Annotated in this window: 48 protein-coding genes and 2 pseudogenes; 18 read left to right on the forward strand and 32 right to left on the reverse strand. The window is 59.3% G+C overall.

From position 1 onward, the window contains the following. Positions 1–646: 646 nt before the first annotated feature. Entirely contained in the window at positions 647–1,831 is a 1,185-nt protein-coding gene (locus ACM6IO_RS10740) for an acetyl-CoA C-acyltransferase family protein (protein WP_008033866.1), read from the forward strand. Positions 1,832–1,945: 114 nt separating this feature from the next. Then, positions 1,946–4,333 (forward strand): DUF3772 domain-containing protein, encoded by a 2,388-nt coding sequence (locus tag ACM6IO_RS10745; protein WP_414911436.1) that lies wholly within the window; start codon positions 1,946–1,948, stop codon positions 4,331–4,333. A 1-nt stretch (position 4,334) separates the two neighbouring features. On the opposite strand, the gene ACM6IO_RS10750 is transcribed toward ACM6IO_RS10745, so the two are convergent. After that, positions 4,335–5,825, reverse strand: a complete 1,491-nt coding sequence (locus ACM6IO_RS10750; protein ID WP_192229066.1) for an aldehyde dehydrogenase family protein — start codon at positions 5,823–5,825, stop codon at positions 4,335–4,337. Between the two features lie 47 nt (positions 5,826–5,872). Next, complete coding sequence (locus tag ACM6IO_RS10755) at positions 5,873–6,262, reverse strand: c-type cytochrome (RefSeq protein ID WP_008033873.1); 390 nt, start codon at positions 6,260–6,262, stop codon at positions 5,873–5,875. A 276-nt stretch (positions 6,263–6,538) separates the two neighbouring features. On the opposite strand from ACM6IO_RS10755, the gene ACM6IO_RS10760 reads away from it, so the two are divergent. The 3 genes and pseudogenes from ACM6IO_RS10760 to ACM6IO_RS10770 all read left to right on the forward strand — a co-directional run. Further along, entirely contained in the window at positions 6,539–7,861 is a 1,323-nt protein-coding gene (locus ACM6IO_RS10760) for a hypothetical protein (protein WP_207285952.1), read from the forward strand. A gap of 406 nt (positions 7,862–8,267) precedes the next feature. After that, positions 8,268–9,317: pseudogene (locus tag ACM6IO_RS10765) on the forward strand (HAMP domain-containing protein); the annotation flags it as partial. A gap of 261 nt (positions 9,318–9,578) precedes the next feature. Further along, positions 9,579–10,175 (forward strand): annotated as a pseudogene (locus tag ACM6IO_RS10770) (methyl-accepting chemotaxis protein); the annotation flags it as partial. 138 nt (positions 10,176–10,313) lie between these two features. Here ACM6IO_RS10770 and hpaC read toward each other — a convergent pair. Next, on the reverse strand, positions 10,314–10,826 hold the full coding sequence (hpaC, locus tag ACM6IO_RS10775; RefSeq protein WP_008033884.1) for a 4-hydroxyphenylacetate 3-monooxygenase, reductase component: 513 nt from the start codon (positions 10,824–10,826) through the stop codon (positions 10,314–10,316). Between the two features lie 261 nt (positions 10,827–11,087). On the opposite strand from hpaC, the gene ACM6IO_RS10780 reads away from it, so the two are divergent. Continuing rightward, positions 11,088–11,717 carry a response regulator transcription factor gene (locus tag ACM6IO_RS10780; protein WP_008033885.1) on the forward strand — a complete coding sequence of 210 codons (630 nt, stop codon included), beginning with the start codon at positions 11,088–11,090 and terminating at the stop codon, positions 11,715–11,717. Positions 11,718–12,425: 708 nt separating this feature from the next. Here the strand turns inward: ACM6IO_RS10780 and feaR are convergent. From feaR to ACM6IO_RS10825, 9 genes are all read right to left on the reverse strand, one after another. After that, positions 12,426–13,346 carry a transcriptional regulator FeaR gene (gene feaR / locus ACM6IO_RS10785; protein WP_008041136.1) on the reverse strand — a complete coding sequence of 307 codons (921 nt, stop codon included), beginning with the start codon at positions 13,344–13,346 and terminating at the stop codon, positions 12,426–12,428. 151 nt (positions 13,347–13,497) lie between these two features. After that, on the reverse strand, positions 13,498–14,445 hold the full coding sequence (locus ACM6IO_RS10790; RefSeq protein WP_414911437.1) for a PDR/VanB family oxidoreductase: 948 nt from the start codon (positions 14,443–14,445) through the stop codon (positions 13,498–13,500). A 245-nt stretch (positions 14,446–14,690) separates the two neighbouring features. Then, positions 14,691–15,431 carry an SDR family NAD(P)-dependent oxidoreductase gene (locus ACM6IO_RS10795; RefSeq protein WP_192229059.1) on the reverse strand — a complete coding sequence of 247 codons (741 nt, stop codon included), beginning with the start codon at positions 15,429–15,431 and terminating at the stop codon, positions 14,691–14,693. Positions 15,432–15,441: 10 nt separating this feature from the next. Next, a complete protein-coding gene (locus tag ACM6IO_RS10800; RefSeq protein WP_192229058.1) occupies positions 15,442–15,942 on the reverse strand; it encodes an aromatic-ring-hydroxylating dioxygenase subunit beta in 501 nt (166 codons plus the stop codon). Next, positions 15,939–17,222 (reverse strand): aromatic ring-hydroxylating oxygenase subunit alpha, encoded by a 1,284-nt coding sequence (locus tag ACM6IO_RS10805; RefSeq protein WP_008041131.1) that lies wholly within the window; start codon positions 17,220–17,222, stop codon positions 15,939–15,941. Before ACM6IO_RS10805 ends, ACM6IO_RS10800 begins: the two co-directional genes overlap by 4 nt. Before the next feature lie 20 nt (positions 17,223–17,242). Further along, positions 17,243–18,391 (reverse strand): amidase, encoded by a 1,149-nt coding sequence (locus tag ACM6IO_RS10810; RefSeq protein WP_414911438.1) that lies wholly within the window; start codon positions 18,389–18,391, stop codon positions 17,243–17,245. After that, positions 18,388–18,873: a nuclear transport factor 2 family protein gene (locus ACM6IO_RS10815; protein ID WP_414911439.1), complete on the reverse strand. Its 486-nt coding sequence runs from the start codon at positions 18,871–18,873 to the stop codon at positions 18,388–18,390. Before ACM6IO_RS10815 ends, ACM6IO_RS10810 begins: the two co-directional genes overlap by 4 nt. Before the next feature lie 3 nt (positions 18,874–18,876). Continuing rightward, positions 18,877–19,248, reverse strand: a complete 372-nt coding sequence (locus ACM6IO_RS10820) for a hypothetical protein (RefSeq protein ID WP_008033901.1) — start codon at positions 19,246–19,248, stop codon at positions 18,877–18,879. A gap of 25 nt (positions 19,249–19,273) precedes the next feature. After that, complete coding sequence (locus tag ACM6IO_RS10825) at positions 19,274–20,437, reverse strand: acyl-CoA dehydrogenase family protein (protein WP_414911440.1); 1,164 nt, start codon at positions 20,435–20,437, stop codon at positions 19,274–19,276. A gap of 342 nt (positions 20,438–20,779) precedes the next feature. Between ACM6IO_RS10825 and ACM6IO_RS10830 the strand changes: the two genes are divergently transcribed. The 7 genes from ACM6IO_RS10830 (at position 20,780) to ACM6IO_RS10860 (ending at position 27,898) form a co-directional block, all read left to right on the forward strand. Next, entirely contained in the window at positions 20,780–22,261 is a 1,482-nt protein-coding gene (locus ACM6IO_RS10830; RefSeq protein WP_414911441.1) for an ATP-binding protein, read from the forward strand. Between the two features lie 283 nt (positions 22,262–22,544). Further along, positions 22,545–23,693, forward strand: coding sequence for an amine dehydrogenase large subunit (locus tag ACM6IO_RS10835; protein ID WP_192229052.1), 1,149 nt, complete (start codon positions 22,545–22,547; stop codon positions 23,691–23,693). 13 nt (positions 23,694–23,706) lie between these two features. Beyond that, positions 23,707–24,246 carry a MauE/DoxX family redox-associated membrane protein gene (locus tag ACM6IO_RS10840; protein WP_226299868.1) on the forward strand — a complete coding sequence of 180 codons (540 nt, stop codon included), beginning with the start codon at positions 23,707–23,709 and terminating at the stop codon, positions 24,244–24,246. Between the two features lie 3 nt (positions 24,247–24,249). Beyond that, a complete protein-coding gene (mauD, locus tag ACM6IO_RS10845) occupies positions 24,250–24,870 on the forward strand; it encodes a methylamine dehydrogenase accessory protein MauD (protein WP_008041094.1) in 621 nt (206 codons plus the stop codon). Between the two features lie 17 nt (positions 24,871–24,887). Then, entirely contained in the window at positions 24,888–25,409 is a 522-nt protein-coding gene (locus ACM6IO_RS10850) for a methylamine dehydrogenase light chain (RefSeq protein ID WP_008033908.1), read from the forward strand. Positions 25,410–25,567: 158 nt separating this feature from the next. Continuing rightward, positions 25,568–26,089: a hypothetical protein gene (locus ACM6IO_RS10855; protein WP_008041092.1), complete on the forward strand. Its 522-nt coding sequence runs from the start codon at positions 25,568–25,570 to the stop codon at positions 26,087–26,089. Positions 26,090–26,473: 384 nt separating this feature from the next. Next, positions 26,474–27,898, forward strand: a complete 1,425-nt coding sequence (locus ACM6IO_RS10860) for an undecaprenyl-phosphate glucose phosphotransferase (protein ID WP_008041091.1) — start codon at positions 26,474–26,476, stop codon at positions 27,896–27,898. Between the two features lie 49 nt (positions 27,899–27,947). Here the strand turns inward: ACM6IO_RS10860 and ACM6IO_RS10865 are convergent, their stop codons facing one another. The 13 genes from ACM6IO_RS10865 to ACM6IO_RS10925 form a co-directional block, all read right to left on the reverse strand. Beyond that, positions 27,948–29,084: a glycosyltransferase 61 family protein gene (locus ACM6IO_RS10865; protein WP_414911442.1), complete on the reverse strand. Its 1,137-nt coding sequence runs from the start codon at positions 29,082–29,084 to the stop codon at positions 27,948–27,950. A 58-nt stretch (positions 29,085–29,142) separates the two neighbouring features. After that, positions 29,143–30,228, reverse strand: a complete 1,086-nt coding sequence (locus ACM6IO_RS10870) for a hypothetical protein (protein ID WP_414911443.1) — start codon at positions 30,226–30,228, stop codon at positions 29,143–29,145. 423 nt (positions 30,229–30,651) lie between these two features. After that, a complete protein-coding gene (locus ACM6IO_RS10875; RefSeq protein ID WP_414911444.1) occupies positions 30,652–31,386 on the reverse strand; it encodes a WecB/TagA/CpsF family glycosyltransferase in 735 nt (244 codons plus the stop codon). Then, on the reverse strand, positions 31,386–32,573 hold the full coding sequence (locus tag ACM6IO_RS10880; protein WP_414911445.1) for a glycosyltransferase family 2 protein: 1,188 nt from the start codon (positions 32,571–32,573) through the stop codon (positions 31,386–31,388). Before ACM6IO_RS10880 ends, ACM6IO_RS10875 begins: the two co-directional genes overlap by 1 nt. Further along, positions 32,570–33,772 (reverse strand): glycosyltransferase, encoded by a 1,203-nt coding sequence (locus ACM6IO_RS10885; protein ID WP_414911446.1) that lies wholly within the window; start codon positions 33,770–33,772, stop codon positions 32,570–32,572. Before ACM6IO_RS10885 ends, ACM6IO_RS10880 begins: the two co-directional genes overlap by 4 nt. Positions 33,773–33,847: 75 nt before the next feature. Then, positions 33,848–34,783, reverse strand: coding sequence for a DUF535 family protein (locus ACM6IO_RS10890; RefSeq protein ID WP_414911447.1), 936 nt, complete (start codon positions 34,781–34,783; stop codon positions 33,848–33,850). A 7-nt stretch (positions 34,784–34,790) separates the two neighbouring features. Next, positions 34,791–35,768: a glycosyltransferase family 2 protein gene (locus ACM6IO_RS10895; protein WP_192229090.1), complete on the reverse strand. Its 978-nt coding sequence runs from the start codon at positions 35,766–35,768 to the stop codon at positions 34,791–34,793. Between the two features lie 43 nt (positions 35,769–35,811). After that, positions 35,812–36,336, reverse strand: a complete 525-nt coding sequence (locus ACM6IO_RS10900; RefSeq protein WP_008033928.1) for a serine O-acetyltransferase — start codon at positions 36,334–36,336, stop codon at positions 35,812–35,814. Positions 36,337–36,344: 8 nt separating this feature from the next. Next, positions 36,345–37,301 (reverse strand): glycosyltransferase family 2 protein, encoded by a 957-nt coding sequence (locus ACM6IO_RS10905; RefSeq protein ID WP_223451983.1) that lies wholly within the window; start codon positions 37,299–37,301, stop codon positions 36,345–36,347. Beyond that, positions 37,298–37,909 carry an acyltransferase gene (locus ACM6IO_RS10910; protein ID WP_414911448.1) on the reverse strand — a complete coding sequence of 204 codons (612 nt, stop codon included), beginning with the start codon at positions 37,907–37,909 and terminating at the stop codon, positions 37,298–37,300. The genes ACM6IO_RS10905 and ACM6IO_RS10910 overlap by 4 nt, the downstream gene beginning before the upstream one ends. Before the next feature lie 75 nt (positions 37,910–37,984). Further along, positions 37,985–39,448 (reverse strand): GMC oxidoreductase, encoded by a 1,464-nt coding sequence (locus ACM6IO_RS10915; protein ID WP_414911449.1) that lies wholly within the window; start codon positions 39,446–39,448, stop codon positions 37,985–37,987. Further along, entirely contained in the window at positions 39,445–39,639 is a 195-nt protein-coding gene (locus tag ACM6IO_RS10920; RefSeq protein WP_008041073.1) for a hypothetical protein, read from the reverse strand. The genes ACM6IO_RS10915 and ACM6IO_RS10920 overlap by 4 nt, the downstream gene beginning before the upstream one ends. A gap of 52 nt (positions 39,640–39,691) precedes the next feature. Further along, positions 39,692–41,068 (reverse strand): oligosaccharide flippase family protein, encoded by a 1,377-nt coding sequence (locus tag ACM6IO_RS10925; RefSeq protein ID WP_226299879.1) that lies wholly within the window; start codon positions 41,066–41,068, stop codon positions 39,692–39,694. A gap of 95 nt (positions 41,069–41,163) precedes the next feature. Here ACM6IO_RS10925 and ACM6IO_RS10930 point away from each other — a divergent pair, with 95 nt between their 5' ends. From ACM6IO_RS10930 to galE, 3 genes are read left to right on the forward strand one after another with little or no spacing between them, the layout of a single operon-like run. Continuing rightward, positions 41,164–42,690, forward strand: a complete 1,527-nt coding sequence (locus tag ACM6IO_RS10930; RefSeq protein WP_192229041.1) for an O-antigen ligase family protein — start codon at positions 41,164–41,166, stop codon at positions 42,688–42,690. Positions 42,691–42,695: 5 nt separating this feature from the next. Next, the gene (locus tag ACM6IO_RS10935; RefSeq protein ID WP_414911450.1) at positions 42,696–45,311 is read left to right on the forward strand and encodes a glycosyl hydrolase family 5; all 2,616 of its coding nucleotides are present in this window, start codon (positions 42,696–42,698) and stop codon (positions 45,309–45,311) included. A 43-nt stretch (positions 45,312–45,354) separates the two neighbouring features. Further along, on the forward strand, positions 45,355–46,332 hold the full coding sequence (gene galE, locus ACM6IO_RS10940; RefSeq protein WP_414911451.1) for a UDP-glucose 4-epimerase GalE: 978 nt from the start codon (positions 45,355–45,357) through the stop codon (positions 46,330–46,332). Positions 46,333–46,378: 46 nt separating this feature from the next. Here the strand turns inward: galE and ACM6IO_RS10945 are convergent, their stop codons facing one another. The 7 genes from ACM6IO_RS10945 to ACM6IO_RS10975 all read right to left on the reverse strand — a co-directional run bounded on the left by ACM6IO_RS10945 (position 46,379) and on the right by ACM6IO_RS10975 (position 52,460). Then, positions 46,379–47,110: a CpsD/CapB family tyrosine-protein kinase gene (locus tag ACM6IO_RS10945; RefSeq protein ID WP_223437084.1), complete on the reverse strand. Its 732-nt coding sequence runs from the start codon at positions 47,108–47,110 to the stop codon at positions 46,379–46,381. A gap of 86 nt (positions 47,111–47,196) precedes the next feature. Further along, entirely contained in the window at positions 47,197–48,762 is a 1,566-nt protein-coding gene (locus tag ACM6IO_RS10950; RefSeq protein WP_414911452.1) for a GumC family protein, read from the reverse strand. Positions 48,763–48,782: 20 nt separating this feature from the next. After that, positions 48,783–49,901, reverse strand: a complete 1,119-nt coding sequence (locus tag ACM6IO_RS10955; protein ID WP_207285928.1) for a hypothetical protein — start codon at positions 49,899–49,901, stop codon at positions 48,783–48,785. A gap of 26 nt (positions 49,902–49,927) precedes the next feature. Then, entirely contained in the window at positions 49,928–50,485 is a 558-nt protein-coding gene (locus ACM6IO_RS10960) for a polysaccharide biosynthesis/export family protein (RefSeq protein WP_207285927.1), read from the reverse strand. 14 nt (positions 50,486–50,499) lie between these two features. Next, the gene (locus ACM6IO_RS10965; protein ID WP_414911453.1) at positions 50,500–50,697 is read right to left on the reverse strand and encodes a hypothetical protein; all 198 of its coding nucleotides are present in this window, start codon (positions 50,695–50,697) and stop codon (positions 50,500–50,502) included. 154 nt (positions 50,698–50,851) lie between these two features. Continuing rightward, positions 50,852–51,349: a hypothetical protein gene (locus ACM6IO_RS10970; protein WP_414911454.1), complete on the reverse strand. Its 498-nt coding sequence runs from the start codon at positions 51,347–51,349 to the stop codon at positions 50,852–50,854. 283 nt (positions 51,350–51,632) lie between these two features. Next, positions 51,633–52,460: an AraC family transcriptional regulator gene (locus tag ACM6IO_RS10975; RefSeq protein ID WP_008033956.1), complete on the reverse strand. Its 828-nt coding sequence runs from the start codon at positions 52,458–52,460 to the stop codon at positions 51,633–51,635. A gap of 134 nt (positions 52,461–52,594) precedes the next feature. Between ACM6IO_RS10975 and ACM6IO_RS10980 the strand changes: the two genes are divergently transcribed. Both ACM6IO_RS10980 and grxC read left to right on the forward strand, forming a co-directional pair. Then, positions 52,595–53,113 carry a carboxymuconolactone decarboxylase family protein gene (locus tag ACM6IO_RS10980; protein WP_008041063.1) on the forward strand — a complete coding sequence of 173 codons (519 nt, stop codon included), beginning with the start codon at positions 52,595–52,597 and terminating at the stop codon, positions 53,111–53,113. Positions 53,114–53,140: 27 nt separating this feature from the next. After that, positions 53,141–53,392, forward strand: coding sequence for a glutaredoxin 3 (gene grxC, locus ACM6IO_RS10985; RefSeq protein ID WP_192229034.1), 252 nt, complete (start codon positions 53,141–53,143; stop codon positions 53,390–53,392). The last annotated feature ends 493 nt before the right edge of the window (positions 53,393–53,885 follow it).

The following is a 53,885-nucleotide window of genomic DNA, read 5'->3' on the forward strand; positions in this document are numbered from 1 at the left end:
AAGGCGAGCTAACGCTCGGCCTGATGAGTGGTGAAAATCAAAAGCAAACGCGATTCCCTGTAGGAGCCGGCTTGCTGGCGATAGCGGTGAATCAGTCAACGTATGTATTGGCTGGACGGACGCCATCGCCAGCAAGCCGGCTCCTACAGGGGGATGTGCAAACATCCAAAATTAGTGCGGCCACCACAGTGCGGGAGAGTGCGCACGACCGTAGAGCCAGGCCGGCTTTCAGGTCGCCTCGGCGGCTGTGGCGGTAGTCGCACCCTCGAGAGGCCGAGCGCAGGTTCTGCGCAGTGGGCAACCCGGCATGGATGCCGGGTTAGCCGCGCACGGCCAAGGATGGCCGATCGCGGCGGGCCCACGGAGCAGGACCGGAGCGAGGGCATGCCGAGCCTAGGCGAGGCACCGAACGAAAGGGGCAAGAGCGCTTTGGTTACTTTCGCGCTTTTCGAAAGTGACTCGCTGTAAAAGCGAAACCGCCAGCAGCCATGACCGCAGAAACGGATATACCCCCACCCACCGCAAATGGCAAAAAACACCACCCCCCTTGAGCACTTTCGACCTATCCCAACCAAACCACCGCCCCTAGACTCTTGCCCCCAATAACAGCGCCAAACGCGCACAAGACCGAACCAGGGAAACCCACATGAACCCATCCGACATTTTCGTTATCAGCGCCGTCCGTTCCGCCATCGGCAGCTTCGGCGGCTCGCTCAAGGATGTGCCACCGATTCAACTGGCCACCGACGTCTGCCGCGCCGCCATCGAGCGCTCGGGGCTGGCGCCTGAGCACATCGGCCATGCGGTGATGGGCCATGTAATCCCGACCGAAGCCCGCGACGCCTACATCTCCCGGGCGGTGGCGATGAATGCCGGCCTGCCGAAAGAGACACCCGCCTTCAACGTCAACCGTCTCTGCGGTTCCGGTTTGCAGGCAATCGTCAGTGCCGCGCAAAGCCTGATGCTCGGTGATGCGGGCGCGGCGCTGGCCGGTGGCGTCGAATCCATGAGCCGTGGCGCATATCTGCTGCCGCAAGCGCGCTGGGGCGCACGCATGGGTGACATGCAGGCCATCGACTACATGCTCGGCGTCCTGCAAGACCCGTTTGCCGGGTTCCACATGGGCATCACCGCGGAAAACATCGCCGAGCGCTACGGCATCACGCGTCAGGCCCAGGATGAACTGGCCATGCTCAGCCAGCAGCGCGCTGCCCGGGCAATCGCCGAAGGCCGCTTCAACAGTCAGATCGTGCCAATCGAAGTGGCATCGCGCAAAGGCACCGTGACCTTTGCGACCGACGAACACGTGCGCGCCGAGGTCAATGCCGAGCAACTGGCCAAGATGAAACCGGCCTTCAAAAAGGACGGCAGCGTCACCGCCGGCAACGCCTCGGGCCTGAATGACGGCGCCGGTGCGTTGATCATGGCCACCGGTGAAATGGTGCGCGCACAAGGCCTCAAACCAATGGCCCGGCTGGTCGGCTATGCCCACGCCGGTGTCGAGCCGGAACTGATGGGGCTCGGCCCGATTCCCGCCACTCGTCTGGTACTAAAGCGTGCCGGCCTGACCGTCGCCGACCTGGATGTCATCGAGTCGAACGAGGCCTTCGCCGCGCAAGCCTGTGCCGTTGCGCAGGAACTGGGCTTTGACCCGGAGAAGGTCAACCCCAACGGTTCGGGCATCTCGCTGGGCCATCCGGTGGGTGCCACCGGCGCGATCATCGCGACCAAGGCCATTCACGAACTGCACCGTGTCCAGGGCCGTTATGCACTGGCGACCATGTGCATCGGCGGCGGCCAGGGCATCGCCGTGCTGTTCGAACGCGTCTGATTCGTCCACCCTGCCCCCGTTCAACGGGGGCAGCCGAACAAACTATTGCTCGAAGGTTTGACTGATGACCTAACCTCATAGGCTGAATGACTAACAACAGAGTCAGGCACTCCTATGCGTCATGCACTGAAAGCCATGATTTTCGTCGCTTTCACGCTTTTCGGGGCGGTCCCCGGAATGCTGTTGGCGGCAGACCCTGCGGACATTTCAATGCCCAGGGCGGTTGCCGCGCCCCCCAGCGTTTCCCCAAGCGACCTCCAGGCGTTGCAACTTCGGCTGGACGCCCTCAAACAACAGATCTCGCTGGTTGATAACTACAGCCAGCTGGAGGCCCCGCAGGACCTCGTCCAGATGTTCATGCTGGATGTCGATCGCCTCTCGACCTCGCTGCTTCCCCTGCAGACTCAACTGCGTGCGCAACTGGGTGTGCTGGGGCCTGTCCCGCGTGATGACGCCGCGGCCGAGCAGCCCGATATCACCGCGCAAAGGGTCGCGCTCACCGAGCAAAAAAACAAAGTCGACGCCACCCTGAAAACCCTGGCCACCCTGAAAACGAGTGCCACCGACCTCATCACCCAGATTGCCGGCATCCGTCGCAACATGCTGGAAAGCGAACTGACCCTGAGCACCCGAAGCGTCCTGAACCCAGAGTTCTGGTCACCGATCCTGAGCCCTTCGATGGATGATCGACAGCGCTTCGCATCGTTCCTCGGTCAGGCAAGTGAGGTCGTCAAACTGGCCTGGCAACCGGGCCAACGCCTCTACACCAGCGTACTGTTGCTGCTGGCCCTGCTTATCTGGACGCTGGGCCGCCGTCTCGCGGAACGAGGGCTGACGTGGCTTTGCATTCACCGGATGCCAGAAGGACGCCTGCGCCGAAGCTCCCTGGCGCTGGCTTCCGTATTGGCCACGGTGCTGACGGTCGGCCTGTCCCTGCAACTGCTGTTTTATGTCTTCACACGCCAGGCTCCGCTGACGCCGACACTGACGACGTTCTCCCAGGAGTTCGAAAAAGTCGCCTACACCTGCGTGCTGATCACCGCGTTGAGCCGCGCCCTGTTGTCCACGAAGCACCCGTCGTGGCGGCTGCCGGCGCTTGCCGATCAGGTGGCGCTGTCACTCAAGCCTTATCCGCGGGTTCTGGCAGGCGTGCTGCTGGTTCTGGTGACAATGATCCAGATTACCAACGCAACAGGCATGAGCAGTGGCATCGTGATCGCCGGTCGAGGGGTCGTCGCACTGGTTGTTACGTGCGTTCTGGTGGATTTATTGTGGCGCACCGGCAAAGTCCGCAGAGCCGTCGTGGCGTCTGGCGAAGCCTATGAAGCCGGCAGGACGTTCGCGGGCGTGCTTTACACCCTCGCCAGTCTTGCGATGGTGATCTGCCTGGTATCCCTCCTGACCGGTTACGTGTCCCTGGCAAGGTTCGTCACCTATGAACTGGTCTGGGGCTTTCTCATCCTCTCCGGTTTCTATTTGCTGATGCAGTGCTTCAAAGATGCCTGCGAATACTTTTTTTCAATCAAAAGCCCCAGCGGCAAGGCGCTCAAGCAGTTGCTCGGCATTGAAGACCGGCGCCTGGAACAGATCTCGATCGTTCTTTCAGGGGTCGGGCGGGCCGGACTCTTGCTGCTGGCGCTGGTCACCCTGTTCGTCGGCGGGGTCGGCACGACGCTCGGGCAACTGCTCACCAACGTCTTTTCCATTCTCGGCGGCGCCGGGCTGCGCAAACTGAACATCATCCCCGGGCACCTGCTCAATGCCGCACTGGCCTTGCTGATCGGCATCTACCTGATTCGCACGCTGGGCCGCTGGCTGGACAAGGAGCTCCTGCCGAAAACCGAGATGGACCCTGGCATGCGCGCTTCGCTGACCACGCTGTTTGCCAACATCGGCTATGCGTTGGTCATTCTGCTGACGCTGTCATCGTTGGGCGTGCAATGGACGAACCTGGCCTGGATCGTCAGTGCGTTGTCGGTGGGGATTGGTTTTGGCTTGCAGGAGATCGTCAAGAATTTCGTCTCAGGCCTGATCCTGCTGACCGAGCGCCCGGTGAAAGTCGGCGACCTGATCAGCATCAGCGGGGTCGAGGGCGACATCCGCCGGATCAACGTGCGGGCCACCGAAATCCAGCTCAGTGACCGCTCGATTGTCATCGTGCCCAATTCGCAGCTGATCTCGCAAAACCTGCGCAACGTAACCCTGGGCGGCAGCGCCCAAGGGGTGGCGTCACTCGAACTGACCTTCCCCCTGGACATCGACCCCGAACAGGTGAAAGACCTGCTCTACAACACCTACCGCGAGCACGAGACCATTCTCGACAAACCGGCGCCGATGGTGCGCTTCAGCAAACTGACCCCCGAGGGCATCACGCTGACGGTCACTGGCTATGTCGGCAGCCCGAGAATCGTCGGCGTGACCAAGAGCGACCTGCTGTTTGAAATCCTCAAGCGCCTGAGTGACGCCGGTATCGAGCTGGCGAAGCCGGCACCCACGGTGTGAATCAGTGGGCGATGCACACTGATTTCAGCTCGGTGTAGGCCTCGATCACCGCACGCCCGAACTCGCGGCCCATGCCGGACTGCTTGACGCCACCAAACGGCATGGCCGGGTCGAGCAGCACGTGGGCGTTGACCCAAACAGTGCCGGCCTCGATGCGCGGCACCAGGTTCATCGCTTTGCCGAGGTCATTGGTCCACAGACTCGCGGCCAGGCCGTAGCGGTTGTCGTTGGCCAGGGCGATCACGGCGTCTTCATCGTCAAACGGCATCACCCCCAGTACTGGGCCGAACACCTCTTCGCGGGCCACCGCCATGCTGTGATCGATGTCGGCCAGAATGGTCGGCTGCACATAGAAGCCCTCGCCTTCCACCAACTCGCCCCCGGACACTACTCGTGCGCCTTCGCGACGCGCCAGCTCGATGTGCTTGAGCACGCTTTGCTGCTGCTTGCGTGAGACCAGCGGGTTGATCGCCGCCTCGCCGTTCATGCCTGCGCCGATGGGCATCGCCGATACGGCGGCGGCGAGTGCTTCAACGAATTGATCGTGGATCGAGCGATGCACGTAGAAGCGCGAAGCCGCGGCACACACCTGGCCGTTGTTCAGCAGACCGCCGAGGATTGCGCCCTGCACGGCTTTTTCGATGTCGGCATCGGCCAGCACGATCATCGGGTTTTTGCCGCCCAGCTCCAGCGAGAACCGCGTCATGTTTTCCATGCACGCTACGCCGACGCTTTTGCCCACCGCCGTGGAACCGGTGAAGGACACTTTGCTCACCAGTGGATGCGCCGTCAGCACACCACCGACATTGGCGCCGCCACCGGTGACGACGTTGAACACGCCCGCCGGAATCCCCGCTTCCAGCGCCAGTTCAGCCAGGCGCATGGCGGTCAGCGGAGTTTCCATCGCCGGCTTGATGATCACCGTGCAACCGGTGGCCAGCGCCGGCATCAGCTTCCACGCCGCGATCAGCAACGGGAAGTTCCACGGCACGATCCCGACCACCACGCCCACCGGCTCACGCTTGGTGAACGCGGTGAATTTCGCCCCCGGCGGCAGCGGAATCGACACGTCAAAGGTCTGCCCTTCGATTTTGGTCGCCCAGCCGGACATGTAGCGCATGAACTCCACGGTGGCGTTCAGATCCAGTGCGCGCGCCATGTTGATCGACTTGCCCTGGCTCAGGGTTTCCAGCTGCGCCAGCTCTTCGGCATGCGCTTCTACCAGCGCAGTGAAGTTCAGCAGGATGCGTTCGCGGTCCGCCGGGCGCAGGCCCGACCACACGCCGGACTTGAAGGCTTTATGCGACGACTGCACGGCTTGCTCGACCACGTCCAGCGGCGCGTCGAGGGTTTCGCACAGGGTTTTTCCGGTGGCCGGGTTGACCACGGCAATACGCGGCCCTTCGGCGAACACCCATTGGCCATCGATAAAACAGCCGTGGCGGCGGTCAAGGAATGCAGCAACCTGCGGCAGGATTTCAACGTTGCTCATAAATCACCTTTGGTTCAGACGTGTTGTTCAGCCGGATAACGGGCTGATTACTGTTGTTCTTTGAGGAAACACACGACCGCCTGGCGATCGTCGGCCGAAGCCAGGCCCATGTAGGGCATGTAGGTCCCTGGCACGAAGGCCTGGGGTTGGGTGATGAGTTGCGCGATGTTCTCGGCCTGCCAGTTGATGTCTTTGCTGCGCATGGCCTGGGAATAGTTGAAGCCTTCCAGCGAGCCGGATTTGCGCCCGACCACACCCGCCAGGTTCGGCCCCATCATTCCCGTCATGCCCTTGGTCACCGAATGGCAGACCGCGCATTCATTGGCGAAGACCTGGGCGCCATGTCCCTGGTCGGGCGCGCAGTCAGCGGCCAACGCGGTGTGCGCGAGGGTGAGTGAGAGCAGACCGATGAGGGGCAATCGCAGCGAGGTGAACATAGGAAAACGACCTTGAAAATCCGCGCTCATCCATTGAGCGGCAACACGGGAGCGCCGACGCAGCGGTGCATCGACAGGGTTGAGAGGGATTGTCGATGGTCAGTGATGCGCAGGTTTTGCCCTGCGTGCCAGTCGTATTGGCGAGGCTGCCAAACCGGGCATTTTGGCAAGCACAGCCAACTCTTTGGCAACCACACAAAAGGCCGGAAAAGTTCCGCGCCTTAGTATCGAAAAAGACCGCAAACCTGCGCTCAAGAACAAGAACGGATGCCACACATGCTCAAGTCCCCCTTGCTGCGTCTCTCTACACTTGCCCTGATGATCAGCGCCGGCCATGCCGGCGCGTACGAACTCTACGCCGATGACGACAGTCACCTGAACGCCACGCTGGAAGCGGTCTTCGGCATCTTCCACAGCCAGGAAAACTACGCGCTGTCCGGTCGCCTCGACCCGGGTTCTTCGTCGTGGCGCGAGGGCTACATCAAATATGGCCTGAGCTTCGACAAGGGCCTGGCCGGTGTCGGCACCGCATATGGCGCGGCGAACCTGCTCAGCTCCGGCACCTGGGGCGACGGCGATGCCGCAGGCTTCAGCGACGGTTCGGAACGCACCACCAAATTCGAAGACGCCTACCTCGGCTGGCGTTCGGGCAAGCTGTTCGACGTGCTCGGCGAGGACGGCGTCGACCTGTCCTTCGGTCGTCAGAACATCGTGGTCGGTGATGGTTTCCTGATTAATGGCGACGCGCTCAACCTGGGCAAAGGTCTGGCCGACGGTGAGTTCAACCGCGGAGGCGCGTACTGGCTGGCGGCGCGCAAAGCCTTCGACGAGACCGCGGTGTTGCGTCTGGGAGGCAAGGAAGGCTGGCGTGGCGACTTGATGTGGTTGAAGTCCGATAACCGCGCACAAGCGAAAACCGAAATGTACGTCGGCACGCTTGAGCATGTCGCCGAAGCAGGCACGGTCGGCTTGACCTACATCGACACCACCGATGTCGACGAAGAATTCGCCTCCCCTTCGCAGCTTGAACGCGACGGCATGAAAACCTACAGCCTGCGCGCAGCCGGCAATGCCGGGGTGCAAAACCTGTTCCTCTCCGGCGAATACGCCAAGCAGGACAAACCCCACACCAGCACTGAAGACGCCTGGTACCTGGAAGCCGGCTGGACCTTCGCCGACGTGGCCTGGACGCCAAATGCCAGCTACCGCTACAGCCGTTTCTCGGAAGGTTATGACACGCTGTTCTATGGATTCAGCCGTGGCTTCGGCACCTGGTTCCAGGGTGAAGTCGCCGGTAACTACGCCGGCCCGTTCAACACCAACTCGCGTATCCAGCAAGTCAAGTTCACCGTCTCGCCGCTGGAGAACCTGACGGTCGGTGCGATGTATTTCAACTTCGACACCATCGACCGCAACCTCGGCAATACCGATGGCCACGAAGTCGATCTGTATGCCGAATGGCACGTCAACGAGCACCTGACGGTGATGCCGCTGATCGGCCTCTATCAGCCGGACAAAAGCGCCGACGAAGGTGGCACGCAGCTGGGCAGCAACGACAAGAACCTCTACAGCCAGGTGATTTTCGCCACTACGTTCTAAGACTTAACCGCAGCGCGATCCTTTTAGTAGCTGGCGAAGCCTGTGGGAGCGGGCTTGCTCGCGAATGTGGCCTGACATTCAGCATTGATGTCGACTGGCACACCGCTTTCGCGAGCAAGCCCGCTCCCACAGGCTTCGCCAGTCGCTACAGGGATTGCGTTGCTCTTCAAGGAAAAAGGCCTTTCCAATGCACAAAAAATTCCTGACGATTCAGAGCAAGATTGCCCTGCTCGCCGGCCTCTGCCTGCTGTTGGTGGTGGGTTTGCTGATGGGTTTGTCGCTGTATCAAACCCATCGGAGCAGCCAGCAAGTGGCCGAGGCCAGCAGCGAAATGCTCGCCAACGCCGCCAAGGAACACATGCAGGCGCTGGGCAAAGTGCAAGCGATGCAGGTGCAACGCACCTTCATGCAGACGCACGAATATGGCCAAGGGTTGTCGCGCTATTTGCTCTACCTGAGGCAGTTGCAACATCAGGGCAACCTTACCCGTCCACAACTGCGCCAGGAGCTGAGCACCCAGCTGCACCAGGCCCTGATCGACAAGCCCGACCTGCTCGGGCTTTATGTCATTTTCGAACCCGATGCCCTGGACGGCGCCGACGCTGGTTTCGTCGATCAGGCGGCCATGGGCAGCAACGAAACCGGGCGCTTTTCGCTGTATTGGGTGCAAAGCAAACCCGGCGAACTGCAAGCGGTGATCGGTGACGAAGCGCTGCTCGCCAACACCTCGCCCGGCCCCAGCGGCGCGCCCTACAACGCCTTCTACACCTGTGCCCGTGACACCCGCAAAGCCTGCGTTCTGGAGCCATATTTCGACGAGGCCTCCGGCAGCCGCAAACTGGTGACCAGCATCGCGTTCCCGCTGCTGGACCATGACAAGGTCATCGCCGTGGTCGGCCTCGACATCAACCTCGCCGCCCTGCAAAAGAACAGCGAAGCCAGCGCGCTCCAACTGTTCGATGGCAACGGGCAGATCAGCATCGTCAGCCCGCGCGGGGTGATTTCCGCCAACAGCCAGGACGTCAGTCGCCTCGGGCAACCGCTGGACAATGTAGAGGTGATGGACACCTTGCGTCAGGGCCAGCCGAAAGTGTTCGTCGATCAACAGCAGATCAAAGTGCTTGAGCCGCTGGCACCGATTGTCGGTGCAGCGCCGTGGGGCGTGCTGGTTGGCGTGCCGCAGAACGTGCTGCTCGCCCCGGTCACCACGCTGCAACAGGAACTCGATGCGCAAGCCGTGCGAAGCACCGCGCTTGAGCTGTTGCTGGGCGGCGGCTCGGCGCTGCTTGGCCTGGTGTTGATCTGGTACGCGGCGTATCGCATCACCCGGCCGCTGCAACTGCTGACGCGGGTCATGGAGGATATTTCCCGGGGCGAAGGCGATCTGACCCGACGCCTGGCCGTGCAATCAAGGGATGAAATCGGCCAACTGGCGACGGCGTTCAACCGCTTTGTCGAACGTATTCACCATTCCATTCGCGAGGTGTCTTCGGCGGCGCTCGGCGTCAACGAAGGCGCCAAGCGTGTGCTGTTGGCGTCCAACGCATCGCTGAGCAATTTCGATGAACAATCGACCCGCACCAACAGCGTCGCCGCTGCGATCAACGAACTGGGCGCCGCTGCCCAGGAAATTGCGAACAATGCCTCCGATGCCTCGCAGCAAGCCTCCGCCGCGCGCCAACAGGCCGAAGACGGGCGTCAGGTGGTCGAGCGCACGATTGAGGTGATGAACGAACTGTCCGGAAAAATCAGCGCGTCGTGCGTCAACATCGAAGCGCTGAACAGCAAAACCGTGAACATCGGGCAAATCCTCGAAGTGATCAAAGGCATCTCCCAGCAGACCAACCTCCTCGCCCTCAACGCTGCCATCGAAGCAGCACGGGCGGGTGAAGCGGGCCGCGGCTTTGCCGTGGTCGCCGACGAAGTGCGCAGCCTGGCCGGACGCACACAGACCTCGGCGGCAGAGATTCAGCAGATGATTGAAGCACTGCAAGTCGGTGCGCGTGAGTCGGTGACAACCATGACCGAGAGCCAGCAGCACAGCGAGGAAAGCGTCAGCATCGCCAACCTCGCCGGCACGCGACTGGGCAGCGTGACGCAACGCATTGGCGAGATCGACAACGTCAACCAATCGGTCGCCGCAGCCACTGAAGAACAAACCTCGGTGGTCGAGGCGTTGAACGTGGACATCACCGAGATCAACACGCTGAACCAGCAAGGAGTGGAGAACCTGCAATCGACATTGCAGGCATGTACCGAGCTGGAACGCGAGGCCGGACGGCTGAATCAGTTGGTCGGGAGTTTTCGGATCTGAAGGCAGCGGTGCCTGATCTACCGCTATCGCGAGCAAACGGAACGCCGCCCGGCTGCTCCTACAGTGACCGCGTCCGTCCGGGCACCCCGGTCACCTGTAGGAGCGAGGCTTGCCCGCGATGAACGATAACGCGGTGTTTCAGCAAGCCGCCACAGCATGCTCAATCCGATGAAACAACCGGTTGAAATACACCAGGCTATCGCCCTCCCCGCGCACGCCCACCTTCGACAATTCCACAAACATCACCGAATGCGACCCGACTTCCTTGCACTCGCTGATCCGCCCTTCCAGCTGCACCAGTGCATCACGCAGCACCGGCACGCCTGTGTCGCCGCCGTCCCACAAGTCCCAGGCAAACCGCTCGGCCATCGGCACTTGGGTCATGCCGGCGAAGTGTCGGGCCAGTTCTTCCTGTTCGCCGCACAGCACGTTGACGCACAGCCGGCCGTTGGTGCGAAACACATCGTGGGTGGCGCTGTTGCGGTTGACGCACACCAGCACGGTCGGTGGCGAATCCGTCACCGAGCACACGGCGCTGGCGGTGATACCGCAGCGACCGCCCGGGCCGTTGGTGGTGATGATGTTCACCGCCGCCGGCAGTTGCGCCATGGCGTTGCGAAAGTCGATTTGCTGCTGGCTCAGGTTGGCCATGTCGGTGCCCCTTCCTTCAGGAGGACCGCGTGTTCGCGGCCCGTGGGTGATGGAACAAGACTAAAGCCCGGCGTGGCGCGCAACCATTCTGACGATCCCCATGCCGAGGTAGGCTTTCCGCTAGTCGACTAGGTGGTTTCTTTATCGTCAGGGCCCGTCGCAGTGGGTATTCTGCTGGAATGCACCAACATAGGTGCCGACGTCCGCCGCAGCGTGCACGCGTGCGAAAACAATAATTAGAAAATCTCGTGGCAACCCCTGATGGAAACCCGCAAACCGATTGTTTATATCGTTGATGATGACAAAGACCTGCGCACCTCGCTGGCCTGGTTGTTGGAGTCGGTCAGTGTCCAGGCGCAATGCTTTGCCGGCGCTGAAGAGTTCCTGAGCCAGTACGACCCCAAGCAACCGGCGTGCCTGGTGCTGGACGTGCGCATGCCGGAAACCAGCGGCTTTCAGCTGCAGGAAATCCTCAACCAGCGTGGCAGCACCCTGCCGACGATCTTCGTGTCCGCCCATGGCGACATTCCGATGTCGGTGACCGCGATGAAGAACGGTGCGCTGGATTTCGTCGAGAAACCCTACAACCCGCAGCAGATGATCGACCGCATACAAGCGGCGCTGAAGACCGCCGTGCATGCCCAGGCCGATCAGCAGCAACGCCAGCACCTGCAAGGCAAACTCGCCCTGCTGACCAGCCGTGAACGGGAGGTGTTGATGCTGGTGATCGATGGCAAGGCCAGCAAGGTCATCGCCCGGGAGCTGAACATCAGCGTGAAAACCGTTGATGTGCACCGGACCAAGATCAAGGAAAAGATGGGCGTGACCAGCATTGCCATGCTGGTGCGCGAAGTGCTGCATTTACCGGTGGATGAGCCGTCTCGGCATTGAGGGACCTGCGGCGGTCATGAGGCCGCCATCGCCAGCAAGCCGGCTCCTACAGGGGTCCGCAGCGAACACAAGGTATGTGCACGGCGAAGATCTACTGTAGGGGCCGGCACATTCAACATCAATGGTGCCTGATACTCCGCCATCGCCAGCAAGCCGGCTCCTACAGGGGTGTGCAGCGAACTCAAGGTATGTGAACGGCGAGGATCTACTGTAGGAGCCGGCTTGCTGGCGATGGGGTCGGCACATGCAACATTGATGGCGTCTAATGCCCCGCCATCGCCGGCACGCCGGCTCCTACAGGGGTCTGCAGCGAACACGAGGTATGTGCGCGGCGAAGATCTACTGTAGGAGCCGGCTTGCCGGCGAAGGGGTCGGCACATGCAACATCAATGGCGCCTGACACTCCGCGATCGCCGGCAAGCCAGCTCCTACAGGGGGCTGCAGCGAACTCAAGGTATGTGCACGGCGATGATCTACTGTAGGAGCCGGCTTGCTGGCGATGAGGCCGGCACATTCAACATCAATGGCGCCTGACACTCCGCCATCGCCAGCAAGCCGGCTCCTACAGGGGTCTGCAGCGAACTCAAGGTATGTGCACGGCGATGATCTACTGTAGGAGCCGGCTTGCCGGCGATGGGGCCGGCACATTCAACATTGGTGGCGTCTGATGCCCCGCGATCGCCGGCAAGCCGGCTCCTGCAGGAGAGGTCAGTTGTGGCTGTAGCGCTTGCGATAGGCCCCGGGCGATACGCCGAAGCGGGATTTGAACGCCGAGGAGAAGTAGCTGGAATCAGAGAATCCCCAGGCGTAACACAGCGCCGAGAGCTTCTGCTCGTCAGGTGAGCGGCGCAGGTTTTCCGCGCAGAAATCCAGGCGTCGGTGCTTGATGTATTGCGCCACCACCAGGCCGCGCTTGGAGAACATCCGGTACAACCCGCGCACCGAAATCCCTACCTCACGGGCAATCAGCTCGGGGCACAGGTCTTCGGCGCTGATGTGTTCGTCGATGTAGGCGATGATCTTGCGAAACTGCCGCTCGTGGGCATCTGCGCCGCTGTCGCGGGCACTGATCCCGGGCAACAACAGGCTGACCAATGCATCCAGTACCGCTTCGCTTTCCTGCATGTCCAGGCCTTCCTGCTGCCGGGTATCCAGCACCAAGCGGTTGGCCATCGCCGCCAGTGGTGTACCGGCCGCGATGCGTGTAGCGCAGTTGACTGCATTGAAATGCGAACCGCGCTCGACCACCTGACGCGGCAGGATCAGCGACAACTGTCGGGAATCCTCGTTGTAGGTCATGTCACTCGGGCGGCAGGCGTCGATCAGGGCGATGTCGCCCGTGCCCAGTTGAGCGCGGTTGTCGCCCTGCTCCAGCCGGGAACTGCCACGCATCTGGAACACCGCGTAATAGTGGCCGTCGCTGCTGACGCTGACGTCCTTGCTGGTGCGATACAGGTGCACATGCGCCATGTCGACGACACTGAGGTTGATCGCGCCGCTGCGATATTCCGCCAGCTCACCGTAGAAATCCGTATCCAGGGCCCGGGCATCGAAACGCCCGCAGGCCTGGTTGACCTGGCTCAGCCAGCTTTCGAACGCCTCGTTGCGAACCGCCGAAGAAGTCATCATCACTGCAAAGCCTCACGCATTTTATTGTTATTTTTCGACCGCTTCGTCGAGCGGTTCGGCAAATGTTACTTACCTTGGCTGTCTCCTCCTTCGACGGCCGCCGGGCCCTATTCAACAGGCTCCGACGCTGGCTTGCCAGCCTTCCCTTGCGTTAGATGTCCAATACCAGACGGGCGGAAACAGCGCGGGAAACGCAGGCGCAAATCTGTTTGTTGGACGCCTTTTCCTTGTTCGACAAACAGTTGTCGCGGTGCTCCGGCACACCGTCCAGCACCTCGACGATGCAGGTGCCGCAGATGCCTTCGCGGCATTCAGTGTCGATGTCACAACCGTGAGCCTGCAACACATCGACCAGACTCGCGTTGGCCGGCACCTGAAGCACCACGCCGGAACTGGCCAGCTCCACTTCAAAACCGCCACTCGGACCGGCATTTGCTGCGGGATCGGCCTGGAAGTGCTCAAGGTGGATCGCATCGTCGCAGCGGCTGCGCGCCGCCACTTCCACCACTTTGTTCATGAACGGTGCCGGGCCGCAGGTGTACACGTGTGCGGTACTACCTGCGTGGTCAAGGCATTCACTCAACGTGGCATCCATGTCACCCGGCTCGATGCCGTAGTGGAACTGCACATGCCCGGTGAACGTGCTCGCCAACAGCTCGGCGAACGCTGCGTATTGCGGCGAACGGGCGAAATAATGCAGGCGCCACGGCTGGCCGTTTTCGCTCAGCCGATAAGCCATGCTCAGCAGCGGCGTGACGCCGATACCGGCGGCGCACAACACATGTTCGCTGGCCGTCGGGTCGAGGCGGAACAGGTTGCGCGGCGCGCCCATTTCCAGCTCCATGCCCTCTTCCACCTCGTGCAGCGCCGCTGAACCGCCACGGGACTGCGCCTCTTTCTTCACCGCCACCAGGTACGCGCGGCGGTCCTGCGGCGGGCTGCACAGCGAATACTGGCGGGTCACTCCGGTCGGCCCGGTCAGGTCGACGTGGGCACCCGGTTCATAGGCGTCGAGCGGCTGGCCGTCACTGCGCACGAGGCGAAAGGAACGGATATCCAGCGCTTCGTCGACGATCCTTTCGATCTTCACCTTCATCATTGCATCACCTGAAATACGGTTGATTTTGTTTTTACGGCACCTGCGGGCACCTGCGTTTGTCTGGTGTAAAACACCTTGTAGGAGCCGGCTTGCTGGCGATGGCGGCCTTGAGACTTGCATCGCCAATGAGGGCGTCATCGTCGGAACGCCGCCCGCAGCAAGCCGGCTTCTACAGATTTGTATCGCCGATGAGGACGCCATCGCCGGCAAGCCGCCTCCTACAAGGGTTGTGTGTGAAGCCTTGCTTAGCGCATGAACAGGCCGCCGTTGATGTCCCAGCACGCGCCGGTTACGGAGGCGGCGTGGTCGGCGATCAGCAGCAACACGCTGTCGGCGATGTATCCGGGGTCGCCGAGGGTGCCGGCCGGGATCATTTTCAGGATCTGTTCCAGACGCTCCGGGGCCACGGTTTCGCGCACCACCGGCAAGTCCAGCGGCCCCGGCGAAATGCTGTTGACCGTCACGCCTTGCGGGGCCAGTTCACGGGCGAAGACCTTGGTCAGCGTCGCCACGCCGCCCTTGGCCGCTGCGTAATGCGCGCCGGTGGCGGTGCCGCCGTTCTGCCCGGCGAGCGAGGCGATGTTGACGATGCGGCCAAAACCACGCTCGGCAAAGTGCGCGCCGAACACCTGGCACGCGACAAAAGTGCCGCGCAGGTTGATTGCCATCGACTCGTCGAACTCCTCGGGGGTGATGTCCATCAACGCGGCGACTTTCGACACGCCGGCGTTGTTCACCAGGATGTCGCAGCCGCCCCAATGCTCGACCAGCACGTCGCGGGCATGCTGGAAGTCGGCCTTGCTGCGCACATCCAGCTCAATGGCGACAGCACTGGCACCGCTGGCATCCAGCTCGGCAGCCAATCGCCGCACGCCCTCGAGACGCACGTCCGCCAGGGCGACGCGATAACCCGCCCCGTGCAGACGGCGGGCGATGCACTCGCCCAGTCCGCGCGAGGCACCTGTTACAAGGGCTACTCGACTCATGATGTTGCCCTCACAAAAGGAAGCCGAGCGCGCTCAGGCTGTCGGTGGAGTTGATCAGCCGCACCACTTTGCGCTCCAGGGTCGGCACGCCATCGGTGAAACGGATACGGTGGTTCAGGTCGGCCACAAACGGCGTGTGCACGCCGCGTTTGTAGGCGTACAGCAACTGCGCCGAGTTGACTTCGACGATGTCGCCGGCGGCTTCGACCAGGCGGAAACGCGAGACGGAGCGGATGGTTTTCGCCGCGTCCACTGCCGATGGCGAGTAGCCGGCGGTCAGGCGTTCGATGCGCAAGTCACGCATGCGCGCATCGTCGTAGGCGTAGTTGAGGTTCGCTTCGAAGTCCTCGGTGTCCGGGTCGATCGGCACGATGTACTTGCCGCTGTCGCTCCACAGGGTCGCCCATTCGGCGTAGTTCTTGTGGTCGAGCAATTCGGCTTCGCGCCAGATGAATTCGATGGCCTGGGCCAACGGGCCGGAAAAACCGTTCAGGGTGTCGTGATTGCTCATTGGCTCATCATCCTTTTCCACATGTCGTAGGCACCGCGCATGCCGCCTTCGTCGGTGGCGTGGCTGACTTTGTCGCCGTTCTCGGCAGTGATTTCGCGATTGAGGCCACGGTTGACCAGGATCGGCGCGTCGACGCCGGCGTACGAACCGCGCTGCACACGGTCCCAGGCCTCGGCGTCGTCCGGGCTGCCGAAACCGAACGGGCCCTGGAAGTGTTCGTGGATGCGCATGCGTTCGCGGTTGGCGATTTCCGGTCCGCCGTCCATACCGAGGGCAACGTGGCGGATCTCGGTTTCAGTGACCGACACCGGGCGCAGCACGCGGAAGAACGACATCGACATCGCGACGTTAGGGAACAGGTTCAGGTTGAAACCGGCGCCGTGCAGCGAGCGCACGATGCGACGGACTTGCGCAGGCTCCATGGTTTTCGACAGCTCTTCAGTGACGTGAGCGAAGCGCTCCTGCAACTGTTCGGTGCCGTCGTCATGGTCCAGATCGACATGCTCCGGCACCATCACCATCACGCTGTGGCCGTTGCCCAGCGAATGGGTGACCGCTTGTTCGTCAGTCATGAACGAGAGCATTTCCGAGGTTTCCTCATCCACCGACGACATGAACGACTTGTGCACGATCGGGAAGTGATAACCGTCGGTGGTGTTTTCCAGCTGGATCTTCCAGTTGCCCTTGAAGCTGAACTTGTGTTCGCCCTGGGTCTTGATCGGGAAACCGGCGCCCTGCTTCATGAACAGGTCCATCCAGTGTTTGGCGCCGCCGAGGAAATCTTCCAGCGGCTCGATCTCGTCGTTGTAGCTGGCGAACACCATGCCGGCGTAACTTTCCACGCGCAGGCTGGTCAGCGGCAATTCGGACTTTTCCAGAATGCCTTCGTAGCCGTCCGGATACGGCAGCGCACGGAGCTTGCCGTCAAGACCGTACGACCAGCTGTGATACGGGCAAGTGAAACCGGTGGCGTTGCCTTTGTGTTTTTCACACACCGTGGCGCCACGGTGCCGGCAGCGGTTTTCCAGGACGTTGATGTTGCCCTTCTTGTCGCGTACCACAATCACCGGGCGACGGCCGATGGTCGCGGTCTTGAAGTCGCCGCTGTTGCGCACTTCGCTTTCGTGGGCAACCCACACCCAGGTGCGGTAGAAAATCTTTTCCAGCTCGGCTTCGAACAGCGCCGGATCGTTGTACAGCGAGACGTCGACGCGGTCGTGCTGGACCAGGTCTTCGGGGCTTTTCGATGATGCGATCAGCCGGTATTCATGAGTGCTCATGCGGTTCTCCTCATGGCTTTTTATGATTTCTTGTTAGGGGTCGACCGTTCGCCGGCCATGCTCTGTTGCAACTGCGCACCGAAGGCGCAGACCAGCTCGTCCTGACCTTTACGACCGACAATCTGCAGGCCGACTTTCAATCCGCTGCCCTCCAGTTCCACCGGCACCGTCAGCGCCGGATGGCCGCTGAGGTTGAACGGCCGCACCAACGGGGTCATGCCGGCCACCGCTTTGCTGGCGCTGCGGGCTTCGATCAGCGTCGGTGGCAGGCTGGGCATCGTCGGCAACAGCAGCACCGCGAATTCTTCCAGCGCGGCGTCCACTTGCTGGCTGAAGCGCGCGCGGACTTTCTCCGCTTGTGCCAGGTCCGCCGCGCTGGTGCGACTCGCGGCCAGCAGGCGTTGCTCGACATCCGCGCCAATCAGGCCTTTACCCGTGAGGTGGCCGAACGCGGCCCAGTTTTCAAAATTGATCACGGTGAGGCCTGCGGCGAATGCGGCTTCGAAATCGCTCAGGTGCAGCTGGCTGCGACGCCAGCCTGCGCAGTCGGCGGCAGCGCCGAGGCATGCTTGAAGATGCGGGTCGCAGTCGACTTCAAGAAAACCCACCGACGCGTTGCCAGAGGGCAACCCCTGCACCTGGAAGCCTGGGCAAATCACTTGCATCGCCGCGATCAGATCCGCCATGTCGGCGGCAAACGGCCCGACGCAATCGAGGCTGGAAGCCGCTGGATGCGCACCGACCCGACTGACCCGCCCATAAGTCGGTTTCAAGCCGGCGATGCCGCAGCACGCCGCCGGTACGCGAACCGAGCCGCCGGTGTCAGTGCCGATGGCGATGTCCGCCAGACCGGCGGCAACCGCTGCCGCCGAACCGCTGGAAGAGCCGCCCGGCACGCGGTCCGGTGCTTGCGGGTTGATCGGCGTGCCGGTCCAGTCGTTGATCCCGGTCACGCCAAACGCCAACTCGTGCATATTGGTTTTGCCAACGATTTGCCAGCCTGCGTCGAGGATCGCGTCCACCACGTCGGCGTTGCGCAGCGCCGGTTCCGCATCGGCAAACGCACGACTGCCCGAGCGGGTCGGATGGCCGGCGATGTCGATCGAGTCCTTGATCGCGACCCGCTTGCCGTCGCCACCGAGTAAAAATTCGCTGATAAACGTGCTCATGCGCCCGACTCCGAGGTGAAGAGGTCCGAATTGAACAAGCGTTGCGTGCGGAAATGCGCGATCAGCCAGACACCCTCGACACAGCGAAAATCGATGTTCAAGCGCGTGCCGAACAACTCGCTGCGCCCATCGGCGTAGGTCGACACCTGCTGCATGATCCACTGCCCCTGCGCGGTGCTGCCGTCGACCAGGATCGACTCGCTGGTGAGGTAATGCAGGTTCAGGTGAAAGTGCTCCGAGGGCGGCAAGTAACCGCCGACAAACGCCGCAATCGCCTCACGCCCGCGATGCTCGCCGAAGGTTTGCGCGGTGACGCTGCCGACGCCTTCCCACACGGCGTCGATGCAGAACAATTGCGCCAACTCGCTGACGTGGGTGACCGCCCTCGGCACGTCGCACAGGTCCATGTAGCGCGCCATCAAGCGGCGCACCTGGCTCTCCCCTTCGAGCGTCGCCAGACGCTGCAACAAGGCCTCGTTCATGGCTTACACCCTGGCGGCATCAGGGATGGTCAGTGGACGACCGATGCGCGCTTCAACCTTGGCGTAGCGCCACAGACTGTACTCGTTCACCGGCGTGGTGCGGAACAGATTGCAGGCATCGATCACCGACTGGTGGCAGTCGACGTCGGCCATGATGTAGACGGTCCACGGCGAGGTGGTGGACGGGCCGACCATCAGCCGGTCATCGTCCATCGCACCGAGCACAGTGATGCCGGGCATGGCGCCGAGCGAGCCCATCATCTGGCTGAAGCCTTTCCAGACGCTCAGGCCTTCGCCGGTGGGCAGGTCGAAAAAGTTCTGGGTGATGCCGATGCAGAAGACGACGCGCAGCGGTTCTTGGGTGGTCTGGGACATGAATATTGATCCTTGAAGAGTGGGTTCAGATGTAGCCAGGGAACGGCGGCACGCCGAGGAACACCGAGCCGGCGCCGTCGTACAGGCCTTCGCTGAGGAACGCGTGCTGGGTGACCACCATCGAATCGCGCAGGTAACGCTGCAGCGGATGGCGCAGGTAAATCGCGGTGGTGCCGGCGAGGCTGTACGCGCTCTGCACCACGGCGGCGCCCGCCTGGGACACGTGAATCGCGGACAAGCGCAACAAGCTGGTTTGTTCGGCGGTGACCGGGTTGCCGGCGAGGATCGAATTCCACACTTGCTCGGTGGCGTTGTAGAAGAAGCCACGGGCGGCGGCCAGTCGGGCTTCGGCCTTGGCGATCTCGATGCGCACGTAGGCGCGGTCGGCCATTTTCGGTGCCCCGGTGATGCCGCTGCCGGCGGCCATGCGACTGACTTCGTCGAGGGCGGCACGGGCCAGGCCAAGGTTGACCACGGCCAGCACTTGCGCGGCGTAGGCAATCGACGGGTAGCGGAACAGCGGCTCGTCGATGGTCGAGGCACCGCCACGGATGAAGGTCCAGCGTTCGTCGACGTGTTTGTCGCTGACGCGCAGGTCGTGACTGCCGGTGCCTTTGAGCCCGACCACGTCCCAGTTTTCGATGATCTCGACCTGGTCCGCACGGAACACCGCGGTGCGCGGCTTGCCACCCGCCGCGCCAATCCCCACGCCGAGCAAGTCGGCGCCCTTGCAGCCGCTGGCGAATTTCCAGGTGCCGTTGACCTGCCAGCCGCCCTCGACAGCTTCAGCCGGTTGCAGCGGGAACAGGCCACCGGCGAACACCAGGTCCGGGCTTTGGGCGTAGATTTCGGCGAGGGTTTCCGGCGGCAATGCGGCGAGGTAGACGCCGGCGCTGCCGAAGCTGGCGACCCAGCCCGCAGAGCCGTCGGCTTCGGAAATACGCTCGATCATTTGCAGGAACAGCGCCGGCGCCAGGGCGTCACCGCCGAAGCATTTCGGCGTGGCGGCGCGGTAGATGCCCACGTGCTTGAAGCGCTCGATCATGTCCCGTGGCACGTGGGAACCGGCGTCGAATTCATCGCGACGCTGGCGCACTTCCGCCAGCACCTGCTCAAAGGCCTGGCGGTGGACGGTGTTGCCGTCGACGCCTGGCAGAGGGTCTTTCTCCGCGACAGCTGAACGCAGCATGGGCTTTCTCCGTTTTGCTTATTGTTGTTGGGGCGTGCCTAACGACATCGATCCCTGTAGGAGCGAGGCTTGCCCGCGAACGAGACACCTCGGTCTTAATGGCAAACCGCGTTATCGTTCTTCGCGGGCAAGCCTCGCTCCTACAGAAGCAGAGAAGATGCGTGGCTGCCCTTGCATTGAGGTCCAGTGTAAAAACCGCGTCGGGTCGCCACTATTGGTGCGTGCAGCCTCTTCACTAAAGGAATCCCCTAGCCCGCCCCCGGTTACCTCTGAGCGCATCCCCACGCGCAAGCGGGTATAAAAAGCCATACTTTCCCTTCACCGGTTCCTCAGGACTGCGCGATGTACCTGCCAAAACCGCACGACTTTTTCACCCTCATCGAAGCCATGCCGCTGTGCATCATTCTTCACGATGCGCAGAGCAAGGAGATCCTCTGGGCCAACACCGCCGCCCTCGACGCGCTGGGTTTTACCCTCGAAGAACTGACGCCGCTGAAAGCCCCGGACATGACCCGTGACGCGCCCAAGTACCGGCGCTCGGTCGGCCTGCGCTGGCTGGAAGGCGCAGCGCGCACGGGCCAGCGCGCCATCGAGTGGTGTTATCGCTCCAAGCAAGGCGTGGAAATCCTCTCCGAGGCCGTCGCTACGCTGGTGCATCTGGAAGGTCGCGATGTGCTGATGGTGCAGTTCCGCGACATCTCCAGGGAGGACAAGGTCAAGCGCGACCTCAAGCGTTTCGAAAGCCGGCTCAAGGCATTCATGCAGGACCTCGCCGAAGGTGTCGCGGTGCTCGGCCCTGAAGGTGATATCCGCTTTATCAGCGACTCCGGCGCGCACCTGCTCAACAGCGAAGAACACACGCTGATCGGCGAAAACTTCCTGTCATGGTGCGACGACGATTCGCGCCGCCGGCTGCTGCAACAGCTGGCCAGCGAGACCCCGGAACATGCGCCCTTCCGCGTGCACTACCACCTGCAACGCCGCGACGGTGAATGGCGCTGGCATGAGGCGACGTGTCGTTTTATCGAGATCGAAGACGACCTGGTCGGTCACCTGCTGCTGTTTCGCGACGTCACCGAACAAGTGCGCGCCGAAGAAGCACGGCGGGTCAGCGAGCAGAAACTCGAATACCTGGCGCGCTACAACGCCATGGGCGAAATGGCCGTGGCCATTGCTCATGAGCTAAGCCAACCGCTGGCCGCCACCCGCAACTTTATCGAAGGCGCAGTGATTCGCCTGGGCAAGGAGTCCGCCACGGATCAGGGCGTCGCCTGGGGTTTGCAAAACGCCGTGCGGCAAATCGAGCATGCGTCGCTGATCATCAAAAGCGTGCGCGATTACGTGGTCAAACTGGAGCAGGCCGAAGAGCTGATCGACCTCAACGAACTGCTGCGCGAAACCCGCTATTTCATCAGCCTGCGCGCCGATCCGAGCCTGGTCCGCGTCGAGATTGTCGCCAGTCCCGCGCCGCTGTGGGTGAGCTGCGAGAAGGTGCTGATCGGTCAGGTCATTCTTAACCTGGCGTTCAACGCGATTGAAGAAATGAGCGATCTGCCTGTTGAACGACGGGTGCTGCGCATTCACGCCAGCCGCGAAAACGACGTGGCGTTGGTGCGCATCGAAGACTGCGGTCGCGGCATTCAGGCCCAGGCGCAAGAGAAGCTGTTCGACGGTTTCTTCTCCTCCAAGGTCAGCGGCAACGGCATTGGCCTGGCGCTGTGCAAAAACATCATCGGCCGCCATCGCGGCGATATCTGGGCGCAAAACCTTGAGCCCTGCGGTGCCGTGTTCACCTTCACCCTGCCCCTCGCAACTCCCGCCTGACACCGCCGAAGAACCTGAATCAAACCACGAACCTGTAGGAGCCAGGCTTGCCGGCGAAGGCGTACTCAAGGACGCCTTCGCCGGCAAGCCTGGCTCCTACAGGTCAGTGGTTTTGGCTTGCAATTGCGGTGTGTGCAGCCGGTTTTTCGAGACTGGCACAGACACACAAACGCTTGGCAGCCACAGCAATTCCCCCCTTCTGCCAGCGAGGCAGAATCGAACTGCAAAAATCTGCCAATGCACTTGCGATTTGCACGAACAATAATTCAGGGAGTTCCCCCTAATGCGAGCCACCAGGATCACCGTACAGTCAGCGCTGAGTCTCAGCCTGCTGGTACTGGGTTTGAACAATGCCAGCGCGGATCTGCCCGCTGACACGATCGGCCAGACCGTTCTGGCATTTCCGCCGGAAGTTCATCGGGCCTTTATCGTCGACGTCGAATTCGAAAGTTTCGTGGCGGGCCGTGTCACCGTGGTCGACCCCGATAAAAAACGCGTGCTCGGCATGGTGCCGACTGGTTTTGCTGCGCCCTCGACGCTCAGCCACGATCAGAAAACCCTCTACAGCGCCGACATCTTTTATTCGCGCGGCACTCGTGGCACCCGCACCGACGTGCTGACCGCCTGGGACAGTTCGACCCTGTCGCCGGCCTGGGAGCTGTTGATTCCTACCAAGCGCGCCGAGTCGCTGACCCAGCGCTACGGCTTGAAGACCAGCGGCGATGACCGCTTTGTCTACGTCTACAACTTCACCCCGTCGACCTCGGTGACCGTGGTCGACACCCAGGCCAAAGCCGTCACCGCCGAACTGGCGATTCCCGGTTGCGTGCTCAACTACCCGATCGGCAATCGCCGTTTCGCCTCGCTGTGCGGCGACGGCAGTTTGCAAGTGATCACACTGAACGATCAGGGCCAGGAAACCGCACGCAGCCGCACGCCGTTCTTTGACCCGAACGCGGAAAAACTGGTGGAACGCGCGGTGAACGTCGGCGACACCTATTACTTCACCACCACCACGGGCACCGTGCGCCCGGTGGATTTCTCGGCCGACGCACCGAAAATCCTGCCGTCCTGGTCGCTGACCAGCGACGAGGAAAAGAAGGCCGGCTGGGCACCGGGCGGCTGGCAGCTGATGGCCGTCGCGCCGAAGCTGAACCGCTTGTACGTGCTGATGCACGACGCGCACGAACCGATGAAGTGGGAAGACCCAAGCCCGCTGATCTGGGCGTTTGATCTGAAAACCCACAAGAAGGTCGCCACGCTGGAGGCACCGGTTCCGGTGTGGAGCATGCAGGCGACCGGCGACGACAAGCCGCTGCTGCTGGGCGCCGACGTTGCAGGCGGTTTGCAGATCTTCGACCTGAAGACCAACACGCTCACCGGCAGCATGGCGAAAGTCGCGAAAACCGCGACTCAGGTCATGAGCTACTAACCGAGGTTCGGCCATGCACTTAGATCCGATCTTCATCATTGCCAGCGCCCTCGCCATCGCGGTGTTGCTGGCCAGTGCCGCGACCCACAAGGTGCGCGCGCCGGCACGTTTTGCCCGGCAACTGGCGGACTACCAACTGCTGCCCGACGTGGCCGTACGCCCCGTCGCACGCGTCATTCCGCTGGTTGAACTGGCCATCGCCTTTGCGCTGCTGGTACCGGTCAGCCGTGCCTGGGCAGCGTTGGGCGCCGCCAGCCTGATCGCACTGTATGCCGCGGCCATTGGCATCAACCTGTGGCGCGGTCGTCGCGATATCGACTGCGGCTGTGCCGGCCCGGACCAGGCTCAACCGCTGCGCCCGGTTCTGCTGCTGCGCAACAGCGCGCTGGTAGCGCTGGCGTTGCTGGCCAGTGTCTCGCCGGTGGTTCGTGACCTGGGTTTTTTCGACGGCTTCGTGACTGTCGCCGCCAGCGCCGTCGCGCTGCTGATTTACGCCGCAGCCGATGGCTTGCTGGCGAACTCCCCTCTTCTGCTCAAACTGATTGGTAGGTGATCAATGGAAGGCTTAATCGTTTCCAACGTTCTGCTCTGGGTACTGCTGGTGGCCGTGGCGTTTGCCGTCATGGGCCTGGTCCGGCAGATTGGTGTGCTGCACGGCCGTCTGGCCCCGGCCGGTGCGTTGATGATGGACAAAGGCGTGGCGGTCAACGAAGCCGCGCCACAGGTCACCGCCTCCGACCGCAAAGGGCGCCCGGTGAACTTCGGCTATGCCGGCGAGAAATCGCAACTGCTGTTCTTCCTCTCGCCAACCTGCCCGATCTGCAAGTCGCTGCTGCCGGCGATCAAATCCATCGCCAAGGAACAGGCCGATCGCCTCGACGTGGTGTTCATCAGTGACGGCGACATGGACGCCCAGCAAAAGCTGATCACCGAACACAAACTGGAAGACGCCACTTATGTGGTCGGGCCTGAAGTGGGCATGACCTACCAGATCGGTAAGCTGCCGTACGCCGCGCTGATCGACAAGAGCGGCACCCTGCGCGCCAAAGGCCTGGTCAATTCCCGCGAGCACCTGGACAGCCTGTTCGAAGTCGAGCACCTGAAAAGCGCGACGCTGCAGGAATACCTCAACAGCCAGCCGCATGCACACGACCACAGCCACGGCCATAGCCACTGATAAGGCAGGAGACCTTCATGAAACTGCTGGATCTGTTGTTTGAGCGTTCGACTCGTCGTGTTGCCGACACAACCTCACGACGCAAACTGCTGTCGCGCATGGGTTCTCTGATGGTTGCCGGCGCCGCGTTGCCGCTGCTGTTGCCGCTGGATCGCACCAGCAAAGCCCTGGCCGCCGATAACCCGAAAGCCGGTGACCCGGGTGATCCGAACACCTGCGACTACTGGCGCTACTGCTCCATCGATGGCTTTTTGTGCAGCTGTTGCGGAGGGTCGGTGACGTCCTGCCCACCGGGCACGGAAGTGTCGCAAGTGACCTGGATCGGCACCTGCCGCAACCCGGCCGACGGCAAGGATTACATCATTTCGTACAACGACTGCTGCGGTAAGCAGAGCTGTGCGCAGTGCGCCTGCACCCGTAACGACAGTGAAGAACCGGCCTATCGCCCGTTCAACAACAACGATGTGAACTGGTGCCTGGCCGCCAAATCGCACATCTACCACTGCACCGTTTCGATCATTCGTGGCGTTGCGGTTTAACGCGCATTTACCGTCGGCTGCTCACGCAAACGATGGCTTTTTGTAGGAGCCGGCTTGCTGCGGGCGGCGTTCCGACGATAGCGTTTTCAAGAACGCCATCGCCAGCAAGCCGGCTCCTACAGGTCCGATGTTTACCTGTACAAGTGGAGGTGCTGCTTATGGGTAGGTTGCTCATCCTCGGTCTTGTCTGCGCCATGACCGCCCCGCTCGTTCATGCCAGGGCCATCCCGGACCCGGCGCAACGGCATGCGCCGGGCAATGAAGCCCTGCAAAAACCGATTGCCCAGGCCGGTTACAGCGTTGGCGTGAACTACCAACTGCAATGCGCCGGTTGCCACTTGGGCAATGGCATGGGTTCTGCCGCGAATGACACGCCCCGGATGGCGGGGTTTGTCGGCAACTTTCTGAAAGTGCCGGGCGGCCGCGAGTTTCTCGTGCGCGTGCCGGGCATGTCGCAGTCCGCGCTGGACAACGCGCAACTGGCCGACCTGCTCAACTGGTTGATCCGTGCCGACGGGATGGCGGGTAAAAGCACGCCGGCCGACTATCAGCCTTACAGCGCCGACGAAGTGGCGGCACTGCGCGCAGAAACCATGCTCAACCTCCCCGGCACCCGCGCCGGTCTGATCCAGCAAATGCGTGCGCAAGGCATCGCAATTGAAGACGGGATGAACAACTGACAACGGCTTGAACCAAAGCCGTCATTGCAAAAACGGGGGCCCGTTCCCCCGCCCTTCCGCTGCGCCAACTCTCCTCTGCGATAACAAGACGACCTTGCGGCAAACGCCGTGCAGGCGTCTCTCCGTGGTTTGCCCGGCACCTTGTGTCCGAGTGCATTTTTATATATGGATGTTGTCTGAATCCGTAGCTATAGAATGAATGTGTGCACAGTGGTGCTAAAGTGACAGCACCTGTCTTCGTCTCACCGGATTTACGCATTTGAGGGTGCAAACCTGTCACAAGTATGAGCAGCTTGTCGGTGACGCTGAGGCTCTCAAATGAGGGCTGTGTTGACCTGAATCTCGTCATTACCGAGCGCAAGGGAAAGCAAATGAGGTCTAAAGATGATATTTGAGCCTAACAGTACCCGTTCCGTTCTCCAGCGAAGAAGCAGTACCAGTATCGTTGTTCAGGCCGGTCTCGATTGCGTTGCGGTAACCGGTGTTGCGTGGTTCTTGATCAATTATCACATCGGCTTCATCTCGCAAGACTACGTCATCATGCTCCTGCTGCTGCTTGGCGCGCTGGCCGTCGTGTACGACCACTATGCCATTTACCGCAGCAATGTCGGGTTCACTGTCAAAGCCTTCAAGCTTCTGAAGGCATGGACCGCGACCTTTGGTTTTCTCGTTGCCATGGCTTTCCTGACCAAAACCAGCGAACGGTATTCGCGGCTATTGGTTGGGGAGTTATTTGTTCTTGGCTATTTCGCCCAGTTGTTTTTGCACCTCGCCTCACGGGAAATGCAGAAGAAATTCCTGGCCCACCCGACGCAACTGGAAAACTCGCTGATCATTGGCTCGGGCGAGTTGGCGAGCTACCTCCACAAGAAAATCAGTAACAACCCCTGGCTCGGTGAACGCATCGTTGGCTGTGTGTTGATTGGCGCGGACGATGACTGGGCAAAGGAAGGCGTGGAAGGCGCACCACGCCTGTCGATACTGGGCAACATCTCTGATCTTGATGAGTTGGTTGTCAAACACGCCATTCGTACCGTCTATTTTGTGACCCCTGTGGGCGGCTCCGAAGTTATCCAGAAGGTTTATTTAAGCCTGTTCGACAAACACGTCAGGGTTAACTGGGTGCCTGACATTTTCGCCTTGAAGTTGATCAACCACAGTGTTCGCGAGATTGCCGGCATTCCCGTGCTGACCTTGTCCGAAACTCCGCTGATGGGGATGCGACTGTTTCTGAAGAATCTCGAAGACAAGGTCGGCGCTTTCCTGATCCTGCTTTTTGCGGCGCCAGTGCTGGCGTTAGTTGCCCTTGCGATCAAGATCGATAGCCCCGGCCCCGTGTTCTTTCGTCAGCAACGCATGGGGTGGAGCGGCGAAGTTTTCAGTATCTGGAAGTTCAGAAGCATGGTGGTCCATCAGCCGTCGGACGGCACCGTCAAGCAGGCACAAAAGAATGATCCACGCGTGACCAGGGTGGGCGCCTTTATTCGCAAAACCAGCCTCGATGAGCTGCCGCAATTGTTCAACGTGTTGATGGGCGAAATGTCGCTGGTGGGGCCTCGCCCGCACGCGATTCAACACGACGTGCAGTACTCACCCGATGTCTCGGGCTACTTTGCGCGACATAACATTAAACCGGGTATCACCGGGCTGGCGCAGGTGCGGGGTCTTCGTGGTGAAACGAAAGATGTAGAACAAATGATTCGCCGGGTTGACTCAGACATCGAGTACATCAACAACTGGTCGCTCTGGCTCGACTTCATCATTCTTTTACGAACGGTATCTGCCTTCTCCGGCAAACAGGCCTATTAATCCGTAGTGAAACTGCAGGAGCAGCCGGTCGACGCTCGAATGCTCGCTCCTACACTTCACCGCACGATGACGGAAACAGGTCCAGCGTGCGCTCGACCTCGTCGGGGTCGATAGTAAAACCATTGCCCGCGGGAGTACCGACGACAAAACCAAAGTGTTGATGGTCACGATCGGTCAGGTACTTGAAATAGCAGATGAAACGCTCGGGAGGTTGCAACACCAGCAGCGCCCCACCCGGCGGCAATACATTAACCCCATGGATCAATTGACTGCCCTCGACCCCTATCACGGTTCTTGCACCGGCACAGGTCGCGACAATGGTCGCAACATCGCACAGCGCCGGGTCGAGAATGCGAAAACCCCGACGATCACGCAGACGCTCAGCCAACTCCATTTCGTTACGCAACAAGCGTAAATCGCCGCGACCACCTCTCAGGATAAACACGCCTGGATGAGCGCTCGTGTTGACGTGGGACAGCAACTTTTCGCCCATTGCACGGAAGCGCAGATGCTTGTGGCGATTTTGACTTATGTCGTCAAAGATCACGAGTTCACGAAAAAACGCATTACGTAAACGAACCGGCTTCATGCCAAGCCAGTCCTCATAACCGGGGGTGTGAAGGATGCCGTTCCTGGTGGTGGAAACAATGTTGGCGGAGGGAGCCGTGGTCACTGGAACGCCTTCGTTGCAGGCCAGTGAATAGGTCAGGCAATCGTCCGTCAGCCAACTGCCAAACCACTTGTTGCCCCCCGCCGTGCAATACAACGCGCCGCGCTCGATTTCGTTTTCGACGCGAACCCCCGGCAGCCGGCCAACGCCAGGCGTCAACCAGGATTTGGCGCTTCCTTTGTAGAGCGCGCCATCGATCATCCAGACATCTTTGAGCAAATAACCCCGGGTCGGTCCATGTTCAACACGACCGACGCCTTCCATTGTGCGACGAGGATGTTCATGGGGATAAAAAAGTTGCTCTTCCCATCCCGTCACACGCTCAAGTTGATTGGGAAGAAAGAAGGCGGGTTGAGCAAACGCGACTTCACCCGGCGCAATATCCCAGGTTTTCACCGCCATACTTTGCAGCGTTAATGCTGGTTTCCGGGCAAGGCGTGTTTTAAAGAGGTGTTTATAAGCCGCCAGGCTCCACTTCGCCGGGCCGCTACTTGCCAACGCGCTGAATTCCGACATAGACACCCCCGGCGCAATATGATTGCGCAGTATTTACAGCCAACTACTTTTCAATATCTCAAGTGCAGAGAACAGTTTGCAGAATGGGCGGCGACTTCAAATGAGCATAGCGACTACGCAAGTTATCGAGCAGCGCGGCGCCCGGTTCCCTGGAACAATGGAGATACAGTTTGGATAGTCCCCCAAAGCCCATTTCACGATATCGATTTGCAACTTCTTCATCACTTGGCCCGTCGGGTATTCCAAGATGAAGTGTCAAATGTTTGCCTTCAACAGCAAAAAGCGGCGTCTCCCACAGAAACTGCGCAGCGCCGGTCCTGGGCAGCCGAACAAACACGTAGCCATGGTTTCCCAGCGTATCGACATCACCGCCGCGCCTTCTTTTCCACTCAAGAAGCCCGTCGTCCGGACGTGCCAGACACGTCCCGATATCGTAGTAATCAAATCCGTTTTCTATTGCCCACTCGAGCGCCATGAACGTGGTGATGGAATTGACTTCACGTAATTTCCTGGCATCTGAAAACACCTCGTCAGGGTAGCCAAAACGCACGGTGCTCCAATAGCGCTTGCCCGCGCGAGTGACGACGCACCCCAGATGGCAGGCAACAACCTGGTCTTCCAACACCACCAGATCGAGGCGTCCGGCTCTTTTAGCCACCCGCTGAACTTCATGTGATGCAATTTGCGAGGCGGCTGCGCCATGACGAGCCCTGGCGTAGGGTTGAAGCATTTCCCGATCCGCCGTTTCAATCTCATCATCGTTCAATGCTTGCTTCATGCCGTAGCGCAACCGGTTCTTGCGTAGATTGCGACGTAACTCAGTGTTGTATCGCGCCGTAATCTCATCAATGGATCTGCGCAGTGGCACGACAGCACTCAGGTATTGCGGCACATACAATGCACCCCAGCTCGGCATGTCACTGACAACGACCGTGCGGTCTGATTTCGACAGGTTATCAACCCCCTGAGGCTCAGCCCCCAGGAGCACCTTCACAAATTCCCGCTGGGATTTTCTGCCCACGTAAAGAATGTCGTAGCGGCTGTCTTCCCGCAGTTTGAACCTGGCGATTTCCCAGCGCCAAACACAGGCGCGCGCGGCTATATCACCTAACCAGGCGAGCGCTTTTCTTAGCTCAAATCGCATGGAAGGCGACATTAACTTGTGTATCAGTTTTGATATATATGCGTTCATTTGCTTATTAGCACACATCAAGAAGCGTTCATTTGAGTTTTCAAACCAATAGATCAAACACTCGAAATGAGAGTCGATAGCTCACCACGCTTTTCAAAATATGCGGCAAACCATAACTACCAATATGATGTGCGCTGTTTTTTGAATGTACGTCCAGCTGTCTTTCTTGCGAGAAACTCGCCATTCACTCTCTGTAATCAAGATTTTCTGACGTCATTTATTCGTCTCCAACCTTAACAAAAAAACGCTCCAACTCATCCACCGAGTCGGTAATACAAGGGTGAGTAAAGATGCTGGCGCAGAGTTTTGCAAGATATTTCAGACGTGCTTTTCAGGCAGCCCGAATATTAAAACTGACGTCAAATTCCTGTTACGTCAGGAACTTCGACAGATGAGTGTGCGTAACAAAAACTTGGGGTTACCCACGATATAGCGAGTGAATAATCGCTTTGGCTCACTGAGCAGCCGGAACACCCACTCACAACCGAGGCGACGCACCCATTGCGGAGCTCGCGTCACCTTGCCGCCGAGAAAATCCAGGATCGCCCCACCGCATACCACCAGGCATGGCACGCCACTGGCGGCCAGTCTCGCGGCAACGACTTCCTGCTTGGGCATACCCATCCCCAGCACCACCAGTTCCGGCAGTGACTGACGGGCAAGGTTGACGTAATCATCCACCCCTGCAAAACCATGGTGAGCAGAGACGACATTGACCGCAAACACCGCTTCGCAATGCCGCACCGCGTTGGCCAGAAAGGTCTCTTCAGTCCCCCAGAACGCCACGCGCCGGCCCTTGTAGGCGGCCAGTAATTTGGGGATGAAATCGGTGCCGTTCATATTCAGCCCCGGTTCGAGACCGAGTCGGCGATACAGGATCGCCATGCCGGAGCCATCCCGTAACAACACGTCGGCCGCCGACAGCGCGTCGTAATAAGCGGGGTTGGCCGTCACCAGGTTCATGGCATGGGCATTGACGAATCCAAGCACTGTCGTCCCCTCGGACCGGGACAATGCATCAATCAATTGTTGTTCGTCGCCAGCATCGCTAACCACCCTGAGTTTGCGCAGGATGGTTTGCCAGTTGTGCTGCCAGGATAAGGGGCTCATCAGGTGTCATCTCGCTTCGAACGCACCCAGTCGACCTGGCGCTTGAGCACAAAACCAATGTACAGCGGGATTTTCTTCAACGCGTAGAACGGCGCATACAACAAGGCTGAAAACGCGATGATCCCGCGACCGAACCGACTCCATGCCAGCAAGACAGTCACGCCCAACAGTGCGAGCCCGAAAGACGCGATCAAGGCTGGCGTCAACGCGCCGCCGAGCAACACCACCAGCCATGAGAGGCTGAAGGCGACCACCAGCAGCAACGTCAGCAAGGCCAGCGGCGGGACCAGTAAATCCGCGGTCATTGCCAGAAGGTTCAAGTTGCCTTTGCGGATAGCCTCTAACAGCAACCTTGGCGCATCACTGAGGATGACCCCGAGATGACCATGCTCCCAGCGTGTGCGCTGGATGCTCAGGCCTTCGTCGCTGCGCGGAAAATCACTGCTGACCAACGCACCGGGGCAAAACAGGGGAGGTTTGCCGCTTCGGCAGAAATCCAGGCCCATCTTCAAATCTTCGACGATGTGGCCACTGGCTAATTCGATCAACGCCAGATCCCGCCAGGCGAACGCCATTCCCGAGCCCATCAACGAACAAGGCAACCCCAGTCGGGCCCATCCCTGCGCTCGCACCTGATTCTTCACGCACCAGGCGAATTCGGCAATTTGCACTTTCAACCCGGAGCCTGCAGGCGCATGCATCAAGTACAGGGCCTGTGCTGGACGCCCGGAGTCGATGCAGCACAGTGCCAAACGCTCAATCGAGCCTTCACCCACCCGCGAATCGGCATCGACAACAATCATCACGTCCGGTGCATCGCTGGCCAGGTAACGCACCCCGAAGTCCAGTGCATACCCCTTGCCTCGCTGCTGAGCATTGCTGCGTTCCACCACCTCGGCACCCGCGGCGCGGGCCAGCGCGGCCGTGTCGTCAGTACAGTTGTCCGCGACAACCACCAGGCGATCGCCCGCCAGCAGTTGCGGCAGAATGCTGTTTAACGTCGCGACGATCAGCGAGGACTCATTGTGAGCCGGCACCAGCACCGCCACCCTCGGTCGCGATCCTTGCGCCGGTGCAAGCGATCGCACCGGCAGGCTGGCCAGCAGCACCTGCACGAACAACACCCACACCGGCAGGACGATGAGTATCAGCAGTGCACTGAACAGCCAACCCAGTAACGTGATCATGCGTGCGCCTTGAACAATTCAGCCAGCTTGGCTGCTTCGGTATCGATATCGTGCCGCTCCAGCACCCGCTGATACGCAGCATCGCCCATCCGCTGCAACACCTCGACAGGTTGCGCGAGGCAGTCGGCCAGCGCCACCGCCAACTCATCCACGGCGCCCGCGGGAAACAACCAGCCGTTCTCGCCCTGACGCACCAGTTCGGGAATGCCCGCCACGTAGGTCGTCAGCACGGGCCGGCGCAAGGCCATGGCTTCCATGATGACCACCGGCAAGCCCTCGCCGAAGCTCGGCAACACCAGGGCCCGCGACGCCAGGATTTGCGCTCGCACCTGATCGCTGCTGATCCAGCCGGTAATGCGCACCTGCGCCTGCAAGCCATGCCGCGTAATCAGGGTTTCGATCTCTGCACGCATTTCCCCGTCGCCGGCCAGTACGATCTCGAACACCACGCCTTGCGCCGCCAGTTTTCGCGCCGCCTCAAGCAACAACAGTTGCCCCTTCTGCTCGCACAAGCGCCCCACGCACACCAACCGTGGCACAGACGGCACAGCGACAGCCGGCACCTCATGAAACGCCCGCTCCAGGCCGCAGTGAACCACCTTGACCTTTTCCCAATGCGCATGCTCCACCCAGCGAAACAACTGGCTGCGCCCATAGGAACTGATCGCTGCGACAAACGCCGCGCGCCGGACTTTCTCGCCCAGATGGATAAATTGTGGTTTGTCGAACTCTTCCGGGCCGTGCACGGTAAAGCTGTACGCAGGCCCGCCGAGCGCACGGGCCAACATCACCACCTCGGTTGAATTGGTGCCGAAATGCGCATGCACATGCCTGGCGCCGAACACTTGCAACCAGGACAACAACCGGCACGCCTCGAACAAATAGATCACATGATACGGCCACGGCCGATCGGCACGCAGGCCCATGCGCAACGCCAGCCACAGCGTCGAAAAAAAGCGTCGAGGCTGAGCGCGCAGCACTTGCAGCACCGGCCCTGCCAGCGCTTTGACTCCGCCCTGCAACACATAGTGGGTCTGGGCTTGCTCGGACACGTCCTCGGCATCCACCAACTGCGCATCCCAGCCGCGCAGGGCAATGCGCTGCACTTCAAAGCCCTGACGCTCCAATGCCAGAATCTCGCGACGAATGAAGCTATGGCTGACTTTGGGGTATTGATTAATGAAGTAAGCGATACGCATAAGCACCAAGCTTGGCTGTCGTTGCGGTGAATGATTACAGCGGGGCATCCCACGGTAGTTCAGTGGCCTGGAACCTCAATCAGCCCCACGCGGGTGGCTATAACTGCCAATCAACACGCCGTCTATCTTTTTGAACGTGTCCTCCAGCAACTCATAACGCCTGCGGTACATGGCGCGTTTTTTCGAAGCGATACTCTCAAGCGGTTTGCTCGACGGGGCCATGGGGATTTCAAAGAAGTCTTCCCGCGCTGACGGCGTCGCGCCATGTTCCAGCCAGATCACATCGTAATTGGCCGCCAGGTCCTGGGTTTTTTCAGCACCAAAATAGGCGTGTCGGTGATGACGAAACCCATCGCTTACTGCGTAGATCTTTTCAACGCCAATCCGGGTCGCGATGTATTTGATGACTTCAATCAGAAAGCTTCGTGGCCGAAGACCTTCGAAACTTTTTGTCAGCTCCCGATAAATGTCCAGGGAGCGTTCGCTCTCCACCCCTTTGTGAATCCCTTGCACGGCACCGATGAAAATACACAGTTCACCCTCGGTGCAACACAAGGTGAACGCAATCGATGCAATGCGTAAATCACCCTGAAACAGGTTCAATACCAGTTCGCCTTCACGCATAAACCAAATGGGTCGATCCAGCACCAGGGAACAATCGGCAGCGAAGGCCGACAAGTCACTCAACACCAGACTTTCACTTCGACCAAACAGCAATAGCTGCGGGCAGCTTTTCGTCACCACTTCATAGTGCGAGGCCAACACACTCAGTCGGTCCTGAGGGTTCCAGCTTTTGCTGATGTAGGGCCAATGAACAACCCCCACACAATCCCCGCCCAACTTCGCAAAACCGGCACTGCCCAAAGCGTTCGACATACGCCCGGTGAACAGCTTGAGATCAGCCCAGTTCTTCGCCACTAAAATCATTAATTCGAGCTTGTTTTTCACGGCTCTCAATGAATAACCAGCATGCAAAGAAAACGCGTTTTTCAGCAGTTGCCAGTTATTCATTTAAGTCTCACTTGTATTCGATCAACGCGGACTTGCGAGCGCCGAACCTGTTCAAAAGAAACTTCAATTGCCCCAGCATCTCGGGAAATTTTCCCAGCACCAGAAAGAATGCCTGCAACCAGTTTTCCCGCGCGGATCCCGAACCCCGACGGGCCAGGCGCACGACCTGCAATGGGTAGACCAGCAACAACAGCAGGCCAGCCCCTCCCAGCACCAGGCTGGCGAGAACAGTTGCCAGCGGAATGCCCAGGCCCCAGAACCACGCGCGGCGTGACTCACGCAGCCAATGCTGCTCGGGGGCCGCCCCATGCAAATAAGCACCTTCGGCAAAAGCGTAGCCGCCGCGCAGGGTTCGCTTCCACCATTGGCCGAACCGGGTCATGGTCGCATCGTGCAGGGTCATTTCCTCAGGCAGCCGCCAGACTTTCCAGCCCTTGGCACGCAGCCGCACACACAACTCGGGCTCTTCCCCGGCAATCAGATCCGGGCGAAACCCCGACACATCGGCGAAGGCGTCAGCCCGCATCAACGCATCGCCCCCGCAGGCCTTGGCCTCGCCTATCGGCGTGTCCCATTCGAGATCGCACAACAGGTTGTAAATCGAATGCTGAGGAAAGCGTTCACGGCGTCGCCCACACACCACCGCCACCTCAGGGTGCGCATCCAGAAAGGCTTGCGCCTTTGACAGCCAGCCGCCGACGACCTCGCAATCACCATCGACGAACTGCACATGACGCAGCGAAGGCAACACGCGTTGCACGCAGGCAAATCCTTCATTGCGCGCGCGTGCAGCGGTAAAGGGGATGCTCATATCCAACTCGACCACCTCGACGCCAAGCGCCTGCGCCATTGGCACCGAACCATCGGTTGAGCCGGAGTCGACATAAACGACCTGCTGCGCGGCATCTACCAGCGACGCCAGGCAACGCTGCAACCGCAGTCCTTCATTACGACCGATCACAACGACACCCATGCCGGTAGTCATGACGCTCACTCAGCGCCGCCATCGAAACAGGCCTTCGGATAACTCATGAGTATTCCTCTGTTTCTACTGACTTCCTTTTCTTGATGGTCGCGGGCACACCCACGGCCACCGAGTCGTCGGGTACGTCGGTCAGTACCACGGCGTTGGCGCCGATCACGACATTGTTACCAATGCGGATGTTGCCCAATACCTTGGCCCCGGTGCCGATATCCACATTATTGCCAATCACCGGGGCAATCGGCTCGTTCACATTCTTCAGGCCTACGACGACGCCATTGCGGATCCGGCAATCATCGCCAAACTGCGCATAGCCACTGATCACAATCCCGCCGAAATGATCGATGACGAAGTTGCGCCCGACCACGACTTCACAGGGCAACTCGATGCCCGTCATGATCTGCACCAGTTTGAAGAGCACTTTATAGATAAAGGAGAGCAATTTACGCAGCAGTGCCGGGCGCACACCGTAGCGCCAGCGCCCGAAGCGATAAACCAGCATGACCCAGAATCCCTGAGCGCCCCAATCACCACCATAGGCACGCAAGTCCGCCCGTATATTCTCGAACATTGATTGACCTACCGTGTGGGTTGGGTAGCGAGTCGGGTTTCACGCAGCAGCGCCCAAGTGGCACGCGTATGCTGCCAGCACGCCGCGATGGCGGCTCGGCCACGACCTTTGAGCAGCGCCTTGAGCGCCAGAATCAGATCCCCCAGGCAAACCAGGAACATATGCCAGCCCAACCCCAGCAGGCCGTGGTGCTTGCGGAAGTACAACAGCTCGCTTTCGATTTGCATCCTGGGTATTTGCCGACTGACCGCGTTGAGTTCAACCACTGTTTTGGCGCTTTCACCACCGATATGCACCACCGTGGTATGCGGGTAAAAAACCACCTTCCAACCGGCCTCTTTAACGCGTTTGCAGTGGTCAACTTCCTCGTAGTAAAGGAAGTAGCGCGGGTCGAACAAGCCCACCTGGTCGATGACTTCCCGGCGAATCAGGTAATAGCAGCCGGGCACCCAGTCGCATTCACGGACCGAGTCGTGATCCCATTCCATGTCGTCGACCCGCTTCACCACCGGGAAAAAGCGTTCAAGCCCTGCACGGGAAAGGAAGACATTCAACGGTGTGGGGAAATAGCGGCAGGAGGGTTGCAAGTCGCCTTCGCGTCCGACCAGCCGAACGCCAAGCACGCCGCAATCAGGATGAGCCTCCATGTATTCGAGGGTTTTGTTCAGGGTGTCGGCGGCAACGAAGGCATCGGTATTGAGGAGTAACGCGTACTTGCCCTGCAAGTGTTCAACCAACTGATTGTTGGCACGGCCAAAGCCCACATTTTTGTCATTGGCCAGCAGCAACGCCTCCGGGCAAATGGAGGCCAGACACTCCAGCGAATTGTCGGCAGAGGCATTGTCCACCATCAAGTAGCGCGTCAGATCCGCACTGTTTGACTGGCGCAATGCATCAAACATCGGCTGCAACAGCTTCGCTGTGTTGTAGTTGACGACCAGCACATCAAGGGGCGTATTGATCATTTGGGTGACTCGCCAAAAAAGTACTGCACTCGCATGGCCATCAGCGCCGGCTCCACGCCTGGATCATAGGCACCGTTGCGTTCTCTGATCAGGTCCATCCACGGATAGTCGTTGCAGCGCGTCTCGAATTTTTTCATCAGCTCGTCAACGGTACAAATGACCCTCGCTGGATTGCCCGCGACCACGACACCAGGCGGAACATCTTTCCTGACAACAGCACCTGCGGCGACAATTGAGCCCGGACCTACGGTCACACACGGCATGATGATCGCAGCATGCCCGACAAAGCAGTTGTCACGGATGTCGACAGGTCCGACAGAATCGAGTTTTACGTTGTAGATAGTGGAGAAGAAAACGGCTCCATCGTGGCAGAACAGCGTGCAATCCGCTAAAGCGATGTTGTTGCCGAGGCGCACCAGCGAAGGGTCAGCGATATTGCACCCGACATTGATCCACACATTGCTGCCGATGGAATGCAGCGATCCCCAGCGCGCCAGATATCGAGCCCACTCGAACCCGTCAGGATTACAAAACCGTTTAAAGAGCCAGCGTCCCCGCCCCGTTTTGTTGACGTAATAACTTACAGCACGTCTTGCCAGCCCTATCATCCTGTCAGCCTCACAAATCCTGCGATGTTCATCCGTGCCAGAGCCAGGTACACCCCGGTTTTTTTGATTGTAGTATCAGGAATATCTGCCCGCCGGGCCCTCTTGATGATTGAGATGATCTGCCAGCCTCAGGGTAAGCTGTAAAAGCGGCATGGTCGGATTGCTCGCACCGGCTGTAGGAAAGACACTGCTGCCCGCCACGTAAAGATTCTCGGTGCCGAACACTTTGCAGTTCTCGTCGACCACACCGGACTCAGGCCCCGAGGCCATCCGTGTAGTCCCCATATGATGAGCATGGGGCGTCACTTTCAGTGGCACAGAGACGTCATACACGTACTCATGCAGCTTGACGAAGCCCAACCCCGTTTCGGCAAAACACTTCGCCACCTCCAGCCCTATCGATTTGATGGTATGCCTGTCTTCGAGGACCAGCTCCCAGTTGATGTTGACCTTGCGCATCCCCAAGGCATCTCGCGCCTCGAGCAAATTGACGCGGCTGTTAAGGTTGGGAAATTGTTCGATGAGGGTGGTAATCACCCCGTCGCCAGGGCAATTGAAATTCGTAATGAAATCGATCTTGTGCCCCATTCCGACGTCGCAGACGAGGGTCTCCAGAAAACCCTTGATGGCCGCTGTTCGCCCATAGGCTTTGACCTCCGCCAGCAACGCAGCAGAAACGTTCCCTTTACCTGACTGAAAGTGCGCGACAAACGCATCGGTGGTGAAATACTGCCGAGGCTCGGTACTCTGCCCCTCCCCCAGAATGAAGGTGCCCAGCTCGAGGTTCAGGTGTTCCATGAAACATCTGCCGACGAAACCGTCCTTGCTGACAATGCCGGCGGATGCCAGGGACTCGCTGTTCATCAGCTGCCGGGCATTCTCGATGGCGCCCGTCGCCAGAATGAATTGCTTTGCCTTCACTCGTTCCCGGTGCTTCTCGTAATCGGACACAACGATGGTGGCTATGCGGCCGGTCCTGGCATCGAACTCAAGATCGACACAGTTGCAATTGATGAAGACATCAAGCCCCTCGGTCTCTTGAAGTTCCTTGGCGTATTTTTGTGCAAATCGTGTCGGCGGGCTCAGCAGGAAACGATCCGCGTCAAAGTCGTTGCCATCCATGGACGCATTAATGGCCTTGAATCCGGAATCCGTCGGAAGATCCACAATAGCCATGGCCGCTGGCAGATAACGCTCGATCTCGGAAAACGCGATGGGCCAGCCGGGCAGTTTGACCGGAGGAGCCATTTCGAAGTCTGACTTCTCGAAGGGACGGCAACGCCCCGCCCAGTGGTTGGACGTGCCGCCGAGAAAGCGCAGGCGTGTTTCATGTGCGTAGACATCCAGGCCTGTCGAGGGGCAGTCATAAAGGGTTTGCGAGGGCTGCGAATACTCGTGCCCCCCGCCCTCGATCAGCAACACGTGCCGACCATTCCCGGCCAGGCGCAACGCCAGCGTGATGCCCGCCGGCCCGGCCCCGATGATGCAGAAGTCATAATGATCGCGGAGTTCTTTCTGCGATTGGTAATCTTTGATCATGTTCGCGTTTGCCGAAAATACTGGGCCGGCAACACCCAGCCGTTGACGACGACAAACCCGCTTTTTTCAGAAGAAGGCGAAGCAAGGAGCGAGGGCAGTCCAAATGTCATCCCCCCCAGACTTAATAGAGCGAACGCCTGGAGGAGTTCTCTGCGCCCCATCGCGGAGATATTCAAATCAAGTTCACTCATGCTTCAAGCTCCCCGACATTGAAATTGAAGACTGCAAAAGACTTGAATCAAGTCAAAGCCAATTGGCAAGGCCCAACACTAACTCCCCAAACCCGACGCCTACCAGCACCATTGGCAGTACAGCCAGCTCTCGTTTGAGATTGAACAGCCCCACACGACGGTTCACATAAACAATTAGCACAAGTGTAGGAAACGTATGCAGCGCGACACCCCAAATTGCATATTTCACGCCGCCAACGGCCAGCAGCAGCGGCAGTAACACCCATAACGAGATGGCGCGAATAATGTTATCCATGGCCTGGTACTTCGTGAGCCCCAAGGCAAGCCAGGCTTGATGCGCCACGCCATAGCGCAAGATGAAGAAAGACAGTGAGAGCACGGCCATCATGTTGCCGGCCTCGGCATAACGCTCATCATATAACCAGTGAATGATGAGAGGGCTGATGACCCACAACAGCCCGCAAATAAACAGCAAGGCGATGTCGATAATCAGTCTGAAGCGGTCATACAAAGCGCGCAGCCGTACGGTGTCATTGCTTCTTGCCGCCTCGCTGAAAGCTGGCAACGCCACGGCGCCAACCAGCCTCTGCGCGCCGAGAGTAATAGCCCCCAGAATCAGCACGGCAATGGAATAAACACCCAGTTCGGCGGCCGACATGCTGCCGCCGAACCAGATGCGATCGCCATTCATGGCCAATACGCCCACTGCCGACGACAACAATATCCAGCGCCCGAAGACGACCAGCTCCTGGAGCGCACTGCGATCCCACTGCAGATGGTTATGCGGGCCCTTAAACCAGAAATGCCCCAGAAGCAGACTGACCAGGGCGGAAACCAGCCCCGCCCCCACCAGTGACCAGATAGACCGGGTGAAGTAGCCGATAACCAGCATCACCAGCAGGCCGGAAATCTGGGACGCAAACTCGGCGAGCACGACTTTCTTTTGCTGGAATGCACGAACGGCCACGTCGACCTTTGTCGACTGAAAACCATAGATGAGCGCGGACAAGCCAGTAATGGCCAACACCAGCGGCAACTCCGGTGCGGCATAGGTGGATCCAGGCGACCACAGATTGATGACCTGCGCGAACCAGGCCAGGCCTGCGATCAGAAGTGTCGAGGCAAAAAGGATAAAACCGCGCACGATCTGCACGGTCCAGACGGTATTGAGAAATACCGGATCGTCACCACGCGGGCTCTGGATGATGTTCTGGCGCAAGCCCACATCGGAAAGCAAATGGATAACGACCGAAACGGTGGTAGCGATAATCATGATGCCGAACATCTCCGGCATCAGCAGGCGAGCCATGATCAGGTTGCCGCCCAGGCGCACGGCTTGAGAGGTGACAAGTGCTCCGAGATTCCATGCTCCGGCGAATATCGCTCGCTTGCGCAGGCTCAACGATGGCGATATATCAACTGAAGGCATAACATCAATCCCGGACTCTGTGGCACGAACGTTACTATAGCCGCAATCAGGCAATCCACTATGCTTCGCTCACCACTCAATAAGTTTAAAAACTCATGCCTGAGCACTTACGCGCGTTAACCGTCATTCTGGTTCTGGCCGGCATCGTTTTTACCCTTTCACGCCGGGCTGCAGCGGACCTTATCCCCTACAGCGACTTCACGCGTCGCCGCAATCTGTGGTTCGTGTTGACGCTCCTGGTCTTCGTCTCGCACAGCTTCTGGGTGTATGCAGCCGTTGCCGCCGTCATCATGACCGTCGCGGGAAAACGCGAGCGCAACCCCATCGCGCTGTTCTTCTTTCTGCTGTTTTTGGTCCCGCCGGCCTCGGCGCAGATTCCAGGCTTGGGCGTGATCAACTACTTTTTCGATCTCAACCATATTCGCCTGCTGTCCTTGTGCGTTTTGCTGCCGGCGTTTTTTGTGCTGCGCCAGCGTGCAGACACGCTGGCATTCGGGCGGACCTGGCCTGACAAACTGTTGGCCGCCAACATCCTGCTGGCGAGCCTGCTGTTGCTGCGCGAAACCACGCCCACCGACACCTTGCGCCAAGCGCTCTACATGTTCATCGAAGTTTTTCTGCCGTACTACGTGGCCAGCCGGGCACTGAAAAACCTCAGCGACTTCAAGGACGCACTGTTGGCCTTTGTCCTCGCCTCCATGGTGTTGTCGATTATTGGCCTGTTCGAATTTGCCCGCAGCTGGCTGCTGTACAGCGCGTTGATCGATGCCTTGGGCATACAATGGGAAATGTCCGGATACCTGAACCGTGGCGGTTCATTGCGCGCCAGCGCCACGACCGGCCAGGCGATTGCGCTGGGCTTCGTGATCAGCACAGCCATCGGCTTTTATATGTATCTGCAGGAAAACGTGCGCAGCAAGTTCCAGCGCCGCCTCGGCGCACTGCTGCTGGCCGGCGGGTTGTTTGCACCGCTGTCGCGCGGCCCGTGGATCGGGGCCGCCGTCATGATCGCAACCTTCATCGCCACCGGCCGCAGCGCTTTCAAACGCCTGATTCTGCTGGCGTTGGTCGGCGTGCTCGCCCTGTCCTTGCTGGCGGTCGTGCCTGGCGGGCAAAAAGTGCTGGACCTGCTACCGTTCTTAGGCACGATCGAAGTAGAGAACATCACGTACCGGCAACGCTTGATCGATAACGCAATGATCGTGATCCAGCGCAACCCCTTGTTCGGCGCTTTCGACTTCCGCAACACGCCGGAAATGCAGTCCATGATTCAGGGCCAGGGCATCATCGATATCGTGAACACCTACATCAACGTGGCGCTGCAGGTCGGGTTGATCGGGCTGACACTGTTCGTGGCTTTTTTCGCCACGGTGCTCTTCGGTCTGCGCAAGGCAATGCGTTCTTTCTCCGACAAGGACGATGAGACGCGCCGACTGGGGCGTGCGCTCTTCGCGACGCTGGCGGGCATATTGGTGACCATCGTTACCGTCAGCAGCATCACGGTAATCCCCGTGGTGTATTGGTCGGTGGCCGGGCTGGGCGTTGCCTATGTCCAGATGGTTCGCAAGCTCAGGCAAACCTCACCTGCAACCGCTGTAAGTGCCCATCCTCAACTTCGGTAATGCCAATGCCCAGCTTGTTTCGCCGCACACCTCTGCTGCTCATCGCGCTCCTGTGCGTTGCCATCTGGCCGTTCAGGAGCTGGGCATCGGACTGGGTCGCGAGCGTGGATGAGCGCAGCGGCCTGCCGATGCTGACACGCGGTGGCAGCCCCGTCTTGGCATCGACATTCACCTTCTGGGGAAGCAACTGGGAGTGGTTGTATTTTGCGTCCCGGTTCAAGGCAAACGCCCCCCACAGTTACTCCCTGGAAGGCCAGAACAAAGACCTGGACTTCGACTTGACGGCGCAGATTCAAAAGGACGGCGAGCAAAAGCTGACCTGGAACTTTGCCCTCGATGCGCACAGCACGAAGTCGGGTGTAATGGGCGGGGGCATCGTCTTCAAGTTTGACCCGGCACTGTTCGCGGCAGAAATGGGCGAACCGGTGCTGCTCCCCGACAACAGCGGCTGGGCCTGGGGAAACGCACAAGGACGACGCATCGAGATGCGTTTTGAGCCGGCACTGGCGAGTGTCTATTTTGAACCCGGCGACCGATCCGAGGTGCGCGCTTTTTTCTACAAAAGCACGATCAGGCCCGGCCAGCAAAACATCAAAGCCACCCTGAGCGTCTCGGGTGATGTGACACTCGGCCCGACCCTGACCGAGCGCTTTGGCCTGACGGACCCGACACGTTGGCCGAACGACAACATCGACATAAAAACCTCACCGGTCGATCTGTCGTTTCTCAATGCTGGCGAAAAACCTGCGGGCAAGCGCGGTTTCGTCAAAGCGTCCGGCGAGCAGCTGATGTTCGCCGACAACACCCCGGCGCGTTTCTGGGGCACCAACATCACGTCCTACGCGCTGTTCCAAACGTCCGACGATGCAATCAAGCAGCAAGCCAAACGCCTGTCGGCACTCGGTTTCAACCTCGTGCGACTGCACCACCATGACTCACCCTGGGTCAACCCGAACATTTTTGGCGAGCGCGACCTCACGCATGACACTCAGCAACTCAGCGCGCAGTCGCTGAAAAAAATCGACTGGTGGATCAAGTGTCTGAAAGACGAAGGCATTTATGTCTGGCTCGACATGCACGTCGAGCGAGCACTTATGCCGAAGGACAACATTTTTGCCTTCGATGAGCTGCCAAAAAATGAGCAGAACAACGCCAGCCTCAAGGGTTACGCGTATGTAAACATCACCATTCAGCAGGCCATGAAACGCTTCACCGAAGCCTACATGACCCACGTAAATCCCTTTACCGGCCTCGCCTACAAAGACGAGCCGGCAATCGCCGCCGTCCTGATCACCAACGAAAACGACGTCACTCAACACTTCGGCAATGCCCTGTTGCGAGACAAGGGAGTTCCCAAGCACTGGAAGCTCTACAAAAACCAGGCCGATGTCTTTGCCAGCCAGCACAATCTATCGCAAGGACTGACCTGGCGTTCGTGGGAGCATGGCCCCTCCAAACTGTTCCTTAACGATCTGGAACAGCGTTTCAACGTAGAGATGATTCAGCATCTGCGCGACCTCGGCGTGAAGGTGCCCATTGCCACCACCAGCAGTTGGGGAGGTGACGGCCTGAGCTCATTGCCGGCCTTGACCAGCGGTGATGTCATCGACGTTCACAGCTACGGCGGCGCGGGCCAGCTGGAGAAAAACCCGCTCACCTCCGCCGGCATCATCGACTGGATCGCCGCCGGCCAGGTGACAGGCAAACCCCTGACCGTCACCGAGTGGAACAACGAACCATTCCCGACACCCGACCGCCACTCGTTGCCACTCTATGTCGCCGGCACCGCCAGCCACCAAGGCTGGGACGCGCTGATGCAATATGCCTACAGCCAGCAATCATTCGACGGCGACTGGGTAACGGCCGATAACTGGCACGCCTACAACGACCCCGCCATGCTGGCCACCCTGCCCGCCGCCGCCTTGCTCTATCGTCGCGGTGACGTCAGCGAAGCCAACACGACGTACGTCTTCGCACCGACGCCCGACACCCTGTTCAACAAACCCGTGTCACCGGCCAATTCTGCACTGCTGCGCACGGCGATGGAGATAGGCAAGCTGCAAATCGCCATGCCACAAACGCCGGAACTGGCCTGGTTGCAGCCGGGCATTATCCCGAGCACTGCCAAGGTGTTTCATGACCCTGACCAGTCGTTGCTGGACGCCAATGCCAGCGAGTCCACGACGGATACGGGCGAGCTCAAGCGCAACTGGAAACAAGGCATCTACACCATCGATACACCCCGTACCCAGGCTGTCACCGGCTGGATCGGCGGCGAATCGATCAGCCTCGGGAACATCAAGGTGCAAGTGAAAACGGCGAATGCCAGTGTGGTGGTGCAGAGTCTGGACAACGCACCCGTCGCACAATCGAAGGATTTGCTGATTTCATTGGGCACCCGCGCCATCCCCAAGGAAGACGACAAAACACCATTTTATGTGGAGCCTCTGGAGGGCACGCTGAGCCTCCAGGCACCGCCTGGCCTGACGCTCTTTACTAACGGCACGCTCGCACAAATGAAGAAACTGCCCGCAACCTATGTGGATGGACGCTATACGATCAAGTTCGACGACCTGCAGGCGTCCAATTGGTTGTTTTTGAGAAAAAACGCCACTCGCTGACGCTGCAATCCGCTTGCACAGGAACAGTTTCCAGGAGGTCAGGATGAAGTTTTTGGTGATTGGCGGCGCAGGCTACATCGGCTCGCACATGGTGAAACAATTGCTGCGTGCGGGTCACGAGCTGGTGGTGGCAGACAATTTTTCCACCGGCTACCGCAGCGCCTTGCCGGGCGGAAAGCTGGTCGAACTGGACATCGCCGACGCGCAAGCCCTGGACGATGTTTTTGCTGCTGAACATTTTGATGCGGTGTTCCACTTCGCTTCATTTATCCAGGTCGGCGAATCCGTCACCGAGCCTGCCAAGTATTACCGGAACAACCTCGCCGCTACGCTGACGCTGCTACAAACCATGGTGCGCGCGAAGGTCAAACACTTGGTTTTTTCCTCGACCGCCGCCGTCTATGGTGACCCGGTATACGTGCCCATCGACGAAGAACATCCCAAGGCCGCCATCAACCCTTATGGCCGCAGCAAGTGGATGGTGGAGCAGATACTGGAAGACTTCGACCGCGCCTACGGTCTTAAATCGGTGTGCCTGCGCTACTTCAATGCCGCCGGCGCCGACCCTGAAGGACAGCTGGGTGAACGCCATGAACCGGAAACCCACCTGCTGCCACTGATCCTGCAAGCGGCCTCGGGCCGACGCGAATCCATCACCGTGTTTGGTCGGGATTACGACACGCCGGACGGCACCTGTATTCGCGACTACGTCCACGTGGTCGATCTCGTTGCCGCTCACGCACTCGCCGTGGATTATCTGCTGGCCGGTGGCGCAAGCACGGCGTTCAACCTCGGTAACGGCCAAGGGTTTTCAGTACAGGAAGTGATAGACACTGTGCGTCGCGTCACCGGCCAGGACTTCTGCATCAGTGACGCGCCCCGCCGTGCCGGCGACCCGCCACGGCTGGTGGCCGACCCTCGAAAGGCCAACGCAATACTGGGCTGGCAAACTCAATTTGCCTCGCTTGAAGAGATCGTGACGCACGCCTGGAAGTGGGAGCAGAAGCACCCTTGGCACTGACAGTCGGCGCTGGCGCATAACGCGCCGCGCGCCGAAGGGTGACGCGCTAGTAGTAAGAGCGGTTTTGCGGCTCGGCTTTGTTCAGCACCGTACCAATCAGATTGGCTGAGCCCAGGTGATGCAGGCTTTCCTCGATCTCTTTCTTGCTGTTCATGCCGTTGGCGACCACGAGCAGGACGCAGTCGAATTTCGGCAGGACGGTAATGACATCGTCCGAGCTGAGGATTGGCGGCAAGTCGAAAATCACGATACGCGAGTTGTAGCGTTCACGCAGATCACTGATCAAATGGGTCACTGCGGGCGATGACAACACCTCGGTGGAGAGAGGAATCGGCTTACGGGTCGGCAGGACTACAAAACGCGGCAAGGTCGGGTTGACCAGAACCTCTTGCAGTTCCGCTTCGTCGGCCAGGTACTCATTGAGCGATTTATCCATCGGCAGACCCAGGCAGGCACCCACTGTCGGACGGCGCAGGTCAAAATCCACCAGCAATGCAGTCTTGGTGGTGTGATGGGCGATGCTCATTGCCAGGTTGATCGCCAGGACCGTCTTGCCTGCCTCCGGCGTCGGCGAGGTGATGGCAAGCGTACGCCAGCCGTTTTCTTCCATGATTTTCAGAACTTGCGTGCGCAGCAGGTCGAACGCCCCGCCCATGTTCGAGTTCTTGTTGTACGCCACAATGCGGTTACGCTCGAGATGATCCGGGCGCAAAGGCACAACTTTGGTTTGCACATAACTGAGCGCATTCAGACCTGCAGAGTGCCCGGTTGCGGTCATGGCTTTTGGCGTGGCCACGAGGGCCGAGGACGACTGTTTTTCATCATCTTCGGTATCGGTCTTGTTAAATTCCATGGCTGTATTCCTTATGCAAACCGGCCCAAAGCTTTAAAAATCAAAAGATCCAGTGGCATGTAGAGGAAGTGCACGAGCACCAGAAAGATCACGATTGCCACTATCCCACAGATGATCAAGCGCGTTCGCCACCTCTTGCGATTCGCCAGCTCCGCCTTGGTGTGAATGTAGGGAATGGCAACCAGTACACGCTGCCCCAACACGCTACCCAGGGCTTCAGCTCCGCGCACGCGCTGAGTCAGCATTTCCAGGAACATCACCAATGCGCCAGCGCCCACAGGGGCAAGAACGAAGCCCATGGCAACTACTTTCTTGCGGTTCGGCCGTACCGGTTTTTCAGGCATCAGCGGCGACTCCAGGAGAACAAAACGCTCGGCTTTGTTTTCCTGTTCCAGGCTTTCGGAAATTCTCGCATTCATCTCCTTGGCGCGCATTTCCTCGTATTTCTTTTTCGCGTTGTCATGGTCACGCATCAGCGTGATCAGGCCGCGCTCGACTTGTGGCATTTCAATAATCTGCGCTTCGTATTCGGCTATTTTCTGCTGCGTCTGCTGCTTCTGATCGGCCAGCGACTTGATACGTGCGTCGGTGGCCGCGATCCGCGCCTGAGCCTTCGCTACATCCATACTGACGGACACTACCGAACTCCCCGCCACCGACTTGTTCGCCTCAAGTGCCGCAATCTTGCGTTTCACGGCACGCACATCAGGGTGGGCTTCGGTATACAGCGTCAGCAAACGGACGTATTCCGCCTTGAGGCTGCCCAGATCCTGCGGTTTGTCAGCGGCTGCACCCGCCACGCCAGGCTTGGTCGCTACGCCGGCATTGGCGGCGACAAGCTCCAACTCATTGAAGCGCAAATCCTCACGGGCAGCCTTGTAGTCACGATCGACTTCCTTGAGGTCGTTTTCGGCGCGGGTCAACATGTTCGTGAGCAATTCCCGATTCTCGGGCAGCGATTTGCTGTGCTCCTCCTTGTATTTCGCCACGCGACTGTCCTGGGCATTCAGGGCAACCTCGAGCTTGTCCGCCTCCTGCTTTGCGAACTCTGTGTTTTCATTGGCGCGCTCGGTGCGCTGCCGGATGTTTTCATTCAGAAACAGCGTTACCAGTTCATTGGCCACTTTGTTGGCAATCTCTGGTTGGCGGTGCTCAAAGGAAAGACGAAACGCAATCGTCACTTCCCCGCGACCCTTGACCGCGGCGCTGACCAGGGTGACCCCGATCGTATTGCGCATTTCATCGATTTTCTCGGAAACGCTCAACTGCCGGCCTTGAGAAGAGAACAAGTTGTATTTGTCGATGATCGCTAAAAGATTCTCCCGGGTCATCACACGCTGGCGAATGACCTCGATGCGCTCATCGGCAAAGGTGCCGTTGTTTGTCGCGACCAGTTCAGGCGAGATCTGCTGCGACTCGATCAGGATCGTGCCAGAGGACTCGAACGTGGGCGGCAGCGACATCGCGACCGCGATGCTCACGCCAAGTATGGCTGCGCAACTCACGATCAACAGCACGGCGTGGTGTTTGACGATGGCGATGTAGTCGTTGACCGACATTTCGTATTCAGAGGCCATATTTCTCACACAACTGAATTTCAGAGACCGGGGTAACTGTAAATCAGTGTCATCCCGACAATATTTGCGCTGGCATCCGGCAAGCCGTCCTGCTGACGCTCCTTGTACGTGAAGGATAGGCGCGCAATCCAAAAAGGCGAGAGTTCTTGACTGATCCAGGCACTGTAATTAAGCAAAGTGTTTGGCGTCTGGCCTTTGGTGTCCTGCCAGGAGGCATCAAAACCGGTGCGTCGGATCTCATCGATGGCGTAACTGAATGTTCCCTTCAGGTTATCCGCCTCGACGAACCCGCCGTCACCGCTGGCGACCGTACTGCGACCGGCGTCGACGATTGCATCAAACCGCTCGCCGGTGTATTGCAAGGTCAATCCGCCCTGACCCTTGGGGCCGTCACCCGAACCGGAAACCTGATTGACGCCCGCGTACACCGTACCCTTGAACTGCTCGGAGAGCTGGAAGTTCACGCCGACCGTGGGTGTATAGCTGTTTGAGGAGGACGCCACTGCAGAGCCCTTCTCAGGCTCATAGCGCCTGACGCCCAAACGGGTGAACACCTCGGTCTGCTCGCTCCACGCGTAGCTCCACGTAAAGCGGGTGGCCAGTTCGTCGTAGTTGATCAGGGTCGGAATGTCGTAAGTGACATGAGTGTAGTCAGTCTCGTTGAGCAAGGTACTTCGCTCGCTGAGAGCCGTATGCCAGTTGCCGCCCAAGGTATACAGCTTTTGCGTGCCGTCGGCTGCTACCACGCCGGTTTCCTGAACGGCAGTAGAGAGCGTTGAACTCTCTTCATACCTGGCCTTGAGCCCAAAACCGCCCGTTTCGGTTTCCCGCTGCCACCCCAGTTTCAATCGGGGGTCTTCACGGTCCGTCACGATGTCGGTATCGGAAGAACGCACGACGTATACACCGAGACCGAATTGAAACTCATCCCGACCGGAAGTACCGACAAGGCCGTACTCGGGAGCGATGATGGTGCGGGTCACACCCTGCTCACCACTCGTGAGCAACAGTGGATTGCTGTCGTACTCGACAGTCGAAGGCACCGCGATTGATGATTGCCAGGTCGCCGCATGGGCCACACCGGAACACGACAGAATCAGGGTTGCAGTGGCAACCCCGGTAGTTCGAAGAGCAAGCAAGTTAATCCTTAATGCATCGCGCAAGTCTAAGGCACGACCAGCGTATCGCCGGCCTGGAGGAGAATATTGGTGGACATGTCACGCCCGGACATCAGATCGCTGTAATTGACTGGCAGGATCTGTTGCTTGGTCCCGTTGAGTCGCACGACCTTGATTTCATCCTTGTCGGCAAACTTGTCGAGCCCGCCCGCCACGCTCAACACCTGCAGCACTGACGTTTGACCTGATAAATGGACACTGCCTGGCTTCAACACTTTGCCCTGCACGTACACGAGATTGCCATCCGTGCTGGTGACGACAACGCTCACCTGCGGATCGGGTATGTACTTTACAAGCTTGGCAGCTATTTTCTCTTCGACTGCGGTGGTATCGAGACCTGCCACATCGACTTGCCCTGCCAGCGGGAAGGTAATGCTTCCGTTGGGAAGAACGATCACGTCCTGCTTGAGCTTGTCTTCGCCCCAAACGGAAACGGCAAGCTTGTCACCCGGACTCAACCGGTATGCAGCATCGTTTGCGACGGCATTGGAAATGCTGGGCATAACTGCCAGCGCGCAGACCACAGGTAACCAGAAACGCGACATCGGGATCCCTCCGCCTAAGTAACCTTGCCAAGAGTCTTGCATAAAAACCGGGGTAAATCACTCTTGCTCATTTTTAGGTCAAGGAAACGATCAAGGGGCAGTTTTTTGCGCTCGGCACCGTCCGGTTTTCGTCGGCCCGACGCTTCTATTGCCTGCCGGGAAACAGCTGGCGAAGGAAGTTTTTTATTTAACAATAAGTTGTCGTTAAACATATCGTCCTCGATGTCTGCCTGCCAAATTAATAGCACTCTGTTTAATAGAGCGCGTCATTCAGCTAATACATCGCCAAACCCACTAGTAGATCAAATTGATATCAATCACTAGTGTCAATGCGCCACACAATCGCCAGCAAAAACAAAAAGCTAGCTACACCTTCCGCCGGTTGGCAACCATGACAAAACCGAATAACGCGGATGAAAACAACCAGGCGGCAGCTGCTAACGGAACTGCATTCGATTGATTGCTGAGGGCATCATCCCCGCCACTCAAAACTTTACTTTGCGTACCTGAATCTGCCGTTAACTTGTCAACGGCAAGTTGCGCCATTAATCCGTCACAGGAAGAACTATTGACGGTAGCGCCCACCTTGGTGGCGGACTCTATAAGGCTGTTGAGTTGATTTTTTGCTGTATCAGCGAAGCTGGTATCGCTGGCCGAAGCTGCCGCGCCAGGACCGTTTGCAACGGTTGAAGGGGCACCACTCTGCTCGGCGGCGGTCATGCCCGCTTTTGGACCATACGCTTGGCAAGCATCGCCCATGCGGTTAATTTCACGGGTCAAATTGGCCGTTTGTGCGGTGGCAATGGCCGCACCATTAAAGAGCACGCAGAACAAAACGGATTTGAGAACCAGTGATGAACGCATTGAAGCCCGCCTCCCTGCACACAGGGTTTTCCTGATATCGAATGAAGGATTCGTTACCCAGCTGATTGGAGCCTATAAGCACATAGCCAGCACGTCAATGGTCTGTCACAACAATAAATTAAAATAAAAATCAAGGCAGAATGGCGTCAATAAATCGACAATTAGTCCTCATCACAACAAGGGTCTCTATCTCCTTGAAACGACTCAAACATGGGCATCAGCCCTACCGAAAACGGGCCTGAACGCGTTGCTTTTTCCCTGCCGAAACACCGGCGACAAAAAACTATCGACGCTGGCCGCCGTGCATCCACTCTCGTGGACTGACGCCGGTCTTGCGCCGAAATGCCCGGGCGAGCGCCGAAGGGCTTTCATACCCCACTTCATCGGCAATCAGGGCAATGGACTTGCCTTCACGCAAGCGTTTCTGGGCCAGGCTGATGCGCCAGCTCACCAGGTAATCCACCGGGGTCTGCCCCACCACCTGACGAAAGTGTTCGGCAAAACTGGCCCGGGACATGTTGGCCGCCGTCGACAACTCAGCCACAGTCCAGGACTTGCCGGGCGTGTCGTGCATCAGGCTTAACGAGCGTGCCAGGCGTGGGTCGGCGAGACCGGCCATCATGCCGGGGCTTTGTTCGCGATTGGTCAGAATGTGCCGCAGCAACTGGATCACCAGCACTTCGAACAAGCGGTCCATCATCGCTTCGCGACCGCAAATGCCACCGAAGGCTTCGTTGAACAGCCAATCCAGCGTACCGGCCATGGTCGGCACTTCATCGAGATCAAGCACCAGGTAATCGGGCAACGCCGCCGCGAGCGCATTCCCCGCACCGCCATCGAACGTCAGCGAGGCGCACACCAGTTGTGTGTCGGACGTGTCAGCGGCAATCAATCGGTGACGGTAAGGCCGAGGGAAGAAAATCAAGGTGGGTGTATTGAGCTCAATCGCGCGCTCATCGGCCAGTTTCAGGGTCAGCTCGCCGGATTGCAGCAGATGGAGGTGCCCGCAGGCCTGATCACCGTCAAAACCGGTGGTGCCGCAAAAGGTCCCGCTGTGGAAGGTACCGGCGCTGACGCCGAAATGGCTGAGCAAGGTGGACAAGCGATCCATGGACAGGCTCCTGGCGGCATATTTGGACGATCAGTCGCATATCCTCGACGATTTGCAGCCAATAGACCAGCACTCGTCATTAGCATGGACCCCGTACCCAGCGCACACCGCGCCGTCATCTACGGAGATCCACCATGAGCCGCATCAACACCCTGAGCCTCGAACACGCCACCGACACCACTCGCCCGCTGCTGGAAGGCGTGCAGAAAAAAATCGGTTTTTTGCCCAATGTCTTCAAGACGCTGGCGCATGCACCTGCCGTGCTGTCCTCTTATCTGCAACAGTCTGCGACCCTCGGTAAAACTTCACTGAGCGCTACCGAGAAAGAAGCGATCTTCCTCGCCACGTCCCAGGTGAATGGGTGCGACTACTGCCTCGCGGCCCACACATTGTTTGCCGGCAAGGCCGGGTTATCCGCGCAAGACATCCTCAGCGCCCGCAGCGGCCAGCTCAATGCCTTTGCCACCCTCGCCCGGCAGATCACCGAAAGCCGTGGCCACCTGGGCAGCGAGCAGATCGCAGCGGCACGGGCAGCCGGGATCAACGACAGCAAGATTGTCGAAGTGATCGCTCACGTGGCCTCGCAGACCTTGACCAATTACCTCAACAACGTCGCCCTGACCGAGATCGATTTTCCGGCCATCGATGCTTGAACGACTGTCTATTCGGGAGAACCGCTGATGAACACCGTGACGCTCTATACCACTGACACTTGCCCTTATTGCCACAACGCCAAGATTTTGCTGGCGAGCCGAGGCATTGCGGCACAGGAAATAAACGTTCAATCGGAACCTGGGAAGTTTGAGGAGATGCTCGGCCGCAGTGGTCGCCGTAGCGTGCCGCAGATTTTTATCGGTGATGTGCATGTTGGAGGGTTTGACGAGCTGGCCAAACTTGATCGTCAGGGGGGGTTGATGTCGATGCTTGCTTGAGGCCGGCGACGGTTTTTTTGGGGGGGTACATATCCGTTGTTGTGGTAACGGCTGCTATTGGTTTCGCCCTTACGGCGAGTCACTTGGAGAAGCGCCAAGTAACCAAGCGCCTGCGCCCCTGACGTACGGTGGCTCGCTAAGGCTCGCCATGCCCTCGCTCCGGTCCTGCTCCGTGGGCCCGCCGCGATCGGCCATCCATGGCCGTGCGCGGCTAACCCGGCATCCATGCCGGGTTGCCCACTGCGCAGAACCTCCACTCGGCCTTCCGACGGGGCAGATCAAGATCAACAGCCAAAGCAAAAGCGAGGCGGCCTGCCAGCCGACCTGTTTCTTTGCTCGTACGCATTCCCCTGTAGGAGCCGGCTTGCCGGCGATGGACGTCAACGATAACGCGGGCTGTCTGAAGGAACGCGTTGCCCAGACATTTTTCGCCGGCAAGCCGGCTCCTACAGGGGGCACGTACGCTTTTGATTTTCACCACTCATCAGGCCGA

It is taken from the genome of Pseudomonas sp. IT-P44 (assembly GCF_949768225.1).
In the GTDB taxonomy this organism is placed as follows: Bacteria; Pseudomonadota; Gammaproteobacteria; order Pseudomonadales; family Pseudomonadaceae; genus Aquipseudomonas; species Aquipseudomonas migulae.

Coding starts and splice junctions, on each gene's coding strand:
- ACM6IO_RS10815 (WP_414911439.1), bottom strand. CDS start 18,873: ATGAACGAGGCCTTGTTGCAGCGTCTGGCGACGCTCGAAGGGGAGAGC.
- ACM6IO_RS10825 (WP_414911440.1), bottom strand. CDS start 20,437: ATGCTGCGTTCAGCTGTCGCGGAGAAAGACCCTCTGCCAGGCGTCGAC.
- ACM6IO_RS10820 (WP_008033901.1), bottom strand. CDS start 19,248: ATGTCCCAGACCACCCAAGAACCGCTGCGCGTCGTCTTCTGCATCGGC.
- ACM6IO_RS10930 (WP_192229041.1), top strand. CDS start 41,164: ATGCCTGAGCACTTACGCGCGTTAACCGTCATTCTGGTTCTGGCCGGC.
- ACM6IO_RS10870 (WP_414911443.1), bottom strand. CDS start 30,228: ATGCGATTTGAGCTAAGAAAAGCGCTCGCCTGGTTAGGTGATATAGCC.
- ACM6IO_RS10860 (WP_008041091.1), top strand. CDS start 26,474: ATGATATTTGAGCCTAACAGTACCCGTTCCGTTCTCCAGCGAAGAAGC.
- ACM6IO_RS10915 (WP_414911449.1), bottom strand. CDS start 39,448: ATGATCAAAGATTACCAATCGCAGAAAGAACTCCGCGATCATTATGAC.
- ACM6IO_RS10835 (WP_192229052.1), top strand. CDS start 22,545: ATGCGAGCCACCAGGATCACCGTACAGTCAGCGCTGAGTCTCAGCCTG.
- ACM6IO_RS10890 (WP_414911447.1), bottom strand. CDS start 34,783: ATGAATAACTGGCAACTGCTGAAAAACGCGTTTTCTTTGCATGCTGGT.
- ACM6IO_RS10790 (WP_414911437.1), bottom strand. CDS start 14,445: ATGATGAAGGTGAAGATCGAAAGGATCGTCGACGAAGCGCTGGATATC.
- ACM6IO_RS10755 (WP_008033873.1), bottom strand. CDS start 6,262: ATGTTCACCTCGCTGCGATTGCCCCTCATCGGTCTGCTCTCACTCACC.
- ACM6IO_RS10880 (WP_414911445.1), bottom strand. CDS start 32,573: ATGATCACGTTACTGGGTTGGCTGTTCAGTGCACTGCTGATACTCATC.
- ACM6IO_RS10910 (WP_414911448.1), bottom strand. CDS start 37,909: ATGATAGGGCTGGCAAGACGTGCTGTAAGTTATTACGTCAACAAAACG.
- ACM6IO_RS10950 (WP_414911452.1), bottom strand. CDS start 48,762: ATGGCCTCTGAATACGAAATGTCGGTCAACGACTACATCGCCATCGTC.
- ACM6IO_RS10740 (WP_008033866.1), top strand. CDS start 647: ATGAACCCATCCGACATTTTCGTTATCAGCGCCGTCCGTTCCGCCATC.
- galE (WP_414911451.1), top strand. CDS start 45,355: ATGAAGTTTTTGGTGATTGGCGGCGCAGGCTACATCGGCTCGCACATG.
- ACM6IO_RS10750 (WP_192229066.1), bottom strand. CDS start 5,825: ATGAGCAACGTTGAAATCCTGCCGCAGGTTGCTGCATTCCTTGACCGC.
- ACM6IO_RS10900 (WP_008033928.1), bottom strand. CDS start 36,336: ATGTTCGAGAATATACGGGCGGACTTGCGTGCCTATGGTGGTGATTGG.
- ACM6IO_RS10920 (WP_008041073.1), bottom strand. CDS start 39,639: ATGAGTGAACTTGATTTGAATATCTCCGCGATGGGGCGCAGAGAACTC.
- ACM6IO_RS10925 (WP_226299879.1), bottom strand. CDS start 41,068: ATGCCTTCAGTTGATATATCGCCATCGTTGAGCCTGCGCAAGCGAGCG.
- ACM6IO_RS10800 (WP_192229058.1), bottom strand. CDS start 15,942: ATGAGCAATCACGACACCCTGAACGGTTTTTCCGGCCCGTTGGCCCAG.
- ACM6IO_RS10795 (WP_192229059.1), bottom strand. CDS start 15,431: ATGAGTCGAGTAGCCCTTGTAACAGGTGCCTCGCGCGGACTGGGCGAG.
- ACM6IO_RS10975 (WP_008033956.1), bottom strand. CDS start 52,460: ATGGATCGCTTGTCCACCTTGCTCAGCCATTTCGGCGTCAGCGCCGGT.
- ACM6IO_RS10935 (WP_414911450.1), top strand. CDS start 42,696: ATGCCCAGCTTGTTTCGCCGCACACCTCTGCTGCTCATCGCGCTCCTG.
- ACM6IO_RS10970 (WP_414911454.1), bottom strand. CDS start 51,349: ATGCGTTCATCACTGGTTCTCAAATCCGTTTTGTTCTGCGTGCTCTTT.
- ACM6IO_RS10980 (WP_008041063.1), top strand. CDS start 52,595: ATGAGCCGCATCAACACCCTGAGCCTCGAACACGCCACCGACACCACT.
- ACM6IO_RS10885 (WP_414911446.1), bottom strand. CDS start 33,772: ATGCGTATCGCTTACTTCATTAATCAATACCCCAAAGTCAGCCATAGC.
- ACM6IO_RS10905 (WP_223451983.1), bottom strand. CDS start 37,301: ATGATCAATACGCCCCTTGATGTGCTGGTCGTCAACTACAACACAGCG.
- ACM6IO_RS10810 (WP_414911438.1), bottom strand. CDS start 18,391: ATGAGCACGTTTATCAGCGAATTTTTACTCGGTGGCGACGGCAAGCGG.
- feaR (WP_008041136.1), bottom strand. CDS start 13,346: ATGATGACTTCTTCGGCGGTTCGCAACGAGGCGTTCGAAAGCTGGCTG.
- hpaC (WP_008033884.1), bottom strand. CDS start 10,826: ATGGCCAACCTGAGCCAGCAGCAAATCGACTTTCGCAACGCCATGGCG.
- ACM6IO_RS10850 (WP_008033908.1), top strand. CDS start 24,888: ATGAAACTGCTGGATCTGTTGTTTGAGCGTTCGACTCGTCGTGTTGCC.
- ACM6IO_RS10895 (WP_192229090.1), bottom strand. CDS start 35,768: ATGACTACCGGCATGGGTGTCGTTGTGATCGGTCGTAATGAAGGACTG.
- ACM6IO_RS10965 (WP_414911453.1), bottom strand. CDS start 50,697: ATGTTTAACGACAACTTATTGTTAAATAAAAAACTTCCTTCGCCAGCT.
- ACM6IO_RS10875 (WP_414911444.1), bottom strand. CDS start 31,386: ATGAGCCCCTTATCCTGGCAGCACAACTGGCAAACCATCCTGCGCAAA.
- ACM6IO_RS10780 (WP_008033885.1), top strand. CDS start 11,088: ATGGAAACCCGCAAACCGATTGTTTATATCGTTGATGATGACAAAGAC.
- ACM6IO_RS10960 (WP_207285927.1), bottom strand. CDS start 50,485: ATGTCGCGTTTCTGGTTACCTGTGGTCTGCGCGCTGGCAGTTATGCCC.
- grxC (WP_192229034.1), top strand. CDS start 53,141: ATGAACACCGTGACGCTCTATACCACTGACACTTGCCCTTATTGCCAC.
- mauD (WP_008041094.1), top strand. CDS start 24,250: ATGGAAGGCTTAATCGTTTCCAACGTTCTGCTCTGGGTACTGCTGGTG.
- ACM6IO_RS10760 (WP_207285952.1), top strand. CDS start 6,539: ATGCTCAAGTCCCCCTTGCTGCGTCTCTCTACACTTGCCCTGATGATC.
- ACM6IO_RS10945 (WP_223437084.1), bottom strand. CDS start 47,110: ATGACCGCAACCGGGCACTCTGCAGGTCTGAATGCGCTCAGTTATGTG.
- ACM6IO_RS10855 (WP_008041092.1), top strand. CDS start 25,568: ATGGGTAGGTTGCTCATCCTCGGTCTTGTCTGCGCCATGACCGCCCCG.
- ACM6IO_RS10745 (WP_414911436.1), top strand. CDS start 1,946: ATGCGTCATGCACTGAAAGCCATGATTTTCGTCGCTTTCACGCTTTTC.
- ACM6IO_RS10865 (WP_414911442.1), bottom strand. CDS start 29,084: ATGTCGGAATTCAGCGCGTTGGCAAGTAGCGGCCCGGCGAAGTGGAGC.
- ACM6IO_RS10830 (WP_414911441.1), top strand. CDS start 20,780: ATGTACCTGCCAAAACCGCACGACTTTTTCACCCTCATCGAAGCCATG.
- ACM6IO_RS10805 (WP_008041131.1), bottom strand. CDS start 17,222: ATGAGCACTCATGAATACCGGCTGATCGCATCATCGAAAAGCCCCGAA.
- ACM6IO_RS10840 (WP_226299868.1), top strand. CDS start 23,707: ATGCACTTAGATCCGATCTTCATCATTGCCAGCGCCCTCGCCATCGCG.